The sequence below is a fragment of the Hymenobacter ginkgonis genome (assembly GCF_009755225.1).
Classification (GTDB): Bacteria; Bacteroidota; Bacteroidia; order Cytophagales; family Hymenobacteraceae; genus Hymenobacter; species Hymenobacter ginkgonis.
The window spans coordinates 1-40942 of sequence record NZ_WQKZ01000011.1; the positions used below are offsets into that span (position 1 = coordinate 1).

Here is a 40942-nt window from a genome sequence, read left to right on the forward strand (position 1 = left end):
CTTGTTGGCCCGGTTCAGACCTCAAGCTATTAGGCTTAACAGCCCATCTCAATCTTCCTTCTTGACAATAATCAAATCTATGGAGTTGTCCTCCAAGGCTGCGTATTTATCAAGGTGTAGATCATAGCCATTGCCAAAATCATCTTGAGCCAATGTAAGTAACTGGGTTGCCAGAGAGATCAAGCCAGCCTTGTTGCATTTGATCATGACGCCATCATGACACAAATCAACTTCAATTTCAAAGCCGTCTACCCAAGTAAATTCAAAGCCGGTAGCTGGTTTGTAATCTGGTATTTCAACTAGTATTTGCATCTGTAAAATTTATTAATTGTTTGACTATTATTATTTTATTGCTTGAATAGAACTTATGATATCAGGCAATTCTCCTTCCATAACTGACTCTAGTAGGCCGAGACATTTTAAGAAGTTGGGTTAAGAAACGTGACAAGCTCGGCCTTAACACTCACTGCCCCTGTTTTAAGAAACGATTCCTAGTTTCTATACATGCTTGTTGATAGGCCTCAAACAGCGTGCGGATATAAGGCGAAAGGTGGCTGGCGAATTGTGGTAAGACCTCTTTATGGTCATCGACCGACTCAAACACCTGAACCCACAACATATCTTGCGTTTCCTGCCCCCCTAGTTCAAAGGACTTATTTATAAAATCCATACACCTCTGGAAAAGAGTAGGATTCGTATGACTGGCGATTAAAAACCGTGAGAACTCGCCGATTACCAGGTAGATATCGGCTGGGTCATCTACATCAAATACAGTGACAAACTCCGGCACTGCGGCGAGCAGCTTGGTCGAAATGGTCGGGTAATATTCGTCAGGCTGGAAAACTAGGGCAGAAGTCATCGTTAAATAGAATTAAATAAAGTAATTAGCTAGTCAATCTACATTGCTATTTTCTTGAAATAGTTGATTGCCATAACGTGGCTTCCCGGATTGGTCTGGGAAAAGTGGCGATTTTGGGCTTCCCGCCGGGGCACGGCCGGCGTGGTACTTTGGCGGGGACTAGGCTCCCATTTTGGGAGTTTACGAAACTCATCCCCTCGGCGTGTTTCGTGAACTTCGATTCGTAGACGGGTTTCTTAAACTCGTCCCGCGCTATAGCGGCTTGCTGGCACCTGGCGCCGGCCAACTGCTAGGCGTTCAGGGAAAAGAGCCTTTATTTGATGGAGGCTATTTTAACCGCCTTGCCTTGTTTGATGACCGTCACGTGAATGGTGGTTTTTTCAGCGGGGGCGGGCCTATACGAAACCCTATATCCGTTTAATACCTTGGCATCTTTCTGGACGGACAAGGTGTTGACCCAGGCAATGTCCACGTCTTGCGCGTACAGAAACGGGTCTGTTTCCAAGTGCCCGCTGGCGTATTGTGCCTGAATTTTTCGGCACAGACTCGCCGTGCAATACTCTTTTTGCAGGGCCACTGATTGGGCCAGGTTAGCCCGCGTGGGTGCCTGTGCCCCACCCGTGATGTACGCGGTGTAAAACGCCTTTAACATCGCCCCAGCTTCTCGGTCCGCTGGGGTGGGGCGTGCTTGACTACTCCCATAGCAGGGTAGTAGCACCCAGCCGAGGCAAAAGATAATCCGTCGAATGTCCGCGTTCATCCCAAAGAGCTAGGTTATCTACAAAAGTGATTCAGGAAAACGGTGATTTAAATAGGGCAAACCCTTTTACGTTCTGCAAACGACGGACTACAGCTTGTAAAAGGAATGGGTAGGGGGGGGCAATAACGCACGCTTTTCGGATACCCCTGGAAGTTGTAGCGTAAGTACCCTGCTGTCTGGTAGGAGATGGGTGGTTATAACGCCATTCTGGGTCTCTACGCAGCCGCTGGCCGCAAGTGCCTGCCGAACTAGATTGATCTAGCATGCAATGGTTTTGACAACTCAATAATATATTGATAATCAATAGACTATTGGTTAAATCAGGGGGCATATATCCCCTTAGTAGGTAGTGGCAATTGCCAGTAGCCGACAGGGCACGGTGGGGTGCTAGGCGAGTAAATGGGACGGAAAAGTCGAAAAAAGGGCTAAAAACAGCATTTCCAACGCATGGGGGCACTTGGGCGTGAGACTGGCTTTTTTCGCGCTTCGTTGCGGCCTAGTGACCGGCAGGTGGCGGGTGGTCGCGCGCCGGTCCAGAATAGGCGAAGAGCATCCCAGTTGTCAACCATCAGCCCTCTCCCTACCAGATACCACCGAGGCAGCTGTTGGCAATTGCCAAGTAGGGACAGGGCAAGCTGGGCTGCAGCGCTCGACTCGTGAGACTGTACTAGGTCGAATTCAATCATAATCGCCCCTGGCAGCGCGCCAAGGGTGATACGAGTGAGATTGGCTTTTTAGGCAATTTAGCTCGGCTAAGTGGGCGCGAAGTTGCCATAGGCTGCCTCGGTACTTCCGCGCTCGCCGGATGCTGTCGGCGGCTCCCTAACCGGGGTATTACGAGGGGTGCCGCACGCCGTGGCAGCCAGTAGCAATTGCCCGATCCCAACTGGCAATTGCCACCTGCCAAGCCAGGCAAAAGGCCAGTACGGATGCGCCAGGGCCTATTCTAGCTGGGCGAATGGTCTTCATATATTCTCTTCGAAAGCTCGCTCAGAGGAGGGGCAAAAGCTAAAGGGCGCGCACTGCCGTGCGGGTGACGCAATAAAAAACAGGCAATTTTTCAGCTTTATTGCTTATAGCATAGTTGATTAGGTGCAAAACACGCAATAATTTATTTTGCCGCATCGGCGAGTGGGGCCTTTTTGGCAATTGCCCATGAGCTAGCCGGCTATCATCCTCTCGTATTTCAGCTAGTCTCCGGCCAGTGTTAAGGCTAAAGGAGCGCTCGCTGGATGCTGTCGGCGGCTCCCTAGCCGGGATATTGCGAAGGGCGCCGCACGCCGTGGCAGCCAGTGGCAATTGCCACGCCAGGCAAAAGGCCGATTTATAGGTGCCAGGGCTTGTTCTAGTAGGCAAAGCCGCTTTCATATATTCCCTTTAACAGCCCGCTCAACCCAGCGGCCAAAGCTAAAGGGCGCGCACTGCCGTGCGGGTGACATTATAATAAACAGGCAATTTTTTGACACAATTAACTGTATTATAGTTGGTTAAGTGTAAAACACGTTATAATTTATTTTGGGAGTTTTGTGAGTTAGGTACTTTTGGCAATTGCCAACGACCTAACCGGTTCCTAACCCCTCGGTTCCGACTAGTCTCCGGCCGATATTAAGGCTCATGGGCCTTTGTTGGATGGTTTTCGAGAGGGCGTTTCCAACGCGTGGAGGCGCTTTTTTAAGTCGTATTTTACTGACCCTTATTGGAGTATCTTCAGGGTACGACAACCGTCACTCTCTACGCTCGTGTCTCGACTGAGGATAAACATCAGAGTTCAGATAATCAGTTGCCCGAACTGCGACGCTTTGCCTAAGTCTACGGCCACATTATTTACAAAGAATACGTGGAACACAAATCTGGTATTGATATTCGATACAATAGAAAAGGCCGGCGCAAATAGCACCGGCCTTTATCGCATTTGCCTGGCTATCCACTGGCAGCAATATCTTGCTACGCGTTGCTGCCTGATAGCTTCAGCTTGCGCCAGAGTCCTTTCCAGAATCCAATGGGTGGCTCTGGCACCGGAGCCACCGGCGGGGTAAAGGCAGGGGCCGGCGGAGCGGGAGTTGATGTAAAATGCTGCTGTTGCGCGCGCAAGTCCCGCTTGCGGCCAGCGGCAATTTCCTCTGCTGACCACTGGCCATCCCACTGAATGCGATTACGCTTTATCCAGTAGTGCGACTGGCAGGGAAAACTCCAATTGCCGATGGACGGCGACAGCCACACCGCCTCCCCATCGTAAGAAAGCTTCCATTTAAACGGGGTCAGGGGTGTAACCACCCGGTTGCCGCAGCCGCAATAGCAGTTATGCACGGCAGTGGCAAAGGGAATCGAGATGTATAACACGCCCTCCTCCAGTTCCCGCGGAATAGCTTCCACGAATTCCGGCTGTATCACCTCGCGCCTCATGCTGCCTGGTCCTCGTTCTGCACGAGGTTGCCGTCGATGGTGTACGTACTGTGATGTTCGTGCTCCAAGTCCAGGTAAAACCCCGTCATTTTCTTCCACTTGACGACGGCCAGCGTGGCATTCAGCGCGTTAAGGTCCGCAATCTGTATATTGCGCCGGTATTCGTTGCCGGCATCGCCGTCGCCGAAAGAGATGCGCTGCTTCTGGTGTACGTGCGCCCGCTGCCGAGGGCCGCTGGCCGTTACCCGCAGGATGCCGCCCAACGCATTGGCCTGCTCGTTGAAGTGGATGCTCATGCCTACGTCGATGAAGGGAATGGCCCAGGTCTCCAGTTGCTGTACTAGCACCTGCTTGACGCTGCCCCGGTCGAGGCACAAAAACACGAAGTCCATGCCCCGCAATTGCGCGGCGTTGGTTGCGTTCAGGTAGCCGTCGTGGGCGTGGATGCTCCGGTGCATCGGCGCGTAAAGCTGTGCGAAGTAGTTTACCTTCTGCGGCTTCTGCTGCAAGGCCGCAGCCGAAGGTGCACCCGGTGAGCGGAAGGCGTTGTGCTGCGAAAACACGTCGCCGTCGAATAAGTGAATCTCCGCTACGGGGGTCTTGGCCACGAGGTCGAGTATGTAAGATCCCGTTCCGCCCAGCCCCACGATGGCCACCCGGTGGCCTGCTAGCCGCGCCGTCACGGTCGAAATGCCGGCGCGGGGCGAGGCCGTGTCCACGTAGCCGAAGACGGAAGTGTCCGCCGCATCCGTGACGACAGAGAAGGTCCTAGCCGTCGCTTTAGGGTCGAGGGCCTGGGCCGGGCCTTCTACCAGCATCACGTAGGTCGTCACCAGTTGGTAGTAGTCTGGGTAACCCAGCGGCGACGGTTTGCTGGAGAAGGTGTGGTCTATGTACACGTTGCCTCCCAGGTGCTGCCGGAGCTGGCTGCCAATAACCAACTTGGTTAACGGCTGGCCGTCTTTATCGCACGGGATGCTGCCTTCGAAATAAGCGACGTGGTTAGTTGGCTTGGTTGCCACGTCACCGGCCAGCGTCAGCGGGCATACTAGGGTGCCCAAGGCAACCTGCCGGGAGGTGGTCACATATGGAACCCCCTTCACTAGCAGGAAGCCTTGGCCCTGCACGCCGCTGCCTAGCTCTAGCTCATAGCCTTCGTTGCGAAGGCGTAGCAGGTCCGGGCTACGACCGATCAGTTGCGCCGACATTGAAAATCATGCCTTCTTGAACGTGAACACGCTGGCCGGCCACCAAGCTACCTTGCGGATTGCTGGCGGGGCCTTTACGGTAGGTGAGCGTATAGCTCACGTTGGGGCCGCTGATGAGGTGCGCTAAGGCCACCAGCTCCTCAAACGACAACTCCTGCTGCGTAACCTGCTGCGGGGTGCCGTTCACGTAGATGGTGACGGGTAAGGGCTTGGTCAGAAACGACTCGATGCCGTACTCCGCTAAGTTAACCTTCTCGGTGGGGTGTACTACCGTCACCTGGAGCCGGCTCGGCTCGCCGTGTTGCTGGCTGAGCTGGTAGCGCTGGGCCGTTTTGCCGGCTAGGGCCAAGATTTCCTCGCCCGTGGGGTGTGGGTTCGAGAGGCGGTACTTCTGCCCATCAATGGTGAGCAGGTACACTACCTCTTTGCCGGGGTCGGGCTGGGGGTGGGGCTTGCGGTGCCGGTGATGCTCGGCGATGTCAATGATGATTTCCTCATCGCCGTGTGTGTGGATGTGAACCGTCACGTGCTCCTCGTGCTGAGCCGGGGAGTGGGGCGGTTGGGGGTGCTGCGGCGCGGGTGCGCCAGGATGCAAAGGTTCCATTGCGGGATATTAAGGGCACTAATGCGGAGTGCCGCTACCGAAAATGAGTCCTTCCCGAAGGCGGGCCAAGCTGGGAAGGAATAGCTTGGCCCGGGCAGATTTTCGGGTAGCGTCCCCAGATTCCCGAAAAGAATCGTAGGTTTGCAGCCGAAAGACAACAGGATGCCGGCTTGGGTTACCAACCCAAGTGTTTCGTTTGCCGCGAGAGTAGCTTCCTTTTTCATCCACCCTCCTGCCGTTGCCGCGGCGGGAGGGTTTCTTGGTTTATGGTATGACTAGATGTAGTTTGCAACGTGAGGTGATTGAGCCGAGCCAGCTGCCGTGCTAGCTCGACAGCACAAACATACGCAACCTTTGGTTGACAAAAAATGATTTTTTATAGTTTTTGTCAACCAGATCGGGCGCACCGCGGTTTACTCATTGACTAACAAACGCTTAAATTTCAACGCTCAAATGGCCACTTACGCATGACTTCGTTCGCGGAGAATCTCCGGTCTGCCCGCAAGATGAGGGGCTGGAGCCTACAAGACCTGGCTGACCGGGTAGGCAGCATCACGAAGCAGGCCCTCAATAAGTACGAGCAGGGCACGATGAAGCCGGAAGGCGGCGTGCTGGGGCTCCTAGCTCAGGTCCTTGATGTAAGCCCCAATTATTTTTTCCGCACTAATCGCCTAGCACTGGGTCCGGTGGAGTTTCGGAAGAAAGCCAAGCTAACGGTCAAAGAAGTCGACAGCATCAAGGAAAAAATACGGGACTACCTGGAACGCTACATCGAGGTAGAAGGGATGCTAGACATTGAGCACCAATTCGACGCTCCCTTTACTGACGCAGCCGGTAAAGCACGCAAGTGCCGCGTAACTACTGCCCAAGAAGTAGAGGATGCTGCCGAGGCGACGCTGAAAAAATGGAGGCTTGGTATCAACCCGATCCCAAACGTGGTGGAAATGCTAGAAGAGCACGGGGTATGCGTACTGGTACTGGATACTTCTTCTTCCTTTCACGGCCTGGCTACCCTTGTTAGCGAGCTACCGGTTATCGTCCTCAACGGGACTGATACTCCAGAGCGGCGGCGGTTCACCGCGTTGCATGAGCTGGGACATTCTGTGCTGGACATCGTGGCCGCCACGGAGAAGGAATTGGAAGGACTTTGCCACCGTTTCGCCGGGGCCATGCTGCTCCCGCAGGAGGTGGTATGGCGCGAGTTTGGGCGTACTCGCAAGCGGATTTCTGACTATGAGTTGATTGCCGTGAAAAACCAGTACGGCATCTCCGCCCAGGCCATTATGCGGCGCTTGTGGGACTTGCAAGTCATCAGTGACTCTTACTACAAGCATTTTTGCTTTAAAATGGCCCCTAACCGAATGGAGAAAGACTTCGGACAGTTTTTAGGCGAGCGCAAAAAGTCCTACCGTTTTCAGCAGCTAATTCGTCGGCTCGTAGCCGAGGACATCGTTTCCGATGCTAAGGCAGCCAGCTTAGCTGGCGTTACACTCCAGGAGTTCCGCAGCAAGGATTTGCCAACTGATGAATGAAGTTTACCCATCTGGCTATCCAAGATGCCGGCATGTTGCTTGACCTGCTACAAGCCCAACTGTTCGGCCCTGCTTTTCAACTCTCCTACACCTTCTGCATTTCCGACGTGGCGCTGGCTGCCCTCGATGCCGACCTCCAGCACCAGCTCGCACCTTATATCAGGGCGAAGAAAGTGCTAGTCATTGTCAGTACGGAAGAGGACCACCTAGCTGTAGAAGAGCTGGCTGGTGAATTTCCGCGCCTGTCGGCGGCGGAGTGGTCGGTTTACCACATGGCCCGAACGCACAACTGGCCGCTACTGGCCAGCTGCACCTGCTTGTGTACCTGGAAATACATTCCGCCGATGAAGCTGCTGAATATGACCTGGCTAATAAATGAGTTGTTAGCGCAGGCGAAGCTGCCCAAAAGCAAGCTGGTCACTGGAATTGATAAATTAGTCTCTGCTAATCATCGTCTAAAACCGGAATGCGATGCCTTAAAAAAAATCTTACGGATCCGTTGAAGTAATTTCCTATCTGCAGGCAATTGCGTAAACGCAACCTAAACCGCGAAGCGGACAAGTAATACTAGGTGGTGCTGAGTCTGAACCGGGTCAAGTTGCACCGTTTTGGCAGTAGACTGCGGGGCGCGACTTATTGTGTTTCGCCACACTAGAGCACGCGCGCAACGCCGGTTCAGCCGACTAGATAGTACAACTGGGTAAGGTGCAAAGTGGCTGGCGAGCAAACGCACGTGCACGTTATCATCATCCGCACCGAGAATCCAGCTCGCTACAGTGAGCGCCAGCGGGCCGACAAGCTGACCCGGAAAAACCCGTACCATTTCAGCTTGGTGACCTACCATAAGGGTACCCAGTGAGGGGTCGTGCGGAGCGCCTACGAGCGCCGACAGTTCTCGGAGCGGTAAGAGTAGGTGTTTTGACTAGGCGTTTGCCTATAAGCGGCCCCTGGTCGAAATCTTCCGCTACGTTCACACCATGCAGCACGGCACACCAGAAGATAGTGCGGCCTTGCGAGCGTAGGTACTACGGCAGAAGCAGCAGCGCCAAGCGGTGCGGCAGGCCCTCAAGCAGCAACAGGTGGCCGCGCAAGCGCCGCCGGGCCCCCAGATAGCCCCGCAACCATCCCAGTACCGGGAAGCGCTCGAAGTTACCCCATCTGTGCAGCGGCCCCGCCGAGGCCCCAGAATTTAAATAGATTGATTAGGAGCCACTAGCTTAACGGGAGCATAGGCTGGTCCTTGAGAAAACGTACGCTACTTTTTCTAGTAGCCTTCCCCTTGGCTTTTTCTGCAGGCTCACCAACTTTTTTAGCCTCCCGCTTGCGTTTTGCTGGTTTATCTTTTGGAGCAGCTACTTTTTTAGTAGATGCAGTTTTATCCTTGATGAAAAGCGTATTTAGGCTGCTGGTAGGGATATCTGAAATTATGACTACTTCCTCACTAAGTATGCTAGGCTTAACTGTATAATTAATCTTGATAGCCTCTTTGCAGTGCATAATTCTTTCAAGGTGAGAAATGAAATTTATTCTCTCATCCACCACTTGAATAGGGTGGCCAAATAGCAAAAAATCAGGAATACTTAAAGGTTCTACAACAAACATATTATAAGAAAACCTATGTTCATTGTAAAAATGCCTAATCTCCATAAGTAAGCGCCCTAAGGCATTTACTCCTATTAGCTTGTCATTGTCGGACTTGTCCCTTACTGCTCCCCAGAAATCATCTTTGCTGCTATCCTCTACAATTTGTTTATCAAAAGTACTTTCGAGTAACTTACCGAATTCAAAATAATTTTGCGCTAATTTGACCTTTAAGCACCAGCGCATTATTTTGATTCTAACATCCTCCCAATCTGCACGAGTATCTTCCCTAAATGGCTTGCCTACCATTTTTGCAGTCATTGGGCTACGCTGGTTCAGAATCTTCGACTGTACGTCTGGGAGACTTGGAAATCTGCAAGCTTGATATAGAGCTTCAGAAGATAGAATAGGTATATTATTTATCCTTAAAGGAAATCCTGATGCCATGTTTGATAGCCCTCCAAACTGTTCCTTGGTTTTCCTAAAGACGCAGCTTTGTTCGGCATCATACACTTTGCTATCATATTTTCTGTTAGGTTCCATTATTCACGCTCTTTAGCCGTTCAACTGAGATAACAATGAATCAAGGTCAAAAGCTTGATTGCCACGTCGTACTTTGAATAATGGAATAAACCCACCTCCTAAGTACCAAAATACCAGTGGAGCATTGTTAGGGACATTTCTCCAAGTAAAACATAGGGCACCGAATCCGAAATTCTTACGTGATGGTATAGAATAGCCTAGCGCTCGCATATTTTTATTATTGACATTTGCGGCGTTTAGAATCTCGATACCTTTCCTGAGAAAAGCTCGCTCAACAATCTTTCTGTTTTCCGGGCTGGTAAAAAACCCTTCTGTTACAGGTATAGTGTCGGGACGATAGAATTCTTCAGGGCTGGTTTTATCGTATCGCTTGTTGTACTCATTAACAGTCAAAACAGTATTGTTTTTATAATCTATTATTAACTTGTCGCTTTCCTCGACAGGCATGATTAAATCAATTTTTGATTTAGCTTCAATACAATTATCAATCTCTACTGCACGATACATTTTGTGTTTATCCGCTAAGCCTTTTGACGTATAGTAAAGCTCTTTTTTCTTTAAATCATAATTTTTTGTGTGTATAAACACATAAACAAAAATTAACTTGGTTAGGTTTTCTTCTACTGCTTGTTTATTAGTTTTATCGAAAGAATATTTTTCATCAGCCCATGTTTTAGTGTCAGTAATTAGTTTAAGTCCTGTGCACAAAATATCATCCAAATAGATAGAATATTGCCTTGAAGAGCTACCGCACTCTGCGAGGCTTATCGAATACTTTACTTGAACTATTTTATCAAGCATATCCAACATTATACTCTGACTTTTTCCCTTAGGCTGCGTTCTGATGAAAACAGCATTATTTAAAAAATCTCTTTCATTTTCAAATTTATATTCTTTAGTTAAGAATTCTACTACTGTGGTGAGTAGGTCCTCTACTTGCTTTTTTGAGTAGTATCTTTTTTTAAAAATGTTGTCCAGTTCCTTTAGAATAGGTAACCTGTCAGATTCCTCAAACTGAAGAATCCACTCTTGAATACCTGCTGGGGTGATTCTGACGGATTGGTCGTTTTCATCTGCTCGATAGTCACTTAACGTCTGGTGAATGCTCTGTATAAGTTGATCCATTGGAGAAATGGTTGTTTAATTATGATAGGGTACTTTAGCGTCGCTAATATAGGTTATTGCCTGCTGACGCGGCATCAAGCGGTTCGCAGCGATAGATATATATTAACCTCTTGGCTTACATGGCAGAAATCGGCCCTTGTCATAATCATATCTTCTAGTATAACAGAAGCATCAGAAATCACCTCGATAGAACTAAATTCCTCAACCCCCATACGCCGATTCTCAACGAGGGCGAGCAGGCTCTCGCGCAGCGGTGGTACCTGGTCAGCAATGCACTAGCCATAGACGGCAGTCGCTATTCCCTCCCTTCTCCCAGCATTACGACGCTGCATCTACGATACATCGCGGGCTAGACTGACACCACATAGCTGCTCAATGAGATAACGCGCCAGCTGCACCACCCCGAGGTCCCGGCCGTTGACGTGCGCTCATTACCCCCAGAGCAGCCCGGCTGGGCATACCCCTATGCAGCCGAGATGGCGCGGCTGCTGACGGAACTAGCCGAGATACCCTACTAGCCATAATCAATGTTACCGACCAAGTGCCGCAGCTGGAGCAGGTGTCCTAACTGTATCACTCTAACGAAGTACTAGGGCCAGTATAAGACCGTTTACATCAAGCGGGAGATAGAGCTAAATTCCTGCTAGCTTTGGCGAAGCTGGGATAATTAGCTACAGAATTAAGGAGTTGTGTTTCAAATAGCTCGATATTTTCTAGCACTACGTCAGGCTTGGTTCTGGCTGGTGCTGATGTGGCCCGGAAGGTAGCATTATACAGCTTGCCATTCATGCCCTGCAAAATAGGATCAGAGGTGATAATAGTGCCTGTGTGTCCATGAGCAGCCAAGCAGCTCAAGGACTTTGCCGCTACCGCTGGGCCAGGCCCTATTAAAAAGACATGAAAGGAGCGGCCCACTTGATTAAGCATTCTGATGAGAGCTACCAGCTTCTCTTCAAACGCGATACCCTGGCGGGTACGAGTAAAGTCGCGGGATACATAGCGCACCGTGGAATTGCGAGCAAACCAAGTAATCCACTGCTGTTCTTCATATTCGTCTAGCCAGTAGAGATTGGGCACCGAAGCAAGTCCAGCCTGTTGAATTTCTTGCACCACCCGCAAGTGTCGTCGCTGCATTACCAGGTTGTGAAACCTGGGGACGGGCGTGTTCTCCGTTGTATCCTCCGTGACAGAAAAAGTGGCCCCCGTGCTGAGTTCGAAGCCGTAGGAGGCTAAGCGCTGAAACTTACCTATTCTGTCACGCATTGCCCAGAAGCGTTCTAACAGCTTATCCTGAGTATTCATAATAGCCAGCAAGCGACAATTCTCGCTTACTCGCAGGTGGGCCCGTACCTGAGCTGGGCTAGTAAATTTGGGCGTAGCAGTTCGACCCGCTAATAAGCGATCAATTACCTGGGTACCATCGGCCGCTGCCCAGCGCAAGGGTAGTAAGCCACCGCCCGCTGGAAAATCAGCTGTGCGCGCCGGAATGAACAATGGGAAGTCCGCTTCAATGCGTTGCGAAAGGGCTAAGTCTTGCCAATCCAGGCCCGCTATATACTGCTGTCGAGCATTGTCTATCGGGCGGTTACGAGTAACCACTTCTCGCTGCAAGCAGATGAGATAGCACGCTCCGCACTTCCGGTAGCTCGGACTAGACATCTTCCAAGCGCACTGGCAGGGAGCAGTCGCATACCCGCCACCACATTTCGCGAAGGCAAAGCAGTGCCGTTGACAGAACGTATCGTTAAGGCCGCCAATTAGCGATAACTGACTGATTTCGTAGTCCATATCAGCGGTTCTACTTATAGCCGAATCTCAATCCGAATGCCCATAGGCTTCTCACTTCGACGCACTATAATTGCTCTGTACGACGGCTTAGGAGCTAACAGTTCATCATAATCTGGTGGTACACATCCTAAACGCTTGCCGGCTAGTAGTACCTCAAATTCTCCATCGGGTTGCTTTGCTACCTGCGCAGCGTTGCCTTTGGCCGCACCACTCCATACGATAGGAGAAATCTTGACCAAATCTATTGCGATGGTTTCCAGCAAGTCTTTTTCCTCGCCACCCCCGCTGCCGGGCAGTTGCTGTTGAGGTTGTTCCCCACTGGGCAGCGCCTTTTTGGCCTGTGCCTTCTTCTTGGGTGCCTTGGACTTCGTACCGCTACTCATGCGCTAATGTATTTGGTATTGAAGACCAAAATAAGTAGCATGCAAAAAGTTCCTATGAGGAGAAGGAAAAATTTGCGATTAGCCAGACTACGTTCCTTAGTTGAGAAAATGAGTGTACCTGCGTCTACTGTTGGCGTATCAAAAGAGACGCTAGAAACAAGGCGTTAAAATGGAATTGTACCAAGTTTGGTGCAGCGGCCAGTCAAGCCAAAACACGTATATATTTCCAGAGATGTCCTTGAAGTCATCTTACTTTAATCGGCTTTTCCTATAATGTCAGTACTGTGCTAGTAACTAACTACTCCTGAATGCATACTATTTTTAGTATAATTATCGCTGTTAAGGTGTCAGCTAGGAGAAAATGAAGTTTTTATACTGGAGTTTGTTGCTAATCTGGTCGCCTAAGCCAGGAAAGCCGGTTGTGGCCTCCGACCATGTAACGATGCAAAAAGTGCTCACGCAGGTGATTCGGGCACCCGGTTTGGCTCCTTATCTAGCCCATTATACGGCAGGTTCTATTTACTTCCGCTTGCTGCCGACTACCCATTCTACTCCTCAAGATTTGCGTCGTTTTCAGTCGCTTAAGCTGCAAGTCGGTCAACAGCCTCCCCTCTGCTATGACGAAAAGAAGGATACGCGCCGGTATCCAGTACTAGTATTTCGCTTCGTGTACCTGACTGCCACTGCCGCCGAGGTCTGGGTAGAGGTAGACCGGGAAGGGGTGATAGGCAAATTCACGTTAGCTAAAAAGCTTTACTGGACTATTCAGACCGCTGACGTGTACGAAACATGAAATAGAAATAAAATATAACGTTTAGTAAACCAAGCCTTGATACACGTAAACAGCCTACTGTGCTAGTTTGAGCAGTAGACGTTGCACCCCCATTGGATGAAAGGCCTTCCCGTGCCGCGTGCGGTAACCTGAGTGATTGAGCTGCTCCGCAATAGCGCGTAATGTAGCGCCGGTGGCACGTAGCAGCGTGGCTAGTTGTGTTGCCTGCCGGTTATTCAGATTGGCTTGCGCGTTCTGGGTCATCGCCACCCAGGACTTCTCGCGCGCGGCCTGAGTCAGATTAGTGGGCGTGCCTAACTGCGCCCCGCGTGCTTTCTTCGCGGCTAGGGCATCGCGGGTGCGGGTAGAAATCGCCGACGCTTCCTTCTGCGCTACCGCCGCCATGATATGTAAAGTAAACTCATCGGCCGCGGGCAGGTCGACGGCCTGGAAGCGCACCCGACTTTCCATGAGCGTGGCCAGGAAGGCCACATTACGGGCGAGTCGGTCCAACTTCGCTACCAGTAGCACCGCCTCCTCCTGCCGGGACCGCGCAATCGCCGCAGCCAGTTGGGGCCGTTCGTTTTTCTTCCCACTCTCAATTTCGAGAAAGGTGGCCACGAGTTGGGCGTCGCCGCGCAGAAAATTTTGCACCGCCGCTTGCTGGGCTTCTAGGCCGAGGCCCGATTGCCCTTGGCGGACGGTACTCACTCGAAAGTAGGCTACATATTTTGTCATTAAGACAAACCTACCCTGAAAGTACATCTTGTCACAAAAGTTAAACGTTCGTTTAACTAATGACTATACCCCTTATCTTCGTCCAGAATTCTTGCTCGACTGCCCAACTAATTCTCATGCCGGCCTACTTTGCTTACTACCGCGTCTCCACTCAGAAGCAAGGAGCCTCTGGTCTTGGACTCGAAGCCCAGCAGGCCGCGGTCGTCAGTTTCCTCAAAGGTGGCCAGCCGCAGGGCGAGTATGTTGAAGTGGAGAGTGGCAAGAAGAATCAGCGGCCGCAGTTGCTCGCCGCGATGGCCGCGGTTCGCGCTGCGGGTGGGGTGCTCCTTATTGCCAAACTCGACCGCTTGAGCAGGAACGCGAGCTTCATCCTGACGCTGCGCGACGCGGGGGTGGACTTCGTCTGCTGCGATATGCCCGACGCGAATACGCTTACCGTGGGTCTCTTCGCGGTGCTCGCTCAGCATGAGCGCGAGACGATTTCCAAACGAACCAAAGATGCACTCGTCGCCAAGAAGGCGCGCGGAGCCGTACTGGGCACCCCAGCTAACCTAACGGACGCAGCTCGGCAACAGAGCCTCCTGGTGCGGCGAGCACGTATTCAGCAGGACCCGGGGCTGCGGCAAACGGCGGCCTTTATCAGCTCGCGCCGGGCGCAGGGGGTGAGCTTTCGCCAGTTGGCAGGGGAGTTAAATGCGCTCGGCTTTACGGCCCCACGCGGGGGGACTTTCAACCAGAAGCAAGTGCAGCGCTTGCTTGACCATGCCACCGCTAATTTGCCCATAGGAACAAACTGACCTACTACTTTAACTTTGCTCACTATGTATGCCGCTGCTTCGTCGAATTGTTGGAATAATGGCCGGAGGGCTGTGAAGTATCATCTATCGGAGGTACTTCTCACTTATCAGCAATTCCTCAATGGCCAGGATGTAGAAGGTGCCTCGAGTGATGTACTCATTCTTGGGCGACATGATGGCCTGAATGGGGGAGCTAACCGTTTCGACTCAGTCTAGCACTCGCTGTCAAACTGAACGCAGGCCACATCTTCTTCTTAATTCCCGGAAAACTCCGTTCCATATGTCAACCGGTCGACGTATCGCACTCACTGCTCTTTCAGGTCGGCCTTATAGGCGCTTAGCTCCCCCACGAAGAGCAATCCATCGACGCCCCACTTGGTACGTTGGCTAAACGCCTGGTAATAGTCTTTCACAGCGTAGCAGATGCGCTGCACAAAAGGCCAGCCTTCCTACGAGCGCTAGTACGCCTCATCGGACTCGGCTATAGCTAGAGATGGCGCCCGGAATGGCGGTGGCCGTCGTGATATGGGCTAGACGGGTGCGCAGCGGGTCCTTTCTTTTGCAACAAATCGTCCCAGACCCAGAGCATCTTCCACTAATCAGTGCTGCGATTCGATAAGGACTGCCTTTTGGTGCTCAAGTAGTGCTTAAGCTGCTGGAGTTTGGTCGCCGTCGCGCTTTGCACCTCTACGTCGTCCAGCCCTTCTAGAATGAGGGCAGATTCTTCGCCATCGGCTGTAAGTAAAGCCTAGAGTGCATACTCGGCTTGGTAGAGGTAACCCAATGTCTGGGGCACGGCAGTTAATGAGAAGGAGGAACTCATGTATTTAAGGAGCTAGACTTATCAGCAATTACCGAAGATGAATAGATCTCTGACTGTATGAGTAGAACATAGATGCAATAGCACTTTCTAATCCTGCATTTTATTCTTTTATATACTCAGTCAAAGCTTTTAGTAATCCCGTTTTCAAGTCATTTTCTTCTACTCTAATCATGCCTCTCTGCTTAGCTAAAGGAAAGGTTATGAATATAGTATAGGGCTCTAACGTTCGTTCGCCATCAAATTTAATAACAGCAACATCACCATTTTGCTTTACTAATTCAAAGCAATGAATCAGGGCCTCAATAGTGACATTGCTATCATCAAGAATTCTGCTTATTAATTCCATTTTGGTTTATCTAGTTAACATTCCTGCAATCTTGGATACGTCGGTAATAGTTCCTTTCGCAACTTCCGTCGCAATTTTCATCATCTGTGCTTGGCTTACTGTTTTCAAACCATTTTGAGCTGCAAATGAACGAAAAGCAGCCACCGCAGTTCTTTTATTGCCATCTACAAACATATGCCCGTGCGAAATTCCTCTAAAGATTGCAGCGCCTTGTTCTGCTGGCTTCTCGTAATACATCGCACTATTTATTACGGAAGAAGGATTGCCATTAAGCAGAGCTCCTCCGCCTTCAGTTGTTTTGTTGATGCTAACTAGCTCATCAGCAAATGATTTTGGGTTGAATGCTCCTCCAGCTGATGCACCAGTAGGACACGGCCCCGAATTGTGGACCAATATAGCGTTCTGGCCGACGAAATAAGTGTGCAGTTCATCCACAGTGAAGTTGTACACCGTCACGTGCTCGGGCTTAAGGTCGATGCGGCGTAACACGTGGCGCTGGCCGCTCTGACTCACTAGTGAGTCGCCCACACGCAGGCGCTTGACGCGCACCCACTGCCCGCGCACGTAGAACGGGTGGTCAGAGGTGGTACGCAGGGCCTCGCCCGTAGCCGTGTGCAGCACATACACCGTGTCACGCTCATGACGAAACAGGTGCGTAACCGGCCGTAGGGCCGTCTGGCGGGTGCGTTCGTTGTAGGCCCACACCGAATCGCCTACCTGTACTTGCTCAATATATTTATGGCCTCGGCGGGTGCTGATACCCGTGCCCGCCGTGAAGCAGCCGCAGGGCGCTTTCGCCCCTCGAGCGGCACTACCAGCTCCAGCTTCCGCTTCGGTGGCGGCGCCACGACTTAAGCGGCTAGCCACGGCCCCAATAGCTTTACCCGCCAAGTGCCCGCCAACTCCAGCCACGGCGCCGATGGCCGCATCTTTGGCTACCGAGCCTACTGTAATAGGCTTGCCATCATACGCATTGCGGGCTGCTCCGCCCGCCACATTACTCACGGCTCCGGCTGCCCCTACGGCCAGCAGGCTCGTGCCACCTGTTAGTCCGGCTACACCCCCAGTCACCCCACCTTGCACGGCGGCGCCTCCTACGGCATGCCAATCGCTGACGTGACCGCCATTATGGTACATCTGAGTACCGGCTTCGATGCCTGCCCCAAGCATGGCGCCAATCACGGCGCCTGCAGCTGCCGTGATGCAGGTCGGACAGTTCCCATCGGGATCATTGAAGCGCACGGCGTTATCGTAGCCGAAGGCATAGGGCGTCCAATTTTCCTGTCCATCCTCGACCTTTGGATCCACGGCATGCCAGCGCCCGAGTTGGTAGTCGAAGAAGCGCCAGTCGTGGTGATTCCAGTTCAGACCCAGGTCTAACTGATTTTCCTTGCCGTTGAACTGGTAGAAGTTCTTGAGACGCAGGCCAGGGGCAGCGCCACTGATGCCGGCTAACTCCAAGCCATAGGGGTCGTACTGATTTTCCTGCACCTGCAGGCCCTGGCGATGTACGATGCGCAGCTCATCGAAGTACACGTCCACCGGACTTTCATTACCCACGTACACCGTAACGTAGCCATTCTGGGTGATGGGCAGCCACTGCGTATCTAACACTTGGTAACTACCCAGCGCGGCCTGCGTGAGTTGCAGCGTGCGCTGGTCCACCAAGGCCGAGTCCTGGTTGAACACCAGGACCCGCAAGTAGCCCTTGGGTACCCCCCCACTAAGTTGAGGTAGGGAAGCTAGGCCCGCTCCTAGGCCTATTTGTAGCAGTGGTAGCCCGCCGCGCCGGCTACCATCCACCCCAGCAGGTCCACCAGCAGGCGCCGGCTGCAATAGGCTCGTTACGAAGCTAGCCAGCGAAAAGGCAAAGCTGGAGTTGTTGACCTTTTGCGGGTAGAGTCCTGGGGCATAGACGCGCAGCGTATCGCCCTTTTGGACGGTCAACTGGGTGAGCGGTCCCAGCGGCTGGGCCGCGGGGCCCCCACTCGCGTTGAGGCGCGCCGCGTAGGTGCCGCCGCCGTAGGTGTAGCTAGTGGCCGTGGCAATCGGTTGACTGACCGAGAGCGAGTCGAACTGCTGGGTTTCGCGCTTGCGGGTGGGTGCATCCTGTTCCAAGCTAGCCAGGTAGGTGCGGGTCTGCCCCAAACGGTAGGCTAAGCGCAGATTGCCTAGGTGATCCTTGAAGGTGAACTCGCGCTGATACTTGACGGTCGGCTGATTGGCGTTGTCATAGGAGACGAAGCGCAATACGCGACCCTCGGCGTGCGGAAAGAATTTGAGCGAGTCCTGCTCGTACTGGTAGGGGCCGAGGTAGTCGGTGCGCTGCATCGGCTTACCGGTCTGGTAGACCAGCTTGGCCACCTTCTGGCCCGCCGCCGAGTAGCGGAAGACGAGGCTATCGCCCACGGACCCAAAATGAATCTGCCGCGGCAGGTTCAGATGGTTATAGGCAATGCCCGTGATGCCCTTATTTTTATCCTGGGTCAGGTTGCCGTTGGCATCGTAGAGGTATTCCTGAGCGAGCTTGACGCCTTGCTCCTGGAAGTCGCCCGCTAAGGAGGTAGGCGCGCCGTGATAGGTCTGCGGGCGCGCTAATTGGTTGCCCGTGACCAAGTCGTCGACGGCTTGCAAGCGGTTGCCTTGGTAGGTGTAGGTCAGGTTATCGACCGCTCCATACTGCTTGGCCTGTGCGTGAGTCGCGTTTTGTAGCAGGCCCCGGCGGCGCAGGGTCCGGATGTTGCCGTTGTCGTCGTAGCTGACAAAGCTCAGCCGGTAGTTATCTTCCTCCGCTTGCCACAAGCCCACGCTGGGCGTGAGTAGGGAGGTCGTAGTCCGGGCCACGAAGTCCCCTTGCAAGAGGCGATTCAGCGGGTCATACACGTAGCCGTAGGCCCGCTGCACGCCGTCACGGCCCCGCCAGGTCTGGCCCGTCAGGTTGCCGTTGTACTGCTCGTAGCCTTTGGTAAAGCCCCGCTCGTAGTGCAGACTCAGGTTAAACAAGTCCTCCTTCGCCGGTTGGTAGGGATCGTTGAGGCTGGTAAGCCAACCGCGAATGTTGTAGGCATAGTCCACGTCCTGGCGCAGGCGGCCCGTGCCCAGGGTCTTGCGCGTGGCCTGCCCGATTTCATTGTAGCTCACGGTGTCGAGCAAGGCGGCGTGCGCCTCGCCCGGCAACTGCTGGCGCGTACTCAGCAGCCGGCCCGTGTGGTCGTAGCGGAAGAACTCGGCGACCGTGACGGGGGTGTGGCTGGGTCCCTGGTGGACGGCGACACTCTGCACCACCTTGCCTGTAAAGTCGAGCTGGGTGGTGAGCAGATCCAGGCCCCAGCGGGCATTGGTGGTCTGCACCTGCACGGGCCGGGCCCGCTCGTCGTAGAACGTCGTAGTGGTGAGCCAGGCGGCCGGCTGCGTTACATCATCCGTTTCCACCACGCCCAGCACCCGCGTCTTGGTGCGGGTCGTCAGACCCTGGGTGCGCAGCGCATCGGCCACCGGGGCCGCGCCGCTCGGGAACTGGCTGTCGGTGCGCGCATCGTAGCTGGCATCGGCCAGCTGCTGAGCATCGCTGTTGAAGTTGTAGTCGTCGTAGTAGGTGACCGTGAGCACCTGGCCCGCGTCAAAGCTCCCCTGGCCTAGCTGCGGAAAGGCGTGGGTGGTGGTGTAGTAGTGCGGCGCAGCGCTGGCCGAGCGCTGCTCGTACTGGTGACTCTCTAGGGTATCGGCCGTAGCGAGGGCTTGCAACCGAGGCTGATCAGCGGAGTCCAGGCGCGTGACTAAGCCGGAGAGGATGATGCGGCCCAGGGCGTCGTATTTGGTCCAGCTCCACTGCTGGTGGCGCCGCTGCTGGGCATCCTGACTCAGCACCGGGCGGTCGAGCTGATCGAAGACGACCCGCGTCTCGCCGTCCTGGCCCGGCACCTGCTTGGCAATTTGCCGTCCCCGCGCGTCGTAGCGGTAGTGGAACAGGAAGGGCTGTACGGCGACCGGCACTGACTGCGGCCCCTGCCCCAGGGGCAACACTACCTTCGTGGCTTCGGGCTGGAGCACAAAGCGCAGGCGACTAAAGTCGTCGTAGACGTAGGCCGTGCGCAGCCAGCGGCTCCGCAGGGTGTTGCTCATGCCCAGGCGGTTGGCCTCGACCTGCTTCAGGACCACTTGGCCCAGTTTGTCCTTCCACTCTATCGTGCGGTAGCCTTTGGCCCCCGGCTCGGTCGGGCCGTGGGTGTCGGCGACTTCCGTACCCCAGAGTTCGCCCGCCTTGTAGTAGCCCTGATAACCCGGATCGAGGCTAGCGGGGTCGTAGCCGGGCACGAAGCGCGGGATGGAGTCTGTCTCTGTGTTCGGCCGCTCTAGCCGCTGCTGGATGTGGCCACTGGTCAGCTGCCAGGCTTCACCAGCCGCCCCTTGAGCCAGCACCCGATTCAGGGGCGAGTCCTCAAATTGGGTCGCCGCGTACGCGGCCCCCGTGCGGGCCACCCCGCGCGTGACATCTAGCGAGTCCAGCGGGCCCTGCAGGCCGGGACCCGGGCCCACCCGCCGATAGAAGGCATCCTGGGCCGCAAGGGCCTGGGGGCGGTAGCCCCCGCGGCCCTGCACCGAGTCCGGGTAGGGCAGGTACTGGCGGGGTTCGCGTCCCAGCCCGTCGTAGGCCTGGGGCTGCACCAGGTCGCGGCGGCGGGGGGAGGCCTGGCGCAACACCGTTTGCACGGGCCGGCCCAGCCCATCCAGGTACTGGGTGCTCGTGCTCACCGAGTCCACGGGTGCCGCCGCCACGCGGCCGGCTTCCGTCAGGGCCACCCGCGGACTCCAGCTGCGCACGTAGTTCACGTCGCCTGCAGCACCGGCGGCTAGGCGCCAGCTAGCCGTATCAGCCGGGGCCAACACCAAGGAGCCAGGGTTGGTGTCGTCGGGTTTGTTCTGGGCCAGTGGCTTATACGGCAGCAGGTCGGTGTAGACCATGGCCGAGTAGAGCTCAGTCGGGCCCGTGCTGGGATCGGTGAACCAGCGATTGTGCATCGCCAGGCGATAGGTGCCCTGCTCGGCGGCCGTGGCCTGGGCCCACGTCTTGGTCAGCAACGTGTCGCCGGGCATATTTACCCATTGGCTGCCTACCAGGCGCTGCCACTGGTAGCGGTACAAGTAACGCCCTAGCGCCGCGGCGGGTACGCGTAAGACCAACGATTCGCCGGCCAGGTAGCTGAGCGTATCGATCCGGGGCGAGGGGCGTTGTCCGCGTACATCCAGACTCCCTATCCGTCCTTGCTGCGGGGCCGTGAATAAGCGCTCGAGGCTCACGTAGTCCAGGTAGTTGCTGGTCAAGTTGCTGTTGAGCGTTAGTCCCGTAACCCCACCCAGGTCCTCGACCGCCGTCAAGTCATTGCCCGCCAGTTGCAGGTACGATAAAGTGGGCAGGCGCACGACGCTCGCGGGCAAGGTGCCGGAAAGATGATTGCCCGCCAGCGTGAGCTGGTAGAGGTGCGGCAGCTGCCCGAGCGCTGCCGGCACCGGCCCCGCAAGCTGGTTGCCGTCTAGGTAGAGGTAGTTCAGGTTCACGAGCTGGCCGAGCCCGGTGGGCAGCTCGCCGCTAAAGCGGTTGCCCGCCGCATTGACGCTGGTCAAGCTGCGCATGCCCACCAGGGGCTGTAGTGACCCTTGCAGGTGGTTGTTTAGGAGTCCGAGGTAACTTAGGCTCGTGAGCTGGGCCAACTCGACGGGCAAGCTTTTCGAAAGCTGGTTATAGCTGAGTTCTAAGATCGTGAGGCTGTGCAGCTGCCCCCAACTGGCGGGAATGGCCCCACTCAACGCATTGCTTTGCAAGTAGAGCTGCTGCAGCTGAGTCAGCTGACCCCAACCAGTCGGCAAGGGACCGGTGATCTGGTTCTGGTGTAGGTAGAGCCCCCGCAGGTGGCTGCACTGCCCCAGCGAGTCGGGCAAGGGCCCGGTCAACAAGTTCTGCTCGGCGTTCAGGGACGTGAGCTGGGCCAGGTGACCCCAGGCTTCCGGTAGGGGACCACTAAACTGATTCTGGTTGAGGTAAAGCGTTTGCAGCGCGGCCAGCTGGCCCCAAGCTGCGGGTAAGGGCCCCACAAACTGGTTATAGGACAGGTTCAGCGTTTGCAGCTGCGCCAGCTGGCCCCAGGCCGCCGGTAGGCGCCCGCGCAGCTGGTTGGCCGCCAGGTAGAGGTAGGTAAGCTGGGAGAGTTGGCCCCAGGAAGCGGGGAGCGAGTCACTGAGCTGGTTATGGCCCAGATCCACGTACGTGAGGTGCGCAAGCTGCCCCCACGAAGCGGGCAACGCGCCGTTGAGTTGGTTGTCGCCCAACACCAAGGTCTGCAGGGATCCGAAGTGGCCCCACTCGGCTGGCAGCGGACCACTCAACTGGTTTTGACCCGCGTTGAAGTACGTGAGCTGGGGAAAGTGCTCCCAAGTGGTGGGAAGGGAACCGCTAAGTTGGTTCTGGTTGAGGTAGAGCGTCTGCAACGCAGCCAGCTGGCTCCAGGCGGCGGGCAAGGAACCCGTGAACTGGTTATAGGACAGGTTTAGCGTTTGCAGCTGGGCCATTTGGCTCCAGGCCGCCGGTAGGCGCCCGCGCAGCTGGTTGGCCGCCAGGTAGAGATACGTAAGTTGGGTAAGCTGGCCCCAGGAGGCAGGGAGCGAGTCACTAAGCTGGTTATGGCCCAGATCGACGAAGGTGAGGTGCGTGAGCTGGCCCCAAGAAGCGGGCAACGCGCCGCTGAACTGGTTATCTGCGAGGACTAAGCGCTGCAATTGCGCGAGCTGACTCAGGGCGGCGGGCAAGGAGCCCGGTAGCTGCCGCGCGCTCAAGTTCAAGCTCACCACATCGCCCCCGGCCACGCCGACGGCCCCCGCCTGGGCTGCGTCCGCCAGCGTCGAGCCCGGTAGCCAGAACGTGCTCACCCCCCCGCCGGTGGCGTGGTAGAATTGGCGCAAGACCCGCAGCTCGGTCGAGTCCGGGATCAACCCTTCACTCGGCGGTAGTGCCTGCGCCTGTCCCCGGCCGGCGCACAGCAGCGCCGGCAAGCAGAGGAGCAAACGGCAGAGAAAACGGAAAGGGTAAGCAGTAGAGGTCCGGCGCATAGAGGCGGGAATAAGCAAACGGAAAAGAAGGCGGGAGACCGGCAACAGGGGTCCTTATTTGCCGGCGTAGTGATACTGCTGCTGGGAAAGGATGCGCCCCTGCTCGTCGCGGGTGCGCACCAGTCGGCCCAGTCCATCATATTCGTAGGTCACGGTGCGGCCCGTCGCGTCCGTCTGGCTCGTCATCCCGCGCAGCGCATCATAAGTGTAGCTCGTCAACTGGGCGCCCACAGGTTGCAAGACCACGTCATCCAGCAACAAGCTGGTGCCCCCACCCCCCAAACGCACGGAGCCGCGGTTGGGGAAGTGCAGGCGAATACGCTGCTGCTGCCACCCGCCCGGGGCACTGGCCACAGTCTGCGCCGTCCCGGTAGCGCTTCCTCCCTGCACTTGCAGCAGGGGCGTAGCCGCGTTTTGCCGCCAGTAGGAGAGTTCGTAGTCACCCGCGGGCAGTGAGTCGCGCGACACGCCAAAACTGTCATCGAGGCGATACGCCCAACGGCCGCTGTGGCCTTGCCCCTCCACCAGGCGTTGCCCAATCCCTAAATGCATGTCATACGTCCAGCGCCCTGCCGCTCCCGGCTCGAAGCTGGTGCAGGCAAGCTGGGTTACTAGGGCATTACTTGCTTTGGCCAGGGGTTGCCCTGTGCGCGAATCCCACAGGTAGCTTAAGGAGCTCCCCCCGGGCATATGCGCCTGGACTAGCTGGCGCTGGGCGTCGTAGCGGTCAAACACGACTTGCAAGGCATAGTGCGGATCGTAGTGTGGCGAGCCGGCTTGCAGCTGAAAAGGTCGGAATGAACGCCAGGCCAGCGGCTGCGTCACCTGGTAGGCCAATTGCTGGGCGGGCACCACCACGCCCGGGGCCAGCACGCGTCCTAGATGGAGTTGGCTTTGGGTAACCAACGTATCCGCACGAGTCAGACGGGTACTTGTTTGCTCCACGAGTTGCGCCACGGCGTGGTTGCGCACTAATTCCCGCAGGGCCCGCGCCGGCGCCGGGCTCGTGTCCGTTACCTGCGTGACGTCGTAGTCAGCCGCGTAGCGCGAGCGCATTTGCTGGCGCTGCCCATCAGACAATATCGTCTCAACCAGGGTTGGCTGGCAGTGGCGGGTATTTCCGTAGCTATAGGCAGTCGTCGTTAAATGGTAGGCACTCGTGTCGCCTAAAGCGTAGGAAAAGAGTTGTGTCTGCGTTACATGTTGCCAACCGCTTTGTTGCCTGGTATTCCGATAAGCAAAAGGCACTGCTTGATTGCCCATCGTTAGCAAGGTATTTCCACTAAAAGTGGCATCAGGAGCCACAATAAATCCAAGGAAAGTGATTGAATCCAGCGTGGTATACTGATGCACCAGCTTAGTTACTAACCAGTCACGACCATCAGGAGCCGTCGCGTATTTCAGCTGGGTTAGGAGATTTCCTCGTTTCCAGGAAGTGAGAATTTTAGGCGGGAACGGCTTTTCATTGGTAGCGCTCTCCGTTGCTGTTGAATAGGTGCTGACGGTACGCCCAGTAGTCTGTTTTGTCGAGGAGCTATCCAAGACTGTGACAGCTTGGTAGCTTACAACTTGATCTTGTCCCTCTAGTTCCCCGAGGGAGTTAGAACTAATGACTGTATAGGTGACGTCAATAATAGAAGTAGTAGTACACAATACACTGCCTTGATTGACGCAATTGGGGTTACCGGCACCCTCCACCCGCGCCAGCTGCGTTCGGACATATAAGGGGGGCGACTCATTGACTAATTTGCCACTGCTCCACGTGGTGCCAGGAGTCTGGTAGTAGTACCGGCGAAAGGTAGTAAGACCTCGAGAAGCTGCCTGTAGCTGTTCCGTTCGAATACGTACCCCCCCCGCTATTGCATTACGCTGGCCATAAGTTGCGGGCGCTTGCAGTTGATACGACACCTCCAGGTAACCACCCGCCTCTCCTCTGGCGGTGGCTATCAACTCATATTTCCCTGGAGGTAATGCTAGAGACGGGGTGAGTGCTAGGGAAGGTGAGTTGCCCGCAGTTGCCCAAGAAACTGTCGTGTTCAGGGTTAAGTTATGTACCGAGAAATGAGCGTCATTTTTTGGGAAATTGGGGTTACTAGTCCGAAAACCGCCGATCTGACAGCTGATTTGAGTGACAGCGGCCGTTACTTCGAAAGCAACCGTATTGGTTACTTCCTCCCCACTGGGCCCCGTAGCCACATCTACGTGGTGGGTGAAACGAGGGACGGGTAACTGGTACGTCTCCGTAATGGTGTTGGGCTCATACGTGAAAGTCTGTTTCCCGCCGGAGGGATACCGAATTTGGGTAAGAATGCCTGCTTGCACATACGCTGGATTTGGCTTCCGGTCCCCTCCCCCCACTGTAAGGGGCTTCACATTAGCTAGCGAGGCGACTGTTGTAGTGGGAATAAGTCCAAAAGCACTGCCTTGCTTGCCATTATTGGCATAGCCCCAATAATCACGGGAACCAGTTAGGCGATCTGGCAAAGCAAGGCCGTTGTATGTAAAGCGATAGGGCGGCTCTTGCACATCAGCGGCTCGGCTGCTGATGACGACAGAGTCTAGGCGCAGACGCAAGTAGCGTGAGCTAAGTGAATCCGGCAGGGCAGTTGTAGCCTGGTTGAAGTATGAGTGATAGAGCACCACTCGTTTTAAGGTATCTTGCCCGTTACGTGATACAATGTGCAAGGAGCGCAATGATTCATCACCTATACCATCAAGTCGGTTACCCCGCGTCACGGTGCTTACCGTCCCCCCTCGAAAGGTGATACGTTGCAGGCGTTTTGTCCAGAGGTAAGTAACCGCTGGTACGGCCTCTTTATAATCGTCTTGCGGGATGCGACTCAAGCCGCCATCACGGCCATCATAAAGCGAATAGATACTGCTAACAATACTGATTTGTTGGCTGATAGAGTAGATTTTACTCCGGATACTCTCCCGTTCATACATGAACCGAACGGTATCAGCCTGGTCAGCCGAGATGATCTGGCTTAAATACCACGCGGAAATATGTTGCACACTAAGCTTTGCCTGAGTTCGACTGTACTCGCGATCATTGAACGCATAGTGCACTCCTTGTTCATCCGTTAACGTAATGGCCGAATCAGTAACAACGACGCGTAGTGCTTGCAACGGAAAGGCTTTGAATACGCCCGCTGTGTCTTGCATGAAATAGCCCGAATGTCCCCCAAAGTTGAAGGCATATAAATCCGGCTCATAGTCCTCTCGGTGCTGAGCAACGCGGTCAAGTAAATAATAATCTGCATTTGGCACGCCACTCTGTTGACCAACCACAGGATTGAGCTGATAGCTGAGGGGAACGTGGTTGAATTTTTCGCGGAAGCCATTGGGTTCTTCATCTGGCATGCCTCGTACGACCCGCGTGATGACGCCCCCCGCATTAAGAGACCAGCCTAGTCCAACCCAAGAGGCGATATCAGCTACGCGTACGCCAGAAGCATGATAACTCAAACTTAAAGGCACACTTAGGCTACCACATTGAATGGTATACAAGGGAACGTTAATAGTAGGTGTTCCCGACGATTCATTCACCGGCATAAGCGCATAACGCTCTAAAGCCGCTGCCGTTGGGGAGGCAGGTACCCGTTGAGGCAATAAAGTGGGAGGTTGGGCACTCGTACTAGATGGAGCTGATTGCCCATAACAGCGGTAGTTTTCGCTACCTAAAAAAACGAAAATAAAGATGAGTAATAGTTTTAATGACATAGGCAAATAGCTACTTAATAGAAGAAAGTGAGGGCTTTATTTCCCGGCGTAGTGGTATTGCTGCTGGGAGAGGATCCGTCCCTGCTCATCGCGGGTGCGCACCAGCCGACCCAACCCGTCGTACTCGTAGGTCACGGTCCGCCCCGTGGGATCCGTCTGGCTCGTCATTCCGCGCAGCCCATCGTAGGTGTAACTCGTGAGCTGGGCCTGGACAGGGGCTAAGCGCACCTCATCCAGTAGAAGCGAGCTGCCTGTCGGCGCCAGCAAATTCACGGCGTTGCCGCCGAAGCTTTGCGTTAACACGAGCAGGGTGCGGTACTGTTTCCACCCATCCGGGCGCGCTGCCACGAAATGCTGGCTCGCGGCCGGGACCAGGGTCCCGTTTTGATAGATAACGGGCGCTCCCCCCTGCGCCCAGAGCAGCAACTCATAAGTAGCCGCGGGCAAGTTGGCCCGACTTACCTGATTTTGGCCGGGCACTAACTGATAGGCCCAACGACCCGTACGGCCACCCAGTACGCGGTAGGCGCTCGTCGTCGTGGAGTCGAAGTGCCACCGGCCTGTAGCGCCCAGCTCGAAACTGGTGCAAGCGACTTGCGTGCTCGCTGCGTTCGTGACCTTCGCCAACGGCTCGTTGGTCGTGTAGTCCCACAGGTAGGTCAGGGGCGTACCGCCTACTAAATGCGCTTGCGTGAGATTACGCTGGGCATCGTAGCGATCGAAGACGAGACGCGCTTCGTAGCGCGCATCCGCGCGCAATTGCCCCGCGCGGAGTTCCGCCCGCTGGAACTGGCGCCAAGGAGTTGGCGCGCTGGCCTGGTAAGCGAGTTGGCGCGCCGGCACGACTACGCCTGGAGCCAGGATTTGAGAAAAGGTAAGCTGGCTCTGGGTAACGAGCGTATCCTTGGGGGTGAGGCGCGTGGTCGTCTGCTCCACCAACTGGGCCACGGCGTGCGTGCGGACGAGTTCCCCCAGGGCTCGGGCGGGCCCACTACTGGTAGTATTTAGCTGCGCGACATCGTAATCCGCTGCGTAGCGCGAGTGCACTTGCTGGCGTTGCCCATTCGACAACGTAGTCTCGACCAAAGTCGGCTGCTGGTGGCGGGCATTACCATAGTGGTAAGAAGTAGTTATTAACTGAAAAGAGGTCGTATCGCCCGGAGCATACTGATACTGTTGGCGCTGGCTGACCCGTTGCCAACCGCTCATTTGATGCGTATTGGTATAGACGAACGGCGTGGCAGGATATGCCCCATTAGAGCCTAAATAGGCTGTGGTGGTTAAAGCATGATTAGTGAAAGTGACATTGGGCGCTGCAATAAAGCCGACAATGTCAAGGGTATCGCGTGTCTCGTAACGCTGTTCCATTTTTGCGACCAAGTCTAATTTACCCGGGGTAGTCGCTCGATACTGGCGCTGAGTTAGCAGATTGCCTCTTTTCCAGGCGGACTGCACTTTGGGACTTGTTATAAACTCACTCCCACCTGTTTGGTCCGTATCAAATGAGTACGTGCTTACAGTGCGGCCCTGTGTCTGCCCCGTTGAGGCACTATCAACCACGGTAACCGTTTTATAGCCGACTATTTGATCCGCTCCCTCTAGCTCTCCTAATGAATTAGAGCTGACAACGGCGTATTTAATATCTACAACAGAAGCCTTGTGGTATAAAAATACGGGGTCATCTTTGGTCACACCATAAACATCTAATCCTGACCCATCCACACGTGAGATGTGAGAGCGCACATACACTGGGGGAGTGGGGTTGATGAGCTGGCCACTGCTTGCTGTGCTGCCTGGAGGCGCGTAATAGTAGCGACGGATAGTAACTGGAGCTTTAGGTGCTGCCTGCAAGCGCTCAGCGCGCAGGCGAACGCCTCCGGTAAAAACGTTATGGACTTTATACAGGTCGCCAGCATCCTCGTACGAGATAGTAAGGCTAGCTGTATAGGGACCACATTCCATGGTTTCCAAGCGGTAGGTGTGGCCAACTACTAGTGCGAGTGAACTTCCAGTGCGGGAACTGGAATCCCTTACTTCTACTGTTTCAACAGAAGGAGTACCACCCTGTAGAATAGTGGATGCTAGTACCAACTGCTTAGCTGGATCGGTAATATCAATGATCGAAGCAGAACCTAGGTAACGGTGTGCAGGGCTAGTTGAGGCCGCGGCAGCCTGTGCGTCGAAATGAACCACAGCGTGATACCGAATGTAATCTAATGGTTTGGTTACCTGTAGAATCTGCGTCGAAGTTTTACACCTGAACGGGGGCGGTCCCACCGTCCCTTCATCGGCATAAAGCGCAAGTTCCGTGCGTTTTTTTGGTACTCGGTAGGATTCCGCGAGCGTATTTGATTCATAGTCAAACGCCTGGCTGCCACCCGTAGGATAAGTAATTTGCGTGAGCATCCCCGCCTGGGTATAGGCCGGATTAAGGCGACGGTCGGCCCCGGTAGGCAGCGTGTAGGGCCCCTTGAAGGTTAAGGATTGAATCTCCACGGCGGGTACCAGCCAGGGCGACTGGTTCGGGGAATAAGCTATTCCAGTCCCATTTGGATAGCCCCAATAATCACGACCCCCGAAAATTCGGTCCGGTAGTTCAGTCGCGTTATAAGTGAAGCGATAAGGAGGCTGCGCATCCTGTTTAGCCGTGGCGCATAGTCTGAGAGAATCTAACCGCAAGCGTAGATAGTGATCAGCGTCTGGTATAAGCGACTTGTCTTGATTAAAATAGGACTGATAGAATACGAAGTTTTTGAGCGTATCTGATTTAGTGGACGAGACCACTGCGAGCGAATGAAGCGTTTGATCCCCCACTCCATCCAGGCGATTATCTAAGCTAGATATTACTAATTCGCCACCTCGAAAATAAATACGCTTTAGTCGCTTCGCACGTACGATAGCTTTAGTCAGAATCTCTACTTTATAATCATCCGGAGGTGGGGGGGCGATTATGTCGCCAACGTCGGCAATATTATTCATACTGCTGACAATACTCACCTGCTGGTTCACAAGTGGTGTGGTGGTTGCCCTAACATATTCATATTCGAAACGAATAGTATCTGCTCGATCTGCAGACACCATCCGTGAGAGGTACCAAGCTGAAATATGTTGTTCTATTGTTCGTGGACTGACGAAACTATACTCTTTATCTTTAAAGAGATAAGTGGTGCCGTGCTCATCCACAATAGAAATGGCGGAGTCTACTGCACTGATGTGTAGCGGCCGAAGCGGCAAGGTTTGATACTGGCCGTGGTTGTCTTGCATGAAGCAGCCAGACTGCTCAGAAAAATTATAGGAAAATAAATCAGGACTATAATCTACTTTATTCTGAACTATGCGGTCCAGCAGATAATAAATGGAAGTTGGATTCATCTCCGGACTGGCCCCACTTACTTGGGTTCGCAGGGTATCAGCCAGTGGTACTTGAGCGTAGTTTTCCTGGTAGTTACTCATTCGGGGTGCATCATCTGCACTGCCTCGAGTAACGCGGGTGATTACGCCCCCTGCGTTCAAGGACCAGCCAAGGCCTACCCAAGAAGCAGCGTCACTCACCCGAATGCCTGAGGCATGATAGCTTAGACTAATCGGTACAGTGAGCTGCCCCGACCGAATCTCGTAGAGCGGGATACTGATGGCGGGAGTTCCCGTTGATTCATTGACCGGCATGAGCCCGTAACGCTCGAGTGCCGCCGTCGTGGGCGATGGGGGAACACGCTGGGGCAGTAAAGCTGGTGCGGGAGAGGGATCTACCGGATGCGATTGACTATACCCAGTTGTATAAATACCTAAGAACAGGAGGATACAGAGTAGACGTTGCGCCATACGCAAAAGCAAAATTGATCTTTGATTAGCCACATAATACTACGTATGCGCTATAATTACTTAGTTAGTAATTCCAACAAAACTAGATGAGACGGGGATAACATCCTAAAAATACTTACCTATACCTATTTCAATTATCAGTTTAGGCACGCACTATAATTTGCAGGTACGATCTCTTGGTAATGAAAAATCAAGTAGCTATTAATCTTGGGAGTAGAAAATTGCACCTCCCTACTACCCCCTCTCCTATCCTACCCCAACCAAAAAAGGCTGTTTTTAGCGGGTCAAGACGTGAATTCTGAAAGCTTTTGCGGTTTGGTTTTGTGATCCATACTTGTTGAGCCATGCAGCACATTTTCGGCTACGCCCGAGTTTCAGCCACCAACCGAAACCTGGCCACCCAACTCGACGACCTGACCCGCGCTGGGTGCACCCGCATCTTTCAGGAGAAAGTGTCGGGAAGCCGCATCAGTAGCCCTGCCCTCAATGAACTGCTAGCCGATTCAGCTTGTGGAAGAGTTCAACCGCCGCAGCGCGCACTTTCAGGCCCTCGACCTGGGCACCGATTCGCGCACGCCAGCAGGCAAGATGATTATTGGGGTATTTTTCTCTTTCAATCAGTACGAGCGGGAGAACAACCGCGAGAAGAGCTTAGCCGGTATCGACCTGGCCAAGCAGCAAAGCAAGCACCTCGGCTAGCTGGCCGGGCGCGATGCCGAGAAGCCAAGGCCTTGGAAAAAGGCTTGTCGGTGGCCGAGATTGGACGGTGACGGGAAATAGTCCGGCGAGCGTCAAGCGCTATTGGCGCGGATTGGCCATTCTTTAATTTAAGCCTAGCAGGCTTGTATGAAAACTTCCTTATGCCAGTTGCTTGTCTATAGCGAAACGGCAGGTGCCCCCTTAGATATCAGCGCACTTGCCGCTGCTAGGCACTGGCAGGGCACGGAACATGAGACTAGCCTTTACTGGGAAGTAACAGCTCAGATGGGCCTGGACTCCTTGTTTTTATATAGTCCCGCTTAGGCCTTCTTTGGAACGGAAACCGACAATTTTGCCCTCTATGAGGGAGCTGATACGCTGGTACTCGTCGAAGTTATCTCGCTCGAAGCTGGCCGGGCTACCTAGACTTCCCGTTCCAGCCGGACACGGGTACCGCTTTGGTACTCCAGGGGCTCACCTGCTTTTTCGATGCTAGCCTGTCGTTGCCCCCAGACCTGCCCGCCCGCTACGCGTTGAGCTAGCCAGCCGTTTGGGATACAGTGGTGTTGGAGTGCGTTTATCAAGTAGTTTATCCAGTTAGTCTACAGCTCAATGCTTTACATCTAGAGGGCTTCTGTTTTCGGCGCAACTAGGTAGAAGGAGTAGATACATTTTCTAGCCAACTGCCTGCTTGTAACGTCTCTTAACTGACCGTTCAAGTAATGTGACAAGCTAATAAATAAGCTTTTTTCAGTTACTACAGTGGGCTTCACACCCTTCTATAAGCTCGGCTAAGTTGAGTCATCCAACTCCTATCTTGCCCCTTCTATGGCAATTGACCTCACTAACTTTTGGGATGAGACGGACAAAGTACCGCCTCCCTTGACCACCGAGTTTATTCAGCAAGCTGAGCAGCAGCTAGCGGTGCACTTACCAGCTGACTTGCTCGCGCTACTGAAGCAGCAAAACGGCGGATATACCCGTGGCTTTGTGTACCCCATGGCCCACCCGACCTCCTGGGCCGAAAACCATGTGCCCTTCGATGAGCTGTTTGGTCTGCTTCCGAGCGATAGGGGGGGCGCGAGTATCCTCGACAGCGGGTATCTGACGCAAGAATGGGGAGTACCAGAAAAGCAAGTGCTACTAAGTGGCGATGGCCATTGGTTTATTACACTAGATTATCGCCACGGCTCGGAGCCACGGGTAGCTTGGATTGATACCGAGATGGAGGAGGATGTGCCAGTAGCAGACAGTTTCTCAACTTTTCTAGCTGGGTTAGTTGACCGCGATGAAATGCCGGAAGACGAAGAATAAAATTTATTGCAAAGCAGCAGTGGAGCTTATAACGTTAACTAAGCGCACCCTCAAGTAAGATTATAAGCTCCGCTGTCACCTTTGACGAGGCTCGTTTGAGTAATGTGACAAGCTCGGCTATTTCACTCCGCGACTATTTCCGCAGGCGAATCCGGTCAACCAAGAAGTAGTCGTAGAGACTGGCATCGGCGGCGTAAGCTCCCTGCTGATCGCTGAAGACGCAGAAATCGTGGTCTTTGAAGAAGGACCCCCCCACAAAGCGATGGAGGTTCACCCCGTAGAGGTACACGTGCCCATAGGCGACCCTGCAGGCGGCTTCCCAGTGTCGTTGCTGGGCCACTTGATTGTAGGTGGCCGCCACCACGTACGCATACATTTTGCAGTGCGCTTGCTGACCATCTAGGATTTTATTGGGGTCTGACAAGGCGTTATGCTTCATGGCAAACGTGAGGCGGCGCGCGGTCTCGGCGACCGCGAACTGTTGCAGGGCAGTCGGCGTAAGCGCCCTTGCTGCCGCCGGGGGAAGCCGGGCCTGGACGGCGGCCAGGTGCGGCGGGTCCAACGAGCGCGGAGAGGGACGGTAGCCCACCACCTGATACGCTAGGCCGTGAACCACCACGCCATACGCGCTGAGGACCACCACTACCAGAAGCAAGACGCGCACAACTACTCGTTTCATAGGCGTGGTGGAGGGGACCTGAAAAAAGGGGAGTTGTTTGCTGCCCCCTTTAGAGTTGAGACGTGGGATGCGGAAAGGTGACTATTTTTTGGCCCGCTAGGCCGGTTGCCACCGCGGCGAGCTCGTTCCAGCCTCAGGCGTAGCAGTCGAAGTTAGCAAAGGGAACTTGGCGGTGGGCCGAGTAGTGTACGGGCTGCGGGTGATAATGCTGGAGTTGACACCACGAGGAAGCCGACAGCAGGACAGTGTGCCCCAGCACGGTTGCTTGAATAGAAGTCGAGCACCCCTCGGGAGTTTGCTTGGCCTTCGTTCCCAGCTGCCTAGTCACGGCGTCGTAGGGCAGCAGCTGGTAGCCCCAGGCTTCAAGCACCTGCATTACGCGGGCCCGGGCTATGGCCCCGCTATCGGCTAGCAGGACAGCGACTCTATCCGCGCCTTCTACTGGTCCACGTGTCGGCGGTGGTGCCTGTCCAGCCAAGGCGGCGAGCGCAAAGCCCAGCACAAGTAGTTTCATCGTGGTCAAACAAATTGTCTGCTAAAGCTTACTATGTTAGGAGGCAGACAACGAGCATTAGGTAAAGGAGCTCGCTGCGTTGCGGAGGTATAACCCGTCAAAGGGGGCTTCACTACCTTTCAGAATCGCTTGTTAGGGGGCAGGAAAGCGGATGCGAATTCGCCCTTCTACTAGTTGCACTGGGATGCCGTGCTCGGCTAGTTGGTGGAGCAGTTCCGGGGTGTGGTCCAGGAGGCGAGGGGGGACCAGCCGCCCGATGTGTTGGGGCACAAGCGGGTCAATTTCCACCCATTCCACTTCCCGCGTGGGGACGGGACCGTAGGCCGAGGATTCGACATAGCCGGGTACCGGCACTAAGAACCAGCCCCAGCCGGAAGGCAGCGTGCCTAGCCTAAACTTGGCCCGCGTAGAGAGGGAGAAGCGGGTAGTTAGTGCGTCAATCACTTCTTCGACTTTCATCCGTTCAAAGAAAGCAACTTTCCTGGTTTGTCGGCTAGTGCCAGGAGATTCCACGCCCATTTGGCCCCTACTTTGGTGGGATGAACCCGGTTTTTCGCACGGGCTGGCTGCTTGGTCTAGCCGTTGCCTGCACCCCCGCCAGTCCGCCCGGCCAAACGCTGCCTCAGGTGGCCTCCCGGGAAGAAATGGCTGTCATTCAAGCCGTCATTCAAACGAATGAACTGCTGGCGGACCATCAGCTTTTCGGTCAGGCGCTGTCGGCCCGCCCGCTGTTCTCCCAGGTACTCCCACTCGCGGTGCGCTCGAACAACCAGGCCACGCGGGCGGCCGAATTTGAGGTGCGGTTGGCCGATTTACTGCGCCACACCTACTCCGTCCAAGGGCAGCGCCTGCGCTTCTTCACGTCGGCCGACTCCAGCGCCGTGGTCCCCCAATGGAATGGGGGACCACGGCGCTTAGATAGCACGCAGTTTGCCCTCTGTGACCTGTTGACGCCGGCTTCCTACCGGCTTGAGCGGCAGCAGCACGTGGGGAGCCACTACCGCGGCCCCCTCGCGTATCAGCAGTTTTCACAACCCCTGTTCTCCGCCGATGAAACCAAAGCCTATATCCAACTGGACGCCTTCGGCAGTGGCCGAACAGCGTACCTGTTAGTGAAAAAAGGCTCGCACTGGGAGCAAGTCGCGTCCCACTTGCTTTGGGTAGAGTAGCCCCTTGCCTGGGCATTCCCGGATGGCCCAGTCCGGGAATGCCCCCGATAACCCCGCGTGCTAAACGCCTCCCGGACGAGTGCGCTTAGATAAGCCAGCAGTTAAGCGGCAGAAACCAACGATACGAGGGCTGTAACTGCCTGGTTACTAAACAGTTTATAATGGTATAAAAGCCAAATATTACGCGGAATACTATTTTATACTACCTTGATTATTAGTTAGTTAGCCGCCCAAATAGCAGGAAATGTACTCTTCAAGAGTGCCATTGTCGCTGCGGCTACATTCTCCCCTGGTTTGGCTTTGGTTTCGAAGTCACGTAGCACGGGGTAGGTCTCTTTTAGCAGTTTGGTCAGTTGCTCCTCCCCTACTACTACCTCCAGCACTTTCTTAATTTGAGCTTGTGTCAGCTTGAGCTTCTGTAGCCGCGTTTGCACCTTCTGCTGCAAAGGGGTAAGTTGTGGTACTGATACAATTTCAATTGCTGCTGTATTCAGTGGTAACGCAAGCTGCTCTAGCTTGCTCTTTCTATTGATGTTAAAGGTAATATCAGTAACTGCCCGACCACGTTGCCGACGCTCTGTATAAGTAATATCAAAACTTAATTCATTTAACTCTGCTACCGAAGGCTTGAGCACTTTTCGACGAAAATCACTATATTCTTTATAGTGATCACTAGCGGCTGTTAGTTCTTTTAATTGTTCCACACTGATTGTATGCGGGCTCTTAAATTGCCACGCCCGCATTAACCAGTAAAGTCTTTGACTACTGTTGCTCTTGATAGCTAGCAATTCGTCTACGTCAGCTAAAGCAAAGTTGCCTGCTAGATTTACCAAGTACGGCGTAACTGCTTTACCGAAGGTTGCTATCAACATCTTAGTAGCACTGTCGTACCTCATAGAGTCACATAGTGAAACTAGATGTACATCCTCCTCATTTGGCTCAGGTATCCGCAAAGTGGCACTCATCATTCGAAGCATAGCGGCTTCTAATAATTGATGTTGATGACCACCAAAAGTTGGAAATAGCTCTTCAAGCGGAATAACAGCAGTTGGAACCTCAGTATCTCCTTTGCGAATGGTTCGCAGCATCAAACAGAAAATACGTGCTTCTAGCAGAGTGGTAGTTGTGGGAGTTTCGACCAGTGTGTTGTGCTGCACTACTGTTGTCGTACGACGCGCCCGCGCTACTATCTCCTGATAATTATCGGGTATTGGTAGTTGCTCTGCACTAACCGTTGCAACTGGTGGATTATCTGGTGCAGGCGTCACCATGAATTTTACCGTGGGTAGAGCAGCCTGGTGTTGAGCTTGTTGCACAGCTTCGTAGGCTTGCTCAGCTGTGTCGTGATAACCAACTGATACTCTCTTACCATTTATAAGTACCCGTGCCTTCCACCGCCCTTTAAGCTTGTCATAACAAACTCCTTTGTAAGAAGATAACGGTTTGCTTAACTCATTCTGCATAATGCAAGGTAACTTATGAAAGCAATCTGGTCTCTCTGTACTTTAGTCCGGTCTCATGTACTTAGGTCTGGTCTCTCTGTACTTTAGTCCGGTCTCAGTCCCTCCTCGCTGTACTTTAGTCCGGTCTCCCTGTACTTTAGTCCGGTCTCATACTTATAAATGTTTGGTAATCAGTGAGTTATGACCTATTTAATAACTGTAATAAGCTTTTAATAATGAGAATAGCTCCTTGTTTTTTCAGCTTTCAAGTCGGTTAAAAAAAGTCAGACAAGTCGGTCAAATAATGGCTTCGCACACAAAGGGCTCGATTGATGTATGTACATTAAATACTTGCAACTTATTTAGGTATCACATCCTCATCCTTTATAATTGACAGAGTATGATAGTTACTATTAGTATGCTAGTAAAGGACTTGATTACATCCAGTCTTACTCCAAGCAACTATTAATTGTGGTTCATTGAGAAGATTTAGTGTCTATTCGACTCCAATGTGCCGAAGATCCTGCTTTAATACGGAGATTTCACAAGGTTAAAAATTCTGGAACTGCAACTTGATTCACAACTAATTTTAGTTGTGAATCAAGTTGCAGTTTTACCTTCTTGTCTAATCTTTTCTTTCACAGCAGCCAGCACGAAATCATGAATAGAGATGCGGTCTCGCTTGGGTAGTGCGTCCTGGATCGCACGGATCTGAGCCAATTCGCTTTCGTATATTTTAAAAGTAAAAGATTTGAGTTTATCCTCTTCAGGCTCATGAGGTACTACTGATGGCTGGAGCGCTTCTGAGGCCACAGATCCACCTTTGTTAATCATCTCTTCCAGCGAGAGACTAGGCACATGGACAGGCGGTAAGCCAAGCTTCGGTTTCTTCATAGATAGTCAGTGCATTAAAATTAATTTCACAACTTGTTTTACAACTGTTTTTAGTTGTAGAACAAGTTGTGTATTTCTATGTAACTGGTTGTGTATCTTTACTAAGTGCTTGTTGAATCAATCGGCAAAGCTCAGTCACCTCCTGGCTTGCTTTCTCGTCCACGGGGCGCAACTCCAATACTCCCAAGCCTGCTGCTGCTGCATTAGCAAATGCAATACGAGTACCCACTGACGTATCTAGAAACTGCAGATTAGCTGCCCCGCGTAGTAAGTCAGCAGCTTCATCTTTAGCAGTACCTCGTGCATCTGCTTTATTAATGAATGTGAGACAGCGCAGACCTTGATTAAACGGCATGACCTCCTCAATCAGATTCTCTACTTTGCGTAGAGTCCAGATATCGAGCGAACGTGGTGCAAATGGGACCAGATAAGCATGCGAGACGGTTAGAGCTGAGCGCTGGCTAACAGTATCCCTTCCACCCGTGTCAATGACAATATCGTCGTACTTAGTGGCCAATCGCGTGACGCTGGCATGCAACTCCCGACCCGTCAACTTCACGGCTGTATAGCCTAATTCACCATCAAGCGATTGGTGCCGAAAGGCCGTGAAGTCCGTTGCTGACTCTTGGTCGTCAGCATCCACTAGTAATACGTCTCGGCCTTGCTGGAGCAAGAACACTGTCAGGTTAGTGGCGATGGTAGTTTTGCCACTGCCGCCTTTGATACCGCCTACGGTGTAAATCATATTGCAGATTAAAAACTGAAATCAGTTGCAATATTAGTTGTAAATTCAGTTGTAATATAACAACTATACTTTTTTTTGTTTTTTATCACGGAAACGCGATTATTCTTGTGAAGAATACTTAACAAGAAGTGTGGTTCACAAAGCGGTAAGATCAAAGCTCTGAGACCCACCTTCTGACTTGAATAATTCACCTGCTTTAGTCAGCTATTTGGAGTAGGGGAGGGCGCTTGGGTGGCGATCATGCTGCGCACCACTGCGGGCAAACGCCCGATGCTGCGCACTAGCCGCAACGAGTCGACCGACCTGTACTGCCAGGCTTGTTCGGCCAAAGCAGGCAGAAAAGAGCCTTGACCGCCGTAGACTTTTTACTTATATTTGGTTCAATCGCCGCGACAGCCGGCATAGCGCAATCTGCCCCTGACGCGCAGAGGCTACGCGCAAATTATCTCGCGAGCGCATGAAAGCTTCCAGCTTTACCCCACTGCCTTTTCAGCTTGTTTACTACCTACTGGCAATCCTTGACAGACCTTCACGATAATGCACCGCCATGCGCCCCGCCTCTGCTTCCACGACTAGTATTACCACTGCCATCGGGAACACGCCGCTTATAAAATTACGGAAACTGGTGCCCGATGAGTGTGCCGATATCTACGTAAAGCTGGAGTACGTTAATCCCACCGGCTCTTACAAAGACCGCATGGTGTTGGCCATTATCGAGGAAGCCGAAAAAAGGGGGGCTTTGCGGCCGGGAATGACGGTTATTGAGTGCACGGCGGGCAACACCGGGACTTCGCTGGCTTTTGTATGTGGGGCGAAGGGCTATCGGTTCAAAGCCATTTCCTCGGATGCTTTTGCGAAGGAAAAGCTACAAGCCATGCGCGTATTTGGCGCTGAAGTAGAGTTGCTTTCCAACGAAGGGAGAGGGATCACGCCGGATCTAATTCCTAGAATGATAAATCACGTACAAAAATTAAGTGCCCAAGAAGGCTTTTATTGGACCAAGCAGTTTGAAAATACCGATGCCTTAACAGGGTTTCGAGGAATGGGGAAAGAAATACTGAGCCAGGTGAAGCAGCCTATAGATGTGTTTTGCGCCGCGGTTGGCACAGCCGGCATGCTGGCTGGCGTATCCCAGGAATTAAAGAACGCCAATCCTGCGACGAGAGTAGTCGTGCTGGAACCGGCCGAGGCTGCCCTGCTTTCACAAGGAAAACCAGGCAGCCATAAAGTGGACGGCATTGGCGTGGGTTTTATCCCGCCTCTTTTAGGTAAAGTATCTTACGACGCGGTACGGGCAATCGAGGAATCGGAAGCACGCCGAATGGCTAAATCATTGGCTTCGGAGGAAGGCATCTTAGCGGGAACTTCCAGTGGCTTGAATGTAGCAGCGGCTATTGCGCTTGGGAAAGAATTGGGCCCCGGTCGAGTAGTAGTGACCGTGGCCTGTGACTCCGGATTGAAATACTTATCCAGCGGCTTATTTGACTAAGAACGGGTAGGGGAAGTCGGCAGCCCAACAAAAAAAATGTAGACCACCGCACCCTATCGTAGGGCAGGGCCTGTTTGTACTGGACCACCCTCTCTAGCTATGCCCCATTAGTCAATGTCAAAGGCGAGTGGTAAGGCATCAGTTAAACGTCTAGCTGTAATGCGACTTGTCACTGAATAGCGCGACGTCAAAGCTATTTACCCAGTCTAACAAACAGGCTGCAAAGACGGCTCCTGAAATCAGCGTTTCTAAGCCGTTTAGGCACGCTGCCGGATAGTTCAGGAAACGAGCCTTTTTTGGAAGGGGCGCAGTTTACGAAACTCGTCGCCGACGTTCGTTTCGTAAACTTTGATTGGTAGACGGGTTTCTTAAACTCGTACCGTGCTATAGCGACCTGCGAGCACCTCGTGTCAGCCAGCTGCCCGGCGTTCACCGAAAGGAGCGTTTAATGAGGCTTATCCTCTACAAGCTTATGCGGGAAGTAGATAATGCCCAGTACCTCCTTCAAATTTTCCTCTACAAATAGAATGCAATCGCCCTCCAGGCACTCGACTTCGAGAAGACGGGTGTTAGCCAGCGAGCTGGCAGCCATTGCTTTTACACTTTGTATCATTCCCTCGTAATATTCCTCGGTGATGTCTAGCGCGATGATGTCTTGAGGGGAGGGGTCCCAATTCAGTCCTAGACGGTTCTTATAGACCTCGTATAAATGGTAACGGGGCATTACAAAATCACAAATAGCCGAAGGGGCCAACTCTTGAATGAGCGCAAGTAGTTCAGGATTAAGAGAATCCCCCTTGGCCATTAAAACGCGCAGTACATCTTGTGAAATAGGTAGCATGAGAACAGGAAAGGCTGTAAAGCGATAAGATAAGCCTAGTACAAGTATAGCCAGAAGGATAAATGAGCGTTCAGTGAAAGGGTCATTTTGGTGAACTGCTAGCGTCTTGTTCGGAAACCTACTGTTTTTCGAATAGCTTCACTACCCACACCGAATGCCCCGAAAACACTGTTTTTCGAGGCCTTTCCGAAGAGGGTTTGTCGAACGTCGCTGCCGGGAGGCTTAGCTAGCTAGGCTCAGGGGCCTTC

31 protein-coding genes and 1 pseudogene are annotated in these 40942 nt (G+C 53.6%); 9 read left to right on the top strand and 23 right to left on the bottom strand.

All coding sequences use genetic code 11. The features are described from left to right. Positions 1 to 48: 48 nt before the first annotated feature. The 6 genes from GO988_RS22920 to GO988_RS23905 form a co-directional block, all read right to left on the bottom strand. Positions 49 to 312, bottom strand: a complete 264-nt coding sequence (locus GO988_RS22920; RefSeq protein ID WP_157569971.1) for an Imm32 family immunity protein — start codon at positions 310 to 312, stop codon at positions 49 to 51. 151 nt (positions 313 to 463) lie between these two features. Next, positions 464 to 859 (bottom strand): DUF7674 family protein, encoded by a 396-nt coding sequence (locus tag GO988_RS22925; protein WP_157569972.1) that lies wholly within the window; start codon positions 857 to 859, stop codon positions 464 to 466. Positions 860 to 1172: 313 nt separating this feature from the next. Beyond that, the gene (locus tag GO988_RS22930; protein WP_198173014.1) at positions 1173 to 1511 is read right to left on the bottom strand and encodes a DUF3828 domain-containing protein; all 339 of its coding nucleotides are present in this window, start codon (positions 1509 to 1511) and stop codon (positions 1173 to 1175) included. A gap of 2052 nt (positions 1512 to 3563) precedes the next feature. Further along, on the bottom strand, positions 3564 to 3992 hold the full coding sequence (locus tag GO988_RS22940) for a DUF6527 family protein (protein WP_198173015.1): 429 nt from the start codon (positions 3990 to 3992) through the stop codon (positions 3564 to 3566). A gap of 26 nt (positions 3993 to 4018) precedes the next feature. Next, a complete protein-coding gene (locus tag GO988_RS22945) occupies positions 4019 to 5230 on the bottom strand; it encodes a ThiF family adenylyltransferase (protein WP_157569976.1) in 1212 nt (403 codons plus the stop codon). Next, positions 5205 to 5834, bottom strand: a complete 630-nt coding sequence (locus GO988_RS23905; RefSeq protein WP_198173016.1) for a multiubiquitin domain-containing protein — start codon at positions 5832 to 5834, stop codon at positions 5205 to 5207. Before GO988_RS23905 ends, GO988_RS22945 begins: the two co-directional genes overlap by 26 nt. A 467-nt stretch (positions 5835 to 6301) precedes the next feature. Here GO988_RS23905 and GO988_RS22955 point away from each other — a divergent pair, with 467 nt between their 5' ends. From GO988_RS22955 to GO988_RS22965, 3 genes are all read left to right on the top strand, one after another. After that, a complete protein-coding gene (locus tag GO988_RS22955) occupies positions 6302 to 7366 on the top strand; it encodes an XRE family transcriptional regulator (protein ID WP_157569977.1) in 1065 nt (354 codons plus the stop codon). Next, on the top strand, positions 7363 to 7869 hold the full coding sequence (locus GO988_RS22960; RefSeq protein WP_157569978.1) for a hypothetical protein: 507 nt from the start codon (positions 7363 to 7365) through the stop codon (positions 7867 to 7869). The genes GO988_RS22955 and GO988_RS22960 overlap by 4 nt, the downstream gene beginning before the upstream one ends. A gap of 209 nt (positions 7870 to 8078) precedes the next feature. Further along, positions 8079 to 8225 carry a hypothetical protein gene (locus GO988_RS22965; protein ID WP_157569979.1) on the top strand — a complete coding sequence of 49 codons (147 nt, stop codon included), beginning with the start codon at positions 8079 to 8081 and terminating at the stop codon, positions 8223 to 8225. A gap of 353 nt (positions 8226 to 8578) precedes the next feature. On the opposite strand, the gene GO988_RS22970 is transcribed toward GO988_RS22965, so the two are convergent. From GO988_RS22970 to GO988_RS22985, 4 genes are all read right to left on the bottom strand, one after another. Beyond that, complete coding sequence (locus GO988_RS22970) at positions 8579 to 9490, bottom strand: NADAR family protein (protein ID WP_157569980.1); 912 nt, start codon at positions 9488 to 9490, stop codon at positions 8579 to 8581. 12 nt (positions 9491 to 9502) lie between these two features. Next, positions 9503 to 10615, bottom strand: coding sequence for a phosphoribosyltransferase-like protein (locus GO988_RS22975; RefSeq protein WP_157569981.1), 1113 nt, complete (start codon positions 10613 to 10615; stop codon positions 9503 to 9505). A 615-nt stretch (positions 10616 to 11230) separates the two neighbouring features. Beyond that, positions 11231 to 11917, bottom strand: a complete 687-nt coding sequence (locus tag GO988_RS22980; RefSeq protein WP_157569982.1) for a hypothetical protein — start codon at positions 11915 to 11917, stop codon at positions 11231 to 11233. 500 nt (positions 11918 to 12417) lie between these two features. After that, positions 12418 to 12786: a hypothetical protein gene (locus GO988_RS22985; protein ID WP_157569983.1), complete on the bottom strand. Its 369-nt coding sequence runs from the start codon at positions 12784 to 12786 to the stop codon at positions 12418 to 12420. A 442-nt stretch (positions 12787 to 13228) separates the two neighbouring features. Here GO988_RS22985 and GO988_RS22990 point away from each other — a divergent pair, with 442 nt between their 5' ends. Beyond that, positions 13229 to 13579 carry a hypothetical protein gene (locus tag GO988_RS22990; RefSeq protein ID WP_157569984.1) on the top strand — a complete coding sequence of 117 codons (351 nt, stop codon included), beginning with the start codon at positions 13229 to 13231 and terminating at the stop codon, positions 13577 to 13579. Between the two features lie 54 nt (positions 13580 to 13633). Here GO988_RS22990 and GO988_RS22995 read toward each other — a convergent pair whose 3' ends face one another. Further along, a complete protein-coding gene (locus GO988_RS22995; protein WP_317164961.1) occupies positions 13634 to 14323 on the bottom strand; it encodes a recombinase family protein in 690 nt (229 codons plus the stop codon). An 89-nt stretch (positions 14324 to 14412) separates the two neighbouring features. On the opposite strand from GO988_RS22995, the gene GO988_RS23000 reads away from it, so the two are divergent. After that, positions 14413 to 15093, top strand: coding sequence for a recombinase family protein (locus GO988_RS23000; RefSeq protein ID WP_157569986.1), 681 nt, complete (start codon positions 14413 to 14415; stop codon positions 15091 to 15093). Between the two features lie 305 nt (positions 15094 to 15398). Here the strand turns inward: GO988_RS23000 and GO988_RS24700 are convergent, their stop codons facing one another. From GO988_RS24700 to GO988_RS23020, 5 genes are all read right to left on the bottom strand, one after another. Further along, positions 15399 to 15527, bottom strand: a complete 129-nt coding sequence (locus GO988_RS24700; RefSeq protein WP_317164962.1) for an ABC-three component system protein — start codon at positions 15525 to 15527, stop codon at positions 15399 to 15401. 489 nt (positions 15528 to 16016) lie between these two features. After that, positions 16017 to 16262 (bottom strand): hypothetical protein, encoded by a 246-nt coding sequence (locus GO988_RS23005; protein WP_157569987.1) that lies wholly within the window; start codon positions 16260 to 16262, stop codon positions 16017 to 16019. 6 nt (positions 16263 to 16268) lie between these two features. After that, positions 16269 to 23318 (bottom strand): DUF6443 domain-containing protein, encoded by a 7050-nt coding sequence (locus GO988_RS23010; protein WP_198173017.1) that lies wholly within the window; start codon positions 23316 to 23318, stop codon positions 16269 to 16271. Between the two features lie 99 nt (positions 23319 to 23417). Next, positions 23418 to 27086, bottom strand: a complete 3669-nt coding sequence (locus GO988_RS23015; RefSeq protein WP_157569989.1) for an RHS repeat domain-containing protein — start codon at positions 27084 to 27086, stop codon at positions 23418 to 23420. Between the two features lie 36 nt (positions 27087 to 27122). After that, the gene (locus GO988_RS23020) at positions 27123 to 30539 is read right to left on the bottom strand and encodes an RHS repeat domain-containing protein (RefSeq protein ID WP_198173018.1); all 3417 of its coding nucleotides are present in this window, start codon (positions 30537 to 30539) and stop codon (positions 27123 to 27125) included. A 713-nt stretch (positions 30540 to 31252) separates the two neighbouring features. On the opposite strand from GO988_RS23020, the pseudogene GO988_RS23025 reads away from it, so the two are divergent. Continuing rightward, positions 31253 to 31607, top strand: a pseudogene (locus tag GO988_RS23025) (recombinase family protein). 828 nt (positions 31608 to 32435) lie between these two features. Continuing rightward, a complete protein-coding gene (locus GO988_RS23030) occupies positions 32436 to 32921 on the top strand; it encodes an SMI1/KNR4 family protein (protein ID WP_157569992.1) in 486 nt (161 codons plus the stop codon). A gap of 133 nt (positions 32922 to 33054) precedes the next feature. Here GO988_RS23030 and GO988_RS23035 read toward each other — a convergent pair whose 3' ends face one another. The 3 genes from GO988_RS23035 to GO988_RS23045 form a co-directional block, all read right to left on the bottom strand. Next, positions 33055 to 33600 carry a hypothetical protein gene (locus GO988_RS23035; RefSeq protein ID WP_157569993.1) on the bottom strand — a complete coding sequence of 182 codons (546 nt, stop codon included), beginning with the start codon at positions 33598 to 33600 and terminating at the stop codon, positions 33055 to 33057. Between the two features lie 133 nt (positions 33601 to 33733). Continuing rightward, on the bottom strand, positions 33734 to 34114 hold the full coding sequence (locus GO988_RS23040; RefSeq protein ID WP_157569994.1) for a hypothetical protein: 381 nt from the start codon (positions 34112 to 34114) through the stop codon (positions 33734 to 33736). 132 nt (positions 34115 to 34246) lie between these two features. Further along, positions 34247 to 34573: a DUF6678 family protein gene (locus tag GO988_RS23045; RefSeq protein WP_157569995.1), complete on the bottom strand. Its 327-nt coding sequence runs from the start codon at positions 34571 to 34573 to the stop codon at positions 34247 to 34249. Positions 34574 to 34653: 80 nt separating this feature from the next. Here GO988_RS23045 and GO988_RS23050 point away from each other — a divergent pair, with 80 nt between their 5' ends. Beyond that, on the top strand, positions 34654 to 35283 hold the full coding sequence (locus GO988_RS23050) for a hypothetical protein (protein WP_157569996.1): 630 nt from the start codon (positions 34654 to 34656) through the stop codon (positions 35281 to 35283). Between the two features lie 218 nt (positions 35284 to 35501). Here the strand turns inward: GO988_RS23050 and GO988_RS23055 are convergent, their stop codons facing one another. The 3 genes from GO988_RS23055 to GO988_RS23065 all read right to left on the bottom strand — a co-directional run bounded on the left by GO988_RS23055 (position 35502) and on the right by GO988_RS23065 (position 38364). Next, entirely contained in the window at positions 35502 to 36746 is a 1245-nt protein-coding gene (locus GO988_RS23055; RefSeq protein WP_157569997.1) for a RepB family plasmid replication initiator protein, read from the bottom strand. A gap of 579 nt (positions 36747 to 37325) precedes the next feature. Beyond that, positions 37326 to 37619 (bottom strand): hypothetical protein, encoded by a 294-nt coding sequence (locus GO988_RS23060; protein WP_157569998.1) that lies wholly within the window; start codon positions 37617 to 37619, stop codon positions 37326 to 37328. A gap of 76 nt (positions 37620 to 37695) precedes the next feature. Continuing rightward, on the bottom strand, positions 37696 to 38364 hold the full coding sequence (locus tag GO988_RS23065) for an AAA family ATPase (protein ID WP_157569999.1): 669 nt from the start codon (positions 38362 to 38364) through the stop codon (positions 37696 to 37698). Between the two features lie 547 nt (positions 38365 to 38911). On the opposite strand from GO988_RS23065, the gene GO988_RS23070 reads away from it, so the two are divergent. Further along, positions 38912 to 39853, top strand: coding sequence for a PLP-dependent cysteine synthase family protein (locus GO988_RS23070; protein ID WP_157570000.1), 942 nt, complete (start codon positions 38912 to 38914; stop codon positions 39851 to 39853). A gap of 445 nt (positions 39854 to 40298) precedes the next feature. Here GO988_RS23070 and GO988_RS23075 read toward each other — a convergent pair whose 3' ends face one another. Beyond that, positions 40299 to 40694 (bottom strand): hypothetical protein, encoded by a 396-nt coding sequence (locus tag GO988_RS23075; RefSeq protein WP_157570001.1) that lies wholly within the window; start codon positions 40692 to 40694, stop codon positions 40299 to 40301. Between the last annotated feature and the right edge of the window lie 248 nt (positions 40695 to 40942).

Excerpts from the sequence above, each read along its gene's own strand:
- GO988_RS22920 (WP_157569971.1), bottom strand. The coding sequence starts at position 312 with ATGCAAATACTAGTTGAAATACCAGATTACAAACCAGCTACCGGCTTT.
- GO988_RS22925 (WP_157569972.1), bottom strand. The coding sequence starts at position 859 with ATGACTTCTGCCCTAGTTTTCCAGCCTGACGAATATTACCCGACCATT.
- GO988_RS22930 (WP_198173014.1), bottom strand. The coding sequence starts at position 1,511 with ATGTTAAAGGCGTTTTACACCGCGTACATCACGGGTGGGGCACAGGCA.
- GO988_RS22945 (WP_157569976.1), bottom strand. The coding sequence starts at position 5,230 with ATGTCGGCGCAACTGATCGGTCGTAGCCCGGACCTGCTACGCCTTCGC.
- GO988_RS23905 (WP_198173016.1), bottom strand. The coding sequence starts at position 5,834 with ATGGAACCTTTGCATCCTGGCGCACCCGCGCCGCAGCACCCCCAACCG.
- GO988_RS22955 (WP_157569977.1), top strand. The coding sequence starts at position 6,302 with ATGACTTCGTTCGCGGAGAATCTCCGGTCTGCCCGCAAGATGAGGGGC.
- GO988_RS22960 (WP_157569978.1), top strand. The coding sequence starts at position 7,363 with ATGAAGTTTACCCATCTGGCTATCCAAGATGCCGGCATGTTGCTTGAC.
- GO988_RS22970 (WP_157569980.1), bottom strand. The coding sequence starts at position 9,490 with ATGGAACCTAACAGAAAATATGATAGCAAAGTGTATGATGCCGAACAA.
- GO988_RS22975 (WP_157569981.1), bottom strand. The coding sequence starts at position 10,615 with ATGGATCAACTTATACAGAGCATTCACCAGACGTTAAGTGACTATCGA.
- GO988_RS22980 (WP_157569982.1), bottom strand. The coding sequence starts at position 11,917 with ATGAATACTCAGGATAAGCTGTTAGAACGCTTCTGGGCAATGCGTGAC.
- GO988_RS22985 (WP_157569983.1), bottom strand. The coding sequence starts at position 12,786 with ATGAGTAGCGGTACGAAGTCCAAGGCACCCAAGAAGAAGGCACAGGCC.
- GO988_RS22990 (WP_157569984.1), top strand. The coding sequence starts at position 13,229 with ATGCAAAAAGTGCTCACGCAGGTGATTCGGGCACCCGGTTTGGCTCCT.
- GO988_RS22995 (WP_317164961.1), bottom strand. The coding sequence starts at position 14,323 with ATGTACTTTCAGGGTAGGTTTGTCTTAATGACAAAATATGTAGCCTAC.
- GO988_RS23000 (WP_157569986.1), top strand. The coding sequence starts at position 14,413 with ATGCCGGCCTACTTTGCTTACTACCGCGTCTCCACTCAGAAGCAAGGA.
- GO988_RS23005 (WP_157569987.1), bottom strand. The coding sequence starts at position 16,262 with ATGGAATTAATAAGCAGAATTCTTGATGATAGCAATGTCACTATTGAG.
- GO988_RS23015 (WP_157569989.1), bottom strand. The coding sequence starts at position 27,086 with ATGTCATTAAAACTATTACTCATCTTTATTTTCGTTTTTTTAGGTAGC.
- GO988_RS23020 (WP_198173018.1), bottom strand. The coding sequence starts at position 30,539 with ATGAGTAACTACCAGGAAAACTACGCTCAAGTACCACTGGCTGATACC.
- GO988_RS23030 (WP_157569992.1), top strand. The coding sequence starts at position 32,436 with ATGGCAATTGACCTCACTAACTTTTGGGATGAGACGGACAAAGTACCG.
- GO988_RS23035 (WP_157569993.1), bottom strand. The coding sequence starts at position 33,600 with ATGAAACGAGTAGTTGTGCGCGTCTTGCTTCTGGTAGTGGTGGTCCTC.
- GO988_RS23040 (WP_157569994.1), bottom strand. The coding sequence starts at position 34,114 with ATGAAACTACTTGTGCTGGGCTTTGCGCTCGCCGCCTTGGCTGGACAG.
- GO988_RS23045 (WP_157569995.1), bottom strand. The coding sequence starts at position 34,573 with ATGAAAGTCGAAGAAGTGATTGACGCACTAACTACCCGCTTCTCCCTC.
- GO988_RS23050 (WP_157569996.1), top strand. The coding sequence starts at position 34,654 with ATGAACCCGGTTTTTCGCACGGGCTGGCTGCTTGGTCTAGCCGTTGCC.
- GO988_RS23055 (WP_157569997.1), bottom strand. The coding sequence starts at position 36,746 with ATGCAGAATGAGTTAAGCAAACCGTTATCTTCTTACAAAGGAGTTTGT.
- GO988_RS23060 (WP_157569998.1), bottom strand. The coding sequence starts at position 37,619 with ATGAAGAAACCGAAGCTTGGCTTACCGCCTGTCCATGTGCCTAGTCTC.
- GO988_RS23065 (WP_157569999.1), bottom strand. The coding sequence starts at position 38,364 with ATGATTTACACCGTAGGCGGTATCAAAGGCGGCAGTGGCAAAACTACC.
- GO988_RS23070 (WP_157570000.1), top strand. The coding sequence starts at position 38,912 with ATGCGCCCCGCCTCTGCTTCCACGACTAGTATTACCACTGCCATCGGG.
- GO988_RS23075 (WP_157570001.1), bottom strand. The coding sequence starts at position 40,694 with ATGCTACCTATTTCACAAGATGTACTGCGCGTTTTAATGGCCAAGGGG.